Source organism: Pedobacter paludis (assembly GCF_003173575.1).
GTDB lineage: Bacteria > Bacteroidota > Bacteroidia > Sphingobacteriales > Sphingobacteriaceae > Pedobacter > Pedobacter paludis.
On the sequence record NZ_QGNY01000001.1, the window covers coordinates 57672 to 115342 of the forward strand.

Sequence of the window (57671 nt, forward strand, 5' to 3'; positions counted from 1 at the left end):
CCTGATGAAATGCAACAATTACTTCGCTTTAGGGCAATTTTAGAGCAATATTTTAGATCAGAAAGAACTACTGGATTTTATACCGAAGGCATGGGCATGTCTACCAAGAAATTAAACAATTTTTTGGAGAGTATCCTTGGCAAAAATTTACTCACCATTATTAAAGAAAGATTGGTTAGAGAAGCCGAAGAATTATTAATAAATAGTGATTATTCTATTGCAGAAATATCTGAATCATTAGGCTGTGGGAGAGTTTCTGCCTTTAATGCCACATACAAAAAATATAAGGGAATTTCAGTTGCTGAATTTCTGCAGGGAGCAAAAATTGAAAATTGATGCGACTACAAAAAAATGTTGTATCCTATCGATAAATCACTTCTTTATTAGCAGGTATTCCAGGCCCAACGCAATTGTTGCTAATGCTTCAATCACATGAGGATTTGCTTACTGTCTCTCTTAAATTCAGTCGCATCAATTTTGCACCACTAAATTAATAAATCTGTTTTAAAATTAAAAATGCCTATTCTTTGATGTTGTAAACATTTTTTAAATTTAATTCATTAACCCGCTTCAAATGTGTTTTTGTGGATATTCTATGTGGATAAGTAATCATTATAATGCGCTTTTAGTATCTTTCATCCTCATTTCAATAAAATTGTTGAATCCTAATTAATCCAATCATGAAATACATCGTAATTATCCTTTTAACATTCTTTATTCCGATAAAAAAAACTTTAGCTCAGGAAAAAATGACTAAACCTAAATCTATTCTCAATCATATTGCACTTTATGTGTTCGATTTAAATAAGGCAAGTGCTTTTTACGAACAGGTTTTCGAATTGGAAAAAATTCCAGAACCTTTTCGCGATGGAAAACATACTTGGTTTAGCTTAGGTCAGGCAGGACAACTGCATCTTATTCAGGGCGCTGTAGCTCGTCGAATGTTTGATAAAAATGAACATCTGTGCTTCAGTGTTGAATCTGTTGATGCCTTTGTTAAAAAGTTAAAATTAGCCGACATAAAATTTGAAAATTGGGCTGGAGATGCAGGTGGAATAACTTTAAGGGTAGATGGAGTTAAGCAAATCTATTTTAAAGATCTTGATGGACATTGGTTAGAGGTAAATGATGCGAAGTAAACTTTGTAACAACGTTAAAGCGAAATTTTGAATTTTATTTTCAATCCATATATTTAAGCTTTATCCTTAATGTTATGAATCGATTTATATTTTCAAAATTTATAGTTTGCGTTTGCATTCTTATTTCCTGCTCAATTACCGGTTTTGCACAAATTGATAAAGCAGAAACAGAAATTAAGGAAATTATGCAAAAATACAGTGGAATCGGTGTTTCGGTGGCTGTAGTAAAACAAAATAAAATCATCTACACGCATTCATTTGGATTAAAAAACGTTGAAAACAATATTCCTTTAACTGATCAGGATATTTTTAGGATTGCATCTATTTCAAAATCGTTTTCAGCTACATCGATTATGCAATTGGTTGAGGCTGGAAAACTTTCGCTCGATGATGATTTTAGTAATCTAGTGGGTTTCAAAGTTCGCAACCCTAAATTTCCAGAAACAGTTATTACCTTAAAAATGATGCTTTCGCATCGGTCTAGCTTAAATGATAGCCAGGGATATTTAAAATTAGATGTAATCAACCCTGATAAAAATCCCGATTGGGCTAAATGTTACAACAGTTATGAACCTGGAAAGGGTTATGAATACTGCAATTTAAACTTCAATTTAATTGGTACGGTAATCGAAAAAATTTCTGGCGAACGTTTCGATAATTATGTTAAGAATCACTTGTTAAAACCAATGGGATTATACGCAGGTTATTGTGTTGACTCTTTAGACTCAGCCAAATTTGTAACGCTGTATGAGTATCATAACGATACCAAAACTTTTACCCCGGCACCAACAGCCTATGCGCCCAGAAGAGAAGAGATAAAAAATTATGTAATGGGTTATTCTACGCCTATTTTTTCGCCAACAGGTGGCATGAAAATTTCTGCAACAGACCTAGCCAAATACATGACGATGCACATGAACTATGGTAATTACAACGGTGTTAAAATTATGTCTAAAAAACATGCAAAACTCATGCAGACCAAGATTTCAGAAGAAGAGGGCTACGCAATGGCAATGAGGAGTGTAAATGATTTAATACCCGGATTAACCCTAAAAGGTCACACCGGATCTGCATATGGATTATATAGCGCTATGTTTTTTGATCCCAAAGAAAAATATGGAATTGTTGTAATCACCAATGGCTGTAATCCAATTTATTCGAAAGGATATTGCGATTTAATTCAAGCATCTATAAATAGCTTATATACCAATCTGATAAAGTAAATACATTCTACAACAAATTATATAATCCATTTTTTGGATGAAAAACACTTAAAATTCTAATTTCTTTTTTGATCGAAAGATTTCCTTCGTTCTTATTAACGAAGAATTGATGGTCTGTAGCTGGTAAATCAATTAAATGGCTACAATCCGATATCGCTTTAGTAGGAACTTCGGCATTAGGTGTTTTTTCTTTGATTTTAGTATTCATATTAAAATATTAAGGTTTAAATTAATGGACTAGTTTATGGACAGCCTTCGTTGTACTTAAATATTCCTTAATTTTAATAAGTTCCAGATTTCGAATAGCCCTTACGGCAGATTTTAGTCTTTCACTGCTAACGCCGAGTCTGGCAGCCCAGTAATTGCGGTCCTTTTCATCGGCAATATCGATAAGCTCGTTTTTTTGGCCCATCAAAGTTTCTTGATATCTCATCGGTTTATATATTGGTTATTAGGATAACACAAAATTTTACCTGTTGGTTTGTAGAGAAAAACCAAAATATTGTAAACTTTTACTGTGTTTTAATGCTTACTATAAAGCAAGATGTTTTGCCCTCAAATTAAAATGAATCATGGAAAATCAGAATATAGATCCAAGAGACAAGGAAAATGAAAACAGTTTAGAGCGTGCTTTCGAAGGAAATGTAGATGCTACAAATTTTGGCGGTTCACAGAACGAAGATCAAGATCAATCAGAAGATAACGATTCTGTAGGTACACTCGAGGGTAAAGATTACAGTAAAGAAGGTACAAATTTAGATGGTCAGGATTTTGATACCGATGAAAGTACGGGTGGTTCTGCCTTAGAAAACGATGCGACCGCCAATGATATTTAAAAACTTTTTTTGATTGATTACTGTTTTAAATGCATCTAATCAATATGTTATGGATGATAAATCAAAAAAAGGTGGTGCTGATCGAGCTAGAATCAACATCAACGAAAGTTATGAGGTAGATTATTGGTCAAATAAGTTTGGCGTAAGCAAAGATAAGCTCAGGGCGGCAGTTCAAACGGTTGGCACTTCTGTTGTAGATGTAGAAAAGTATCTAACAAAGTAAATTTTTAATTATGAGTCTGGAAAAATATGTAGCAAAGAGAGACTTCTCTAAAACGGCAGAACCAAAATCAGGTAAAAGTAAGGACAGTGAAAAATTGATGTTTGTAGTCCAGAAACACGATGCATCTCGCTTACACTATGATTTTAGACTCGAAATGCGTGGCGTTTTAAAAAGTTGGGCGGTTCCCAAAGGACCATCCCTCGATCCCAAAAACAAGCGTTTAGCCATGATGGTAGAAGATCATCCATTTGATTATAGAAATTTTGAAGGCATTATTCCACAGGGTGAGTATGGTGGTGGTACTGTGATTGTTTGGGATGAGGGCACCTACGAACCTATCGAAGAAATTAAAGGAAAAAAAGCGCAAGAAAAGCACTTAATTCATCAGCTTAAAGAGGGTTCGTTAAAAATTAAACTCCATGGCGAAAAACTGAATGGCGAATTTGCTTTAGTTAAAACACATGGAATGGGCGAAAATGGCTGGCTCTTAATTAAGCATAAGGATGATTTTGCCTCAACCAAAGACATTACCAAAGAAGATAAATCTGTTCTATCGGGAAAGACGATTGAAAAGATGGAAAAAACTTCAGAAACGGTTTGGAAGGAAGGACATGAAGAAAAGTTAAAACCTGAAAAAAAAAAGCCAATAAACAAAACTAAAATCGAGGCCAAAACCGTTGGAGAAGAAGCAGAAACTGATCCTAAAATTCTTTTAAAAAATGCACCCAAATCGGCAATGCCAGAGGGCATCAAACCTATGCTGGCAACATTGGTTGATGAACCTTTTGATGATCCAAATTGGCAATACGAAGTAAAATGGGATGGTTATCGGGCTTTGGCCTTTATCAATAAAGGAAAAGTAGATCTGTTTTCCCGCAACAATAAATCTTTTAACGAAAAATTTTATCCCATATACGATTTACTTCAAAAGTGGAAATTAAAGGCCGTTTTAGATGGTGAAATTTTAGTGCTTAATGAGAAGGGTGTATCTAATTTTGGCGCATTACAAAACTGGAGGAGTGAAGCAGATGGAGAATTGGTTTTTTACGTATTTGATATCCTTTGGTATGAAGGGAAAAACTTAACGGAAATGCCATTATCAGATCGCCAAGCAATTTTAAACGATGTTTTGCCAAACGATGATGACAGGGTTAGGCTCGGTAAGGTTTTTAAGGCAAGTGGGATAGATTTTTTTGCAGCAGCACAAAAAATGGGGTTGGAAGGAATCATTGCAAAAAAAACCAATAGTACCTATGTTCCAGATCGCAGATCCAAAGACTGGCTTAAAATTAAGGTCCATAAAAGACAAGAAGTTGTAATTGCAGGCTTTACGAAAAATGAAGATACATCTAAATCGTTTAGTTCGCTGTTACTTGGCGTTTACGAAAAAGGAAAATTACAATACGTTGGTAAAGTTGGAACAGGTTTTTCTGATAAAACTCAACGAGAAATGATGAAACAGTTTACACCCCTAATCGTAAACAAAAGCCCCTTTGATGAGATTCCTGATGTAAATAAACCTTCCAGATTCAGGCCAAATCCTCCTAAAGCAAAGGCTACTTGGCTTAAGCCCGAATTGGTTTGCGAAGTTGCCTTTACCGAAGTTACGGATGATGGCGTGTTTCGGCATCCTTCATTTCAAGGTATGAGGGAAGATAAAAAAGCTAAAGACGTTGTTCGAGAAGAGGAAAAATCGACCGATGAAATTGTAGAGGATAAAGATAAAAAGGAAAACAAGCACGATAGCGCCATAAGCCCACCAAAAGGTAAAGAACCAAAAACACTACTAAATCCGAAAGACGAAACACAGGTTAGGAAAATTAAAGGCCACGAACTTAAATTTACCAATTTGAGCAAAATTTACTGGCCTGAAGATAAAGTAACGAAAAGGGATATGTTTAATTACTATTATCAAGTTGCCGAATATATTTTACCTTATTTAAAAGATCGTCCACAATCCTTAAATCGTTTTCCAAATGGCATTCATGGCCCAAGCTTTTATCAAAAAGATGTTAAGGGAAAATCGCCAGACTGGGTTAAAACTTTTCCATATGAGACCGGCGATGGAGAAAAAAAGGAGTATTTAGTGGGAACCGATGAAGCCACCTTAATGTGGATGGCAAGTTTGGGCTGTATAGAAGTAAACCCTTGGTTTAGCCGGATTCAAAACCCCGATAATCCCGATTATTGTGTAATTGATTTGGATCCTGATAAAAATACTTTCGATCAGGTAGTGGAGGCAGCACTTGAAGTAAAAAAAGTTTTAGATGCTATAGATGTTCCTTGTTTTTGCAAAACATCGGGTTCTACAGGAATGCATATTTACATTCCATTAAATGCAAAATACACCTATGATCAGAGTCAAATGTTTGCCAAAATAGTGGTAAATTTAGTGCATGACCAAATTCCTGAATATACTTCTTTGGAAAGGATGATTTCTTCTAGAAAAGGAAAAATGTATTTGGATTTTTTGCAAAACAGGCCAGGAGCAACCATTGCAGGTCCATATTCCCTAAGACCAAAAGTTGGCGCAACGGTATCTATGCCCTTGCATTGGGATGAGGTAAAAAAAGGTTTGCAAATGAAAGATTTTAATATTTTCAACGCAATAAATCGTTTAAAGGTGGAAGGTGACTTATTTAAAGGGGTATTGGGAAAAGGTATTGATTTGAAAAAGGCAATTGGTAAGGCAAAAAGTGTTTTCGGTTAAGAATTATCAAAGTTGTGATCAATTATTATATTTGAAAAAAATATAAAGATGATATCCCACCACGTTTTATTTTGGCTTAAAGCCGATACCACTGAAGATCAAAAAATTGCTTTTTGTAAGAGTTTAGAAACACTTGAAAATATAGAAGTTGTTAAAACATTCCACGTTGGAACACCAGCACCAATTGAGCGAGCAGTTGTAGATACAAGCTATACCTTTAGCTTAATTTTGTTTTTCGAAGATTTGGCTGCACACGATGTTTATCAGGTTCATCCACTACACAAGGCATTTTTAGATGAATTTAAAGTGTATTTTGATAAAGTTATTATCTACGATGCCAACTAAAAACCCTTAAATAAAGAAAGCCGAATCATAACTGATTCGGCTTTCTTTTGCTATCAAAATTCTGATTTAGAATTTGTAAGAAACAGTTGTTACAAATTGACGAGGCGCAATTGGATTTACGCTATAGTTCTCGTGTACAAAATAGTTCAATTCATTTGTTAGGTTCGATACCTTAGCTAAAAGAGATAATTTTTTCCAGGTATAACCAGCAGTGAAATCAACTGTTGTAAATGGGGTTAATGGAATTAAACGACTCGCCGTTTGAACTTTTGTATCAATATAACCGCCATTACGAGTACCTGTATACAATATAGTTGTGCCTAACTTCAAGCCCTTTACAGCCCCATCCTGGAAAGTATAAAATATGGTTGCATTTGCTTTGTTTTTGGTTGTGCCGATTAAACGCTGGCCTTCAACCGCACCTGTAGGCAATGTAGAAGTGTATCTGTAAAAATTGTAGCTATAACCTGCTAGGAAATTCAAGCCAGGTAAAATTGTTCCGGTTAAATCTAATTCCAGACCATCACTTTTAGTTTCACCTGTAAATTCTTTAATCGTTGCGTCGGCGTTTGCAGTTCCATCTGCCTTAAATAATGCCGTTTGGGCAAAGTTGCTGTTCTGAATTCTATATACAGTTACATTTGCTGATAGTTTTCCATCGAGAAAATCGTTTTTTACACCAGCTTCGTACTGATCAATAATTGATGGTCTCATTGGATTCAAGTAAATATCCGTTCCTGTATTCGAAGTAAAATTACTCGCGTAACTTACGTAAATTGAAGTCGTTTTAATCGGTTCGTAGATCAATCCAAATTTAGGAGAATAGGCCTTGTCAATTTTATCCGCAGTTGTACTAGGCGTTTTAACTCCAGTGGCTGTAGAAGTTGTAAATATCGAAGGTGTTTTTTGGAATGTCCACCTAACTCCAGCTAAAACTTTAAATTTCTCAGTAATGCTAACTAAATCCTGTACAAATGCACCCATTCTAAAAATTGGAGAAAATGTTGAAGAGGTTGAAGTTGCGATAGGTTCAATTCCTGAACCATAATATGTAGATGGATCTAACAAATTAACACTTCCATAATTGAAGGTGGCAGCACCATTATAAGTCCAGTTTCCCAAAGTTGTAGTTCTAGATTGATCAGCATCAATACCTACCAATACCGTGTGGCCAATGCTTCCGGTTTTAAACTTTCCATTTAAGTTTATTTGTTCATTATAGGTAAACTCTTTGGTTTTTGAACGAGTTACGTTACGAAGTGCTATTGCGTTTGCTGCAGCAAAAGGACGTTCGGCACTAAAGTAATTTCTGTTATAGGCTTGACCAGAAGCAATAACATTCAACTTCCAGTTTTCATTAAACTTATGGTTAAAGCTTAGTTGTGTAGTCGATGTATTGGTTTTGTTATAAGCCCAAGGAGCATTTACGTACGAATTTATTCCTATATCAGGTATCGAATTTGCAATTGTACCAATACCGAAATCAGGAGTGAAATCACTTTTTAAATAATCTCCTTGTAATAGGAAATCGGTATTTTCATTAATTTTATATAGCAACGATGGGTTGATGTAAAGTCTTTCAGATTTAACTTGATCTCTAAAACTTCCTGCATTTTCGTATGTTCCAATAACCCTGAAAGCAAGTTTTTTTGAAATAGGACCATATAAATCTAAGGTTGGTTTATATAAATCATAACTGCCAACTCTCATAGATACTTCGCCACCATATTCAAACTTAGGTTTTTTGGTCACCATGTTAATAACTGCACCGCCGGTAACACCACCATATAATAACGCTGCACTACCTTTTAAAACTTCAACAGATTCTAGTGTGCTCACCTCTGGCATTCCTCCTGTACTTGTGCGGGCACCATTTTTGAAAACGTTATTGCCTCCAAGACTATAACCTCTGGCAACAAATGTTTCGCCACTTACCGATCCACGGTTTTCTGAATATGCAACACCGTTAACGTTTGCCAACACATCACTCAAACGCAAAGCTTGCTGGTCGGTAATAATTTGATTGTTTATCACCTGTACAGATTGAGGCAAATCTTTTGGTGCTATTGCAATTTTGCCCAAATTTACCGGTTTTTTGTTGGGTGTTCTATAACCATTAACTGCAACCTCATCTAACTGAGAGGAAGATTCGGCAGTTGTAAAGGCAACTTCTGAAACTTGATTTGCCGTAACTGTGATTTGTTTTTCTTGAACAGATACACCAACGGCGGAAATTTTAATGGTATAAGACCCAGGATTTACATTTTTAATTAAAAAGTTTCCTTTTTCGTCTGTCTGGGTTGTCTTTGATGTGTTTTTTAAACCAACACTAACGAATGAGGCGGGATTACCATCACTTGTTTTGATTGTTCCGGAAACTGAACCGTTTTTACTTTGCCCCTGTACATTTCCAACAAAAAGGAAAATAAGCACCACGAAATTAAAGAATAGGGTAATTTTTTTATACATCTTATTTAGATTAATTCTTAGTTGGCGCAAAGGAAGTAATTCTGCTTCAGTAAAGCAAATTATTTTTAATTATTCTAAATAATAATAAATATCAGATTTGTTTCCTCTTGAATACACATTCTATTGGTTTACGTATATTAGATTAAACAACAGAATTTAACCTATGTCGTCAAACAGTGATTCGCATTTTTATTCTAATCTCCCCACAAATAAAATGTCGCTTAGCAAACTTTTGTTAGAGAATAAGTTGTTTGAAAATATCCCAGATGATTGGTTTGTTGTCATTACTGATATTAAAAGTTCGACCAATGCAGTATTGGCAGGATTGCATGAAAACGTTAATCTCATCGCTACAGGAAGCATTGTAACGTTATTAAATATTGCCTTTAAAGCCAATATTTCTGTGCCTTTTTTCTTTGGTGGAGATGGTGCTACTTTTATAATTCCACCTTCTATTGTCGATTCAGCGATGAGCGCCTTATCATTATATCGGGTAAATACACTTACCAATTTTAATTTAGAATTGCGCACCGGAATTATCTCAGTGAAAGAAATTTATGAAGATGGCCACCAATTAAAAATTTGCAAGTTTAGCAGTACCGAAAATTTTTCTATCCCCATTGTTTTGGGAAACGGCTTAAATTATGCTGAAAAAATTATAAAGGGAGATGATTATTTAGCTACAGATCCCGATACCGAAAATCAGGAACTGGATTTAAGTGGAATGCAATGTAGGTGGGATAAAATAGCACCACCAGAATACAGTGAAGAAGTGGTTAGCTTAATTGTAATTGCGCAAGATTGTAATAAACAAGCGCAAGTTTTTAGCAAGGTAATTAATCACATGGATAAGATTTATGGCTTACCCGAAAAACGACAACCGATTTCGATTCCAAAACTTATTTTTAAAACAAGCTTTAATAATTTAGGAAAGGAGATGAAGAGCAGGATTGGAAAAATTAATTTTTTAGAACTGGTAAAGAGTTGGTTTATAAATCTTTACGGATACATTTATTTTCGGACAGATAGCGGCAAAAATTACCTTAAAAAATTAGTCGAAATGTCTGATACCCTAGTTATAGACGGTCGTATAAACACCATCATTACGGGTACAGAAAAGCAAAGAAACTTATTGCAGGAAGCATTAGACCATATGGAAAGCAATAAGGATATTTTATATGCGCTATTTGTGAGTAAAGAATCTGTAATGTCTTGTTATGTGCGTGATTTGGAGGATGATCACATTCATTTTGTAGATGGATCAGAAGGTGGATATACAAAAGCAGCCGGAATATTAAAGCAAAAACTCAAAAAAATAGGCTCAATTTAATTGCGCTAAAACTTTCGTTTTCAAAATCAAAACATTTCGAGGCTTTGGGTGTAGTTTACAGTACCGAATAGTACGCAACGGTAAATAAGCTAAAATCATTTAATGAACACCGAAAGCCGAAAACTTAGTAACGACCAACTTTTGCAAGTTCTTGCACTTTCGAAAGATGCAACGGCAATTTATACTTCGGAAAACATTGTTATAGAGATGGCTAATGATGCCATGATCAGTTTTTGGGGGAAGGATAGAACAATCATCGGTCGTCCGTTGGAAGAAGCTGTTCCCGAACTTAAAGGTCAGCCTTTTATCGGGATGTTAAAGAAAGTTCTTCAAACCGGAATTACAGACTCGGGAGAGGCCGTTCCTGCCGAAACCATGATAAATGGTGAACTTAAAATTTCTTATTACAGTTACGAATACCGAGCAATAAAAGATGAAACTGGTACGCCCTATTGCATATTGCATACCGCATCAGACGTTACAGAAAAAGTACTTGGTCAGCAAGCGATAGAACTAGCTTTGTTTCAAAAAGAAGCTCTAGAACGAGAGCAAAGTTTAAATGAAGAACTGCAAGAAGCTAACTTTACGCTCGAGCATCTAAATCAAAAACTCAGCTTATCTCAAGAAAATCTAAGTCAATTAAATACAGAACTCGAATCCAGAGTTCAAAAAAGAACTTTAGAGCTCGTAAACAGTGAGGCCAGAATTAGATATATGCTGGCAGATGCTCCAATCGCTATTGCTGTTTTTTCGGGAAAGGAATTGTTAATCGAATCTGCAAATAAAAAAGTTTTAGAAGCTTGGGGCAAAACCGATTCAATTATTGGAAAAACATTGGTAGAAGCGGTTCCAGAACTTGTAGGGCAGGAATTTATTGATATTTTAAATCAGGTTTATTTAACCGGAGAAGCTTATTACGGAAATGAAATAAAGGCGCTGATCGAAAAAAACGGTAAAGTTGAGGAGGTCTATTCCAACTTTATTTATCAGCCTTTAAGAAATCAAGCCGGTTTTGTGAACAGCATTATGTTATCTGCTATTGTAATCACAGAGCAGGTAAATTCAAGAAAAACCGTTGAGCGTGCCGAAGAAATGCTTCAACTAGCTTTGGAAGCTGGGAATATCGGAACTTGGAAATTAAACACTACGACCAATAAATTAAAAATGTCACCCATATTAAAACAGATATATGGGCTTAATTTGGATGATGAATACGATTTTGAAACAAACTTAAATTTGGTAACAGAAAATTATCGGGAAAAAGTATCAAAACAAATTAATGAAACCATTCAAAGTTTGGGGCACTGTGATATGTCTTACACCGTAAAGCGACTAAGCGATGGTCAGATTATCTGGGTTCGATCTTTTGGTAAAATGGTGAAAGACGAGAACGGCATCATAAATACACTTTCTGGCGTTGTAATGGATATTACCGAGCAAAAACAGGATGAGCAGCGCAAAAATGATTTTATAAGCATGGTTAGTCACGAACTTAAAACGCCTATAACTTCTATGAGCGCTTACACTCAACTTTTGCAAACCAAAAGTAGAAATGGTACAGATGAATTTACATCGATTACGTTAGATAAAATTCAGAAGCAGATTCGTAAAATGAGTACGATGATTAATAGCTTTTTAAATGTTTCAAGATTAGAATCAGGTAAAATTCATCTGATAAAAACCAATTTTGATTTAGAAGAATTGCTAAAGGATGTTGTAGATGAAAGTAGACTTACCGATTCTGTTTATATAATAAATTTTGAATGCTGTGATGCTAAAATTATTCATGCTGATAGAGACAAAATTGGAGCGGTCATCTCTAACCTAATGAGTAATGCCATAAAATATTCTGAAAAAGGTAAAACAATAAACGTTCAATCTGAAGTTATTGGCAATTTGGCCCATGTAAGTATTGAGGATGAGGGAATTGGTATAGAAGAGCAACACCTCGATAAGCTTTTCGATCGCTATTATAGAATTAATAATAATCAAACTAAAACCATTTCTGGATTTGGAATTGGTTTGTACCTCAGCGCCGAAATTGTTAGAAGGCACCAAGGAGAAATTTGGGCTGAGAGTATTTATGGAAAGGGCTCCAAATTTCATTTTACAATTCCGTTAGTTTAGCCTCTTTTGCTCTTTCAATGAAATGTCTTCGCATTTCATTTATATTCTTTAACACAATTTTTTGTTGCCATTTGTTGTTTTGCTAAAACAATTAATCTTTTATGAGGAAGGTAAAGAATACGTTTTTCCTCATTTTGATTAATTGATTATGCACGATATAAATTTAAAAAATATGAAAGCAATACGAATTCATGATTTTGGAGGTCCGGAAGTTTTATCTATTGATGATATAGAAATTCCTAAACCGGCATCAGACGAGGTACTTATAAAAGTTTTTGCAACCAGTGTAAACCCGGTAGATTGGAAAATAAGAGAAGGACAGCGGAAAGAAAAATTTCCATCTAAACTTCCACTAACATTAGGTTGGGACGTATCTGGAACCATTGAAACACTTGGGGATTCTGTTAAAAATTTTAAAGTTGGAGATGAAGTTTACGGTCGGCCAGATCCTACCAGAAATGGTGCTTATGCAGAATATATTGTTGTAAAGGCCAATCAAATAAACTTAAAGCCTAATAGTATCGGACATAGCGAAGCCGCAGCTGTGCCATTAGCTGGCTTAACTGCTTGGCAAGGTTTATTTGACCACGGTTTGCTTAAAGATGGACAAAAAGTATTAATCCATGCAGCGGCTGGCGGTGTTGGAAGTTTTGCCGTACAGTTTGCGAAGGCCAAAGGTGCTTATGTAATTGGAACTGCTTCAAGCTACAATTTAGATTTTATTAAAAAATTAGGCGCAGACGAAGCAATTGATTATGCAATGGAAGATTTTGAAACGCTATTAAAAGATATTGACTTAGTTTTTGATACCATAGGTGGAGAAACTCAACAAAAATCTATATCTATATTAAAAAAAGGCGGAAGAATAATTACTACGCTGATGCCAGAGTTCCAAGAAGAAGCAAAAGCTAAAGGAGTTCATATAGAAGGTTTTACTGCAAAATCCATCCCAGCACAGTTAGCAGAAATTGCAAAGTTAATCGATAATGGAAAAGTTAAACCCATAATTGAAAAGGTGCTTCCTTTCACTCAGGCAAGAAGCGCACATATAGAAAGTGAAAAGGGGCATACGAGGGGTAAAATTGTTCTCCAAATAATATAAATAACAGTTTGATAAATAAGGTGCGGGTTTAGCATCTTATTTATCATTTATGCGTTTAATAGATTGTGGTTGAATGATTACAAATTTAATTACATCATATTCTCGCTTCACTTTTTCTCGTAAACGATCAATTGCCATCGTTAAATCTTCGGTATCCAGTTCCGGTTTAAAAGTTAGCACCAATATCAATAGAACTTCACGAGGGGACTGATACATAGAAAGAATGTTTTTCAGTTCTATTACATCCTCATCGTTTTCGATGATAACCTTTATTTTCTTTTGGGTTTCTGGAGTTAAACCTTCACCCATTAGCAAACTTCTACTTTCCCTAGCTAAAATAAAGGAAACAAAAATTAAAAGTACCCCAACCAAAACCGATGCCAAGCCATCTAAAAATGGCATGTTGTAGTTGTGACTTAATACCATTAAAATGAAAACAATTAGCAAGCCTAAAACTGCGGCACCATCTTCAAAAAGAACTAAAAAACCTGATGGATCTTTACTCTTAATTATGGCTTTCCACCACGCAATTCCTTTTCTGGTTTTATTAAATTCTTTAATGGCGATGATTAATGATGCGCCTTCAAAAATAAAAGAGAGTGCCAAAACAATATAATTCCAGCCTGGGTTTTTTAAAATTTCAGGATGTCGTATGTGTTCAATTCCTTGCGCAATTGAAAGTACGCCTCCAAGCCCGAAAATCATGATGGAAACTATGAACGACCAAAAATAAAGTTCTTTTCCATAACCAAACGGACGGTGTTTATCTGCAGGCTTTAAACTCCTTTTTAATCCATACAATAATAACAATTGGTTACTTGTATCAACGGTAGAATGAATACCTTCAGCAATCATAGATGAACTGTTGGTAAAAGCGCCAGCTATAAATTTAGTTACTGCAATAAGAAGATTGGCGGCCAATGCGCTGTAGATAGAATTATTGGCTCTTGCCATAGGTGTTTAAGAATTTAAAAGGATTTAAAACTTAAACGATTAAACGGCTTTTTAGTTTCGATACAAATGTTTTTATTGGTAAGCGCCACAAGAAGCCCAAAGCAATTCAAAAAAAGGTGATGAATTACTTTGGGCAGATTAAAAAATATATTAAACCGATTTTAGTATTTCATCGATTACTCTAAGCTCACTTTCGCTAAATTCGATATTATCTAATGCTTTGATAGAATCTGTTATTTGCTCTGGCTTACTCGCACCGATAAGTACAGAAGTTACTCGCTCATCTTTTAAGATCCAAGATAACGCCATATGTGCCAATTTTTGATTGCGAGATTTTGCAACATCATTAAGTTTAGAAATTACCTCAATCTTAGCAGGCGTAATATTACGCTCGTTTAAAAATACGCCACTAGTTGCAACTCTCGAATCGGCAGGAATTCCATGCAAATATTTATCGGTTAACAATCCTTGGGCTAAAGGCGAAAATGGTATACAGCCAACACCATTATTGCTTAAAACATCCATTAACCCATTTTCTACCCATCGCTCAAACATAGAATATTTGGGCTGGTGAATGAGACATGGCGTGCCGTTATCTTTTAAGATTTTAATTGCTTTATCGGCTTCTGCAGCCTGATAATTTGAAATTCCAACGTAAAGTGCTTTTCCTTGCTGTACGATCAAACTTAATGCATTCATGGTTTCTTCCAATGGCGTTTCGGGATCAGGACGATGATGATAAAAGATATCTACATAATCCAGCTTCATCCTTTTTAAACTTTGATCCAAGCTGGAAACCAAATATTTTTTAGAGCCCCAATCGCCATAGGGGCCATCCCACATGGTATAACCAGCCTTGCTTGAAATAATCATTTCATCACGATGGTTTTTAAAATCCTCTTTTAATATTTTTCCAAATACCTCTTCGGCAGATCCTGGGGGCGGACCATAGTTATTCGCTAAGTCAAAATGCGTTATTCCATTGTTAAAAGCAGTGTAGATTAAATCTTTACTGTTTTCATAAACATTTACGTGCCCAAAGTTATGCCATAAGCCTAATGATATTGCCGGAAGTTTTATGCCGCTATTTCCACATCGACGATAAACCATGCTTTCGTAGCGGGTATCTGAAATTTGTCTATTCATTTTTTTTAGTGCTGATCGGCACAATATTAATCACAATTCGTTAATTTTTAGCTATCAATTTATAGGTATAAGGCAACGATATTGATGTTGTTGACTTCAAATATGAGCGAATTAGCATTAAAGGAATAAAGCGTTAAGTTTTAAAGATTGATGAATCTTATAATAATTTGAGATATATTCTGCACTATGCCTATCCCTAAATCGATTTATTTGCTTTATAAATCTTTATAATTATATTTAAAAACTTAATTCAAAAATCTAACCCAAATATCAGTTCTATGAATTTGAAATCATTAACAAGCCTGGCAGCAGTTGCTGCAATTGGATTTGCATCTTGCCAGTCCGAAACAAAAAAAACATCATCGGGCGATAGCCTTAAAAATGATTCTGTAGCCGTTGTAAAATTAGTTGCAGATTCGTTTAAAAAAGAAATTGACGGAAAGCAAACAGCGCTTTATACATTAAAAAATAAAAATAATGCAGAAGCCATTTTTACAAATTACGGAGGTCGCTTGGTGAGCTTACTTATCCCAAATAAGGAAGGCAAACTGGTTGATGTGGTGGTTGGCTTTAAAAGTGTAAATGATTACGAAAAATCAACCGAGCCATATTTTGGAGCAACTATTGGAAGATATGGAAATCGCATTGCGAAGGGTAAGTTTACTTTAGATGGTAAAACGTATGCTCTTTTTACAAACAACGGTCAGAATACGCTTCATGGTGGTAAAAAAGGTTATCAGTATGTAGTTTGGGATGCCAAACAAGTTAACGATCATACTTTGGAACTTCATTATTTATCAAAAGACGGTGATGAAAATTTCCCAGGCAATTTGGATGTTAAAGTAACCTATACATTAACGGATGATAATGAACTGAAAATGGATTATGAGGCTAAAACCGATAAAGCAACACCGGTTAACTTAACAAATCACGCTTTCTTTAACTTAAATGGCGATGGTAGTGGAGAAATCTTAAATCATGAAGTACAGATTTATGCTGATGAATATACACCTGTTGATTCTTCTTTAATTCCATCGGGAAAAATTGAAAAAGTTGCAGGAACTCCTTTTGATTTTACTAAAGCAACCACCATTGGTGCTCGCGTTAATGATAAAAATGAACAATTAACTTTTGGTAAAGGTTATGATCATAACTATGTTTTAAATAAAACAAAAGCAATGAATATGTTTCATGCAGCAACCGTAAAAGGCGATAAATCTGGTATTGTAATGGATATTTATACTCAGGAACCTGGATTACAGTTTTATAGTGGAAACTTTATGCAAAGCAAAAATACGTTTAAAACAGGAGCGAAGGATGATTTTAGAACTGCATTTGCAATGGAAACCCAACACTTTCCTGATTCTCCAAATCAGCCAAGTTTTCCAAGCACGATTTTAAAACCTGGACAGGTTTATAAAACAAGTTCAATTTATAAATTTAGTAACTAGTTGCAAAGGGGATTTTACGCCTTAACTGATTATAAAAAACGGCCTGTGTAACACATGCCGTTTTTTTATAAAAATAAGTCGTTTAAAATAGGATCTGTGTAATCTTCTACAAAGGCGAAAACATTATCGTAAGCACTAAACTCGTCTGCGGTATGCATTGTGGTGAGTACTACGCATTTCATTCCTGCATTTTTGGCAGCTTCAACACCTTTTGGCGCATCTTCAAAAACAATACACTGGTTATAAGGAATGCCTAATGTGTCGGCACCTTTAGTAAAAGTTTCAGGGTCTGGTTTGCTGTTCACAACATCCTCAGCACTCACAATGGCCTTAAAGTAATTTCTTATATTTAGGTTATCCAACACAAAGTTGATGTTAAAGGGAATAGCCGCAGAACCAATCGCCATTGAAATTCCAGATTGTTTGGCTTTTTCAAGGAAATCGCCGAGACCTGCAATAAGTGCTAAATGCTTTTTATAAGCAGCTTGATATCGATGCTCTTTTTCAATAGAAATCTGATCGATTTGTTCTTGAGAGAAATGACCAACACCAAATACACGTTCTAACAAATCTTGATTTTTACCGTACATTTCTTTTTTAACGGCTTCAAAACTAATATTTGCACCTAAATCTTTGGTTAAAATTAAGTGCCACGCATGGTTATGAAAAACCATATCGTTTACCATAGTTCCATTTAAATCGAAAAGAAATGCTTTGGGTTTTGCTTCTAACATAGGCGCAAAATTATCAGAAATTATTTAGGATTGAGCTAATTTCAGATTATTTTAAAACAACTTGATTTGCAAATGCGATTATGTAATAATACCTTGCGTAAAAGTGATCATTTAAGAGGTTTATGAGCGAAATTAAAAGCGGTAGTGAAGCACTTTTAAAGTTCCTGAATGGCTTACAGCCATTGAGTAAGGAGATTATTGATTTTGCGATTGAAGAAACTTTTAGTATTTCGGTAAAGAAAAATACATTAATAGATTCTGTTCAGAAAAACTCTAAAGAATGCGTGTTCTTTGTAATTAGCGGGTTAGTAAGAGGATTTATAATTGATGAGGAAAAGGAAATCACTACGTGGTTAGCTCATGAAAATAGCCTTATTGGTACAATCAGAAATCCTGGGAATATTGCTCCAACCTACTTTGAACATTTGCAAGCAATAGAAAATTCGAATTTACTTGTACTGCCTTATAATTTTATTGATAGGCTTTATATCCAATTTCCTGAAACCAATATACTGGGCAGAAAATTATTGGCCATTCATTTCAATATGTCTCAAGAGCGTTCAATACTCTCTAGAATTCCATCGGCGGAAGCCAGATATAAACAGTTTAAAGAAAATCATCCTAAAATAAAATTTAGAATCCCCCTTAAATATCTGGCAACATATTTAGGTATGCGAATAGAAACACTGAGCAGAATTCGGAATAAGACGAAACTTAAACCCTAATTTTTTTCTTTGGGGGTTTCTTTCTTGAATTTGAAATAATAATATGTTAATGGAAACAGGCATATTAGTCCCAATAAAAATCCCCCCACAGTATCCGTAAACCAATGGGCGCCAAGATAAATTCTTGAAAAGGAAATCGTTATCATTAAAAAGGCTGAAATATAAGTTACTATATTTTTTGTTGTTTTGGACACCGTTTTTAAGGTATTCATAAGAATAATTAAAAAGCCAAAAAACAAAATATATGAAAGTACGTGCCCACTCGGATAACTTTGAAATCTATTTACTTCCACCAATCTTACATAAAAGGAAGTAGGACGAGGTCGATTTATGATGTTTTTTACCCCTAATATAATTAGACCGGAAATTAACGTAGCCGAAATAAAATAGGCTTCTCTTTTATATTTGTAATAATAAAATATCAAGGCAACAATTACTACTGATAGCAAAGAATACGGCAATTCTCCAAAAAAGCTAATGGCCAGCATAATTTTATCCATAAAATTTGAATGATATTGTTGCATAAAAACTGATGCTTTAATATCAAGTGGCAATAACGGATGGAAATTTATGAATATGCTCAGTGCAATAAACATTGCAATTAATAATGTAAGTAAAAGAAGAAGGGTATTTCGTTTTAAAAGCATAGGTAATAAATAATTTTTCATTCGTAGTAGATTTCCAAATTTATCGATTTTTTACGTTTAGACATTACCTGTTATAAATTACACTCTAAATATTATTAAAAATAACAGCTTCTTGGAAATTTAGTCACGGATAAAGCGGTTTTAATCAAGGTTTTTTTGTCTTATGTCCTAAATTTTTTTATCCTCAAAGTATTGGGGTAAATTAATAGAACATACACCTAATTAAATTGAATAATATGCCAAGAGGAATTGTAAAATGGTATAATCCAAATAGAGGTTTTGGGTTTATCAGTCCTGAAGATGGAACAGAGGTTGTTTTTGCCGATTGTGAAGATATAGTAGGCAAATTTAAAGAGCTTAAAGAAGGGCTTGAAGTAGATTATAAAGTTTTAAATTTTAAAAAAGGGAAACAGGCTGTCGAGATTAAAATGTTAAATAGAAACTAGTTTATTCATCAGTTTCGTTAATGCTCAAAATAAATTTTATCACGGTAAAACAGATTTCTGTAACGGATTTCATGCCATCTGTATAAGTCGCTATGAGATGTAAAAACCTTTTGCAATCTTCGAATTAGATAATAAGGATATCTATGCTTAGGAGGTTGGCGGGATTTATTTTCTGCCAACCGAAAAGGCAACTGCTGAGAAAACGTAATTACATACATACAAAATATTAAAGAAAACATACCCTTAATGTTAACGCTCCAACCAAAACTGCCCTCTTTTAATTTAAAGAGGTGCAGATAGGTTGATTCTCGATCAAGTCTCTTTTTTCTAGCCGAAAACAAATCTTAAATCTTCGAGTTTATAAGTATATGGAGCCAAAACCATATCCTAAAGAGAATGAAATTATTAAAGTTCCTCGCTTTGAAGAAAGTGCCGGTTTTTACACTACCGAGCAACGAAGTAAGAACATGGCCAATATTCGTTCAAAAAATAGCGTTCCTGAGCTAAAACTTCGAAGGGCACTTTGGGCACAACACATTCGATTTCGATTACATCCAAAAACAGTTCCGGGTAAACCAGATTTAGTTATTAATAAATATAAACTAGCCATTTTTGTTGATGGCGATTTTTGGCATGGCTATAATTGGGAAAAGCGCAGACAGGATTTAAAGAAGAATACTGGTTTTTGGATTCCAAAAATTGAAAGGAACATGCAGAGAGATCGACATGTTAATGAGCGATTAAACTTAATGGGTTATACCGTAATGCGTTTTTGGGAACATGAGATTAAACATAACATTGGCGCTTGTGTAAATCAAGTGTTATTATATTTAGAAGCCGCTAAAACGGGTAAAGTGCCCATTTCTAGTCTTTAGATTTTACTTCTCCGGGTCAGATTGAAATAACATAATTATTTAACAACGATCTGTTTGGGTTCCGTTACAACAATTTGCGTTTTTCCTTTAAACTCAGTAATTACACCAGTTACACAAATATTATTTCCCAAATACATGCTTGCAGGTTCGGCAGAAAACTTACCGATGTCTTCCTTATTAACTACAAGGGTAATCAATTCTTTCGGAAATGCGCCTCCAAGATTAATCAGGCTTATTTTATCTAACGCTTTTGTACTGTAAACAGAATCGCAAATGGTTACAGTTTTACCAATGTAATCCTTGGCATCTTTGGCTAATATTAAAGTTTGTGCTTTAGTAAAATAACCTATTGAAAGCATAAATAATAGGAGAGATAACTTTTTCATAGAGATGGATGATTGGTTTGCAAAGTTAGAACGTTTAAAATCGAAAAAACTTATGAAACAAATGTAAAGACGATTTTTTTTAAAAGCAATTATCAATTGAAATGAACACAAATATTACCGAAAGGAGATTTTATCTTAACCTGAATATTTATTAAATTGTACAATTAATTTTTTCTGTAATCAATAACAGGGAAATTAATCTAGCCAAGTATTGCCTTACCATCCTGATATATGAAAGTAGATTATATAGCTTTATCTGTTCCTGTTTTTTTTATCCTAATTGGGATAGAGCTCGTTTATAATTTTTATAAAAAACTAAATTATTATCGATTAAATGATAGCATAGCTAATTTAAGTCAGGGAATAGGGCAGCAGCTTACAGGGATTTTCATGAAGACGGCTTTGTTTTTTGGTTATAAATATATTTTTGAACACTGGCGCTTTTTCGAATTGCCCAAAACCATCTGGGTTTGGATTTTGCTCTTTATCTGCGTAGATTTTTTCTATTATTGGTTTCATCGTATGAGCCATCAAATTAATGCACTGTGGGCTGCGCATATTGTTCATCATCAATCAGAAGAATATAATTTAACGGTTGCTCTGAGGCAAAGCTGGTTTCAAGGTTGGTTTAGCTGGGTTTTTTATTTACCGTTGGCATTTTTGGGTTTTGATCCGATTATGTTTTTAACCCTGAGCTCATTCAATACACTTTATCAATTTTGGATTCATACGCGGGCTATAAAAACCATGGGTCCCTTAGAGTATATTTTAAATACCCCTTCACATCATCGGGTACATCATGGTTCAAATCCAAAGTATATTGATAAGAATCATGCAGGTACTTTAATTATATGGGATCGGTTGTTTGGTACTCTTCAAAAAGAAGAAGAGGAGGTATACTTTGGCATAACAAAACCACTGGCCAGCTGGAATCCAGTTTGGGCAAATATTCATTATTGGAACGATTTGGTTAAAACGGCTCGGCAATCGCCTAAAATAACCGATAAAATAAAAGTGTTTATAAAACCTCCGGGATGGTTTCCTGCACATTTAGGTGGATTTCAAACTGCACCTGAAATAAATCCGATTACTTACAAAAAATATAATCCCATTTATCAATCTAAATTAACAGGTTACATATTGGTTCAATTTGTAGTGGCTTTAGTGGCCGGATCGGCAATTTTATTTTCTTATACCAAAATGCAAACCATCCCATTAGTAGGCGCTACGCTTTTTACAATGTTTACTTTAATCAGTTGCGGCGCATTATTGGAGCAGAGAAAATGGCAAATCAGATTTGAATATGTTAGGTTGTCTCTCGGCATTGCAATGATAATTCTACTAAAATTCCCAATTAGCTATCAAGTTATTTTTGTAGGGATTCAGCTAATATCCGTAATTTGGTTCTTCAATCTTCAAAAAGCAAATCCAAATCCCGATGAAAACTAAAATATTTTCATTTCTATTTTTAATAATATTCTTCACTCAACTTTATGCTGAATACGCTGGTAATTCCACTTTGCGAACTTTTTCAAAACCATTAATTGTAATTACGCTTTTAGTGTGGTTGTTTGTAAGCACAAATTTAAAGGGCCGTTTCCATAAAAGAATCTTTGTTGGATTAATTTTTGGTTTAGCTGGAGACGTACTCTTGCTCTTTCAGACAGAGCAACCAAGTTTTTTCATTTACGGTTTAATTGCATTTTTACTTTGTCACATATTTTATATCCGAGCGTTTACCCTAGATCATAAATCAAATCCAAATCAGAAAAATCCGTATTTCTTATGGGCTGTTGGCGCTTTTGGAATCTTTTGTTCTGGTCTGTTTTTTTATCTGCAGCCAAGTCTTGGCGCAATGCAGTTCCCGGTTTTAATGTATGCCATTATTATCACAATTATGGCCATAATGGCTGTAAATCGTTATGGAAAAGTTAACGTTTTAAGCTTCAAAATGATATTATATGGTGCATTGTTTTTCTTGCTTTCAGATAGCGCTTTGGCAGTGAATAAATTTGCTTATCCAATTCCACAAAGTGGAGCGCTTATTATGGCCAGTTATATGATTGCCCAATACCTAATCGTTTATGGAACGATTGAGAGAAAGTTGGTGGTTACTCGTACGGAAATTTAACTTTTTTTTGTACCGATCTGGCTGAAGCCATAGTTTATTTTTTTTACCTGTTAATTGAATTTAAAGGCAATAAATATTATTTAGATTTTTCATCTATTTCTTTTTTTCCTTATCCAAAACTGTAAATACCTGAACTAACCTTTCTCCATTTTCATCAACAAGAGTAAGTGTATGTTTGCCAGGCGGCGGACTTATAGCCAATTGATGGTAATTGGTCGTCGTTGCTACAAACTCATTATCTACGTGCCAGTAAATTTTAGACGATGAATTTCTATGTGCCGCATTTAGAACAATTTTACCTCTGGTTCCATCTAGTTCTAAAGGAATGTAAACCGTAGCGCCATTTTTAGGATAAATTAGTTCCATTACATTATTTCCTCCAGAATTATCGCAACCGGCCATAAATGGTGGTAAAACCTTATAATCGCTGTTTTTTATTTTATAATAATATTCCATTGCTGGAGGTAGGATAAACCAGCTTTTATGTTGCATGCTCGCAACACTTTCGCACTGATCCGTTACCCTAAAACTTCCTGTTCGGTCTAGATGAATCAATTTATGGTATGGACAAACTGCAGTTTTTTCCCCAGCAACTGGAACCAGTTCATCAATTAAATCTGTGCAATTATCACCAGCTTTATAGCCACTTTGTCTGCAAACTTTAATTTTTTTAAGCTTAGTAGTTGGTGTTTCGAACCATTTTCCGTTAGGTAATTGTCTAAAAATATCAAAAAGAACAGGTGCTGCAGCTTCGATACCAACCAAACCCGGCCTACCTTCGCCATCGGCATTACCCACCCAAACACAAACCACATAGTTTGGTGTTAGTCCTACTGCCCAGGCATCACGAAAGCCAAAGCTTGTTCCTGTCTTCCAAGCAACACGCTGAGAAGATGAAAATTGTTCCCACAAACCTTCGTCGCCAGGACGCATAACTTCTTCCATGGCATTAAATGTGGCCCAGATTGAACTATGGTCGAGTAAAGAATTTCTTTGATAATCCCTATCCTCCGTTTTTTCAGTTTTAAAATAGATGGCAGGTTTATAATCTTCGGGATTATATAAGCCTTTGTAAGTGTTAAAGTGATTTAAGGTTCTAACCATTCCCATATAGGTATTGGCTAAATCCCACATGGTAACTTCGCTACCACCTAAAATTAACGATAATCCATAATGATCTGCGGGTTGATTTAATGTGCCAATTCCAAGTTTTTTAAGTTTATCGTAAAAGCGCTCGTATTTATATTGCTGGAGCATTTTTACTGCGGGAATATTTAACGATCGGCTTAAAGCTTTATCGGCCGCTATGGCTCCATCATAACCAAGATCATAATTTTGGGGGGAGTAGCCCGCAATTTGTGTTGGGATATCAGGCACTAAGGTATGAGGCAGAATAAAACCATCGTTCATCATACTGGCATATAGTAAAGGTTTCAATGTGCTTCCTGGACTTCTGGGCGCCTTTATCATATCTACATGACTTTCTAAAAAAGCCTGATCTGGCTGATAGATATTTCCAACATAAGAAATAACGCTTCCGGTTTTAACATCAAGAATCAATGTTGCAATATTATTGATGTCGTTGGCTCGGTATCGATTATTGTATCTCTTTAAAATGGAATTAACCTTAAGCTGAAGATTCTCATTTATTGTGGATGTAATCCGAGTTGTTTTTATCTCCAATGTTGCTCTTTCCGCTTTAAACCGATTAAGTAAATGTGGTGCGTTTTGAGGAAGAGGTAAGGGTTTTCCGGGAACAGGTTCAAGCTTGGATAGGTTGGCGGTAGTTTGATCTATATATTTAAGTTTAACCAATTTATCTAACAAATCATTCCGTTTTCTTATTAAACGATCTGAATTTTTTCCAGGATGAACTAATGATGGACTGTTTGGAAGTACTGCTAAAGTTGCCATTTCACCCCAAGAAAGAGTTTTAGCATCTCGTCCATAATATCGCCAACTCGCAGCTTCCAATCCTACTACGTTGCTGCCAAAAGGTGCATTAGAAGCGTATAGATTTATAATTTCCTCTTTTGAATATTTAAGTTCTAACCTAAATGCGAGAATAATTTCAAACAATTTTTGCCAAACAGTTCTATCCTTTTTTCGAGATAAGCGGATCACTTGCATGGAAAGTGTACTGCCACCGCTTACCACGCCTTTCGCTTTAAGGTTTTGCTTTATGGCTCGGCTAATGGCCAAAAAATCCATTCCAATGTGATTGTAAAAACGCTTATCCTCAAATGCGATAATACAGTCTTTAAATTTAATGGGGATACTATCAGCTTCTGGAAATCGCCATTGGCCATCGCTAGCAATAGATGCGCTAAGTAAATTCCCATTACTGGCTTCGATAACAAAGGAGGTAGGGGACTTAAAAAGTTTTGAAGGTAAGGAAAAAAGAAAACCTAAAAGCAACACAAGAAAAATCAAATCTGTAACAAGAAATATTCTAAGCGCTTTTATCATTTATTCTGTTGCTGGGTAACATTTTCATTTCAGATTAATATTTACTAAAATACATCTGTTATGAAAAAATTACTACTTTATAAAATTGGGTTTCGGTCTAATTTTTGGCCATTGCTGTATGGCTTTGCCATGGTTTTACTGTTGGCTAGGACATACATTTATATTTTGTTTCGGTTCGTGAGGACACGAACCGAGGCATTTGATTTATTTTTTAATCTCGCCATGGTTTGTGTCATTACGAACCATTTCCCTTACCTAATTATCTATTTTTGTGATTGTTCCTCACGCCATGGTTCGTATCTCCACGGACCATCCCTAATTTTCCCATTTCTGCAACCATTTTTCACTTGTCATGGTTTGCGTCTCCATGAGCCATTTTCCATCACCTAATTTACCCAATGCTGTAACTATTCCTACTCGCCATGGTTTGTGTCTCCACGAACCATTTCGGTAATATTTTGTAATAATTAACGCAGTTAAAATTCAAATCTTAAATCTTTTAAAAATGAAAAAGTATTTGCTCCTTTTTCATAGAAACTAGCTGATGAATAATAATATTCGGCTGGCTCTTTAACCAATTGCCATCGCTCAGCAGTAGGGTTATTGTGTAAATAATCTAATTTCTGATAAGCAACATTTGGTGAATAAAGATGTATGGCCAATGAATCTCGCCGCCAAAACTCATAACTTTTATTAATTGCGTTCACACGATAACCCAATAAATCATTTTCGCTTAACCGTTTCTTAAATTCATGAGCTGTATATTTTAAAAATGAGCCTTGTGGAGTTTCTTTTCCATTTAATTCATTTATTCTCCAAATTGTATGAATGTGATTGGGCATAATTATAAAAGCAAAAACATCAATTTTATTTGACATACTTAAAAATTCAAAAGAGCTGATTAAAATATGTTTGAATTCATCTTTCTGCAATAGTTTTTGCCATTTGTTTATTGTTGCGGTCCAAAAATAAATTTTACCGATTTCCATGAAGCTCTTCCTATTTTTTTCAAATAGTTTATTCATTGTTTTTCATGATCAAAATTTATGTTTCGGTTCGTGAGGACACGAACCGAGGCATTTGATTTACTTTTTAATCTCGCTATGGTTCGTGTCTCCACGAACCATTTCCCTTCCCTAATTACCCATTTATGTATCCATTCTCACTCGCCATGGTTCGTGTCTTCACGAACCATTTTCCATTACTTCACCACTTGTACCCACATTCCATTTTCGGTTGCGGAAATATTGTTGTTATACATCGCCTCACACTGTACTGCAGATAGATAATATTTCCCTAAATAAGATGCATTTAGCAATACTTTATAAACAACACTTTCATTTTCTTTAATGTTGAAATAAGTGAAAACTCTATCATCTCTAATATCCTGATAAGTAAAAGGAGATGAAGCCAAAGCGCTCTGATTATCATTTACTCGGGTATTTATTATTTCCCATCCTGAAGGAAAAATTTGTGTCAGTGCCATTTGTTCATAAAAGCCCATTTTTCCTGGGTTCTTAATGGTTACCTCTGCATAAAAATCAGTTCCCTGTTTTAACAACGCTGGGTTTAAAGGTGTTCCGTTCAATTTTTTATAAACTACACTCATGCCTAATACATCAGGTTTGTTTGGTAAGAAATTGTTCTGCCCCGCAACAGGTTGACCTTGCAGAACCAATCGAACAAAAAGCACATTTTTTCCATTATTTGTTACGGAAGTAGAATTGCCTTTAAAGTTCACAACAGTACTGTTAATGTATTGATTTGAATTAACTGGGGCAGATTTTCCATCCAATGTATATTGGTACTGCAATTTGTTTGAAGATTGGTTAGTTCCACAGAATTTAGCTATTGCCAATAAACTATAGGCAGTCGTTTGTGTGCTGTACCAAGTATCTTCACCCAGTTTGGCCGCTAAGGGTTTTAGTAAGGATGCTGCTCTTGCTTTTTGACCAAGTAATGTTAAGGTTTCTAAAATCATAGCCTCATCTCTAACATCCGATCCATAAGTACCACCAAGTTGGTTATAGGGCTGAACCATTGCGTCCAAACCTTTTATCATATTTTGTGCAAGATCATTTTGACCAGCAAGTTTATACGCTGCTGCCAAACGCCATTTTGCTGCAACAGATAGGTATTGAAATGCCCTTAATCTATTCATAGCTGCCATTTCTGGTTTCTTAGCAAGGGCCAGCACGTATAGACGGTAAGCCTGTGACAAATCTCCGCCATAAAAATTATTGCTATTTGGAGTCCAGTTTGTCGCTTTTGATTTTTCGAAACGCAATAATTCATCCATTAAACCAACAGGTAAGGTATAACCGGCATTTTGTGCTTCAACCAAAAAGTGACCGCCATAGTTAGTTCCCCATTCATCAGAACTGCCTTCGCCGGGCCAGTAAGATAAACCCCCATCTGGGGTTTGGAAACCTTTTAATCGGTTAATTCCTGCTTTTATGTTTCGTTCAGTAGTTGCCTTTTGTTGTTCACTTAAAGCGCTTAATCTATCCAAATACAATTGAGGAAAAATTCCCGAAGTAGTTTGTTCAATACATCCATGCGGATATTGAATTAAGTAACTTAATCTTTTGCTCAAATTAATTGCAGGAATTGAAGATACCTCAAGTGTACCAGAATTTGTTCCAGCCATTCCAATTGGCAAATAATTAATTGTCCATTTTTGGTGCGGTTGTACGGTGGCTGAAACCACATTTGTGATGTACGGATTTGGATTTCTAATGTCCATTTCTACATCGTACTCTGTTTTTTCTGCACCACTTTGAGCCATAACCTTAACCTTGGCAATGCCCACGGTATTTGGGGCTTTTACTTCAAAATAAGCCATTTGCTCACCAGTTTGCTTATAATAAAGCTGTTGTTTATTTATACCTTGAACAATTAAATTGCTTGTTTGCAACTGAACTGAAACATTTTTTAGATTGTTTTCTGTAGCGAAAACCGTAATCGGTAATGTGAAACTTTCTCCCGGACCAATTACCCTCGGTAGCGTTGCGAGTACCATTAATGGTTTTTTAACCTGAACAGATTTTTCTGCAAAACCATAAGCCGCATCTTGTCCGGCAATAACCATTGCCCTAACAGATCCAATGTATTGTGGGAGTTTAAATTTATGAGTTTTACTTTCTCCTTTTCCAATAGCAAATGGCCCCATAAATTTAACAACTGCCTTAAAGCGATTTGCTTTTGCTGGATTTAAATTTTTATTGATGCTTCCATCACCACCAATACTTAAAATCCTTTCTAGGTTTCCGCCCCAGGCACCAATAACGTAATCAAATAAATCCCAGGTTTTAACACCTAAACTTTCTCGAGCATAGAATGCACTATGCGGATCAGGCGTTTTAAAGCGGGTTAAATCCAACAAACCTTCATCTACCAAAGCAATTGTATACGTCATGGCCTTACCATTTTGTTCCCCAACAGTAATGGTGTTTTCGGTTTCTGGCTTAATTTTATCAGCCATTTTAATGGTTGGTTTTAATATGGTTTGGGGATCTTCCACCGAAATTGGAATGGCGCCATACATCCTAATTGGCAAATCGTTTACAGTTTGAGCATGTGGCTGGAGTAAAGTAATGTTCGCGAAAACATTTGGTGCCATGTTTTTCTCAGCCTTGAACGTGTATTGGGTTTGTCCGGATTTGGTATCAATCCAAAACGTTTTTAAAACCCGGCTACCGTTTTCTATTGAAATTAAGGCTCTTCCGTTTTTACCTGTTGGGATGGTTAAGGTAATGTCTTCACCGACTGTAAACTTCTCCTTATTGGCTGTAAATGATAACATAGAAGCTTCAGTAGGGTTGTTTCCCTGCTCACGCTGTGCCCAACCTGGCCAATCTACATATACCGATTTTCCGGTTACGTGACCACCATTTATATCTCTAACCAAGATTAAATATCGTCCCCATTCAGGTTCATCAATTCTTAAATTCCAGCTTCCCTTTCCGTTTGTTAGGGTAACTTGGTTAGTCGAAATAAGCTTATTGAATTGATTCTGAGTAAAGTTGGCGTAGGTGTACTGACTATCTTGTTCCCACCACCAGCGCCATTGCGTTTTATAAAGTTCTACCTGAACCGTTTTACTGCCACCGAGCAGTTTTCCATCGGTATTTACATTTACAATTTCTATTTTATGGTCTTTACCAGTAACCAACATGCCACTCAATTTATCGCCTTTTTCTGGTTTAACACCTAGATAACTGCTGTAAACATGATAAGGAATACTAAAATTATCAATACTGAAATTACCCCCTGGCTCGAAAACCTTCGTCGTAAAGTTTGCCCTTAAAACACCAGGTGCTGTATTATTCTCATTTATATTTGTATTGATTTGAGCCGTTCCATTTTGATTTAAGGTTCCTTCGAAAATGGTTTTAATTTGCGATTGGAAATTAACTGTTGGGTTATCGAAACTAAAGCCTTCAAAACCTTTGAATTTGGTTTCAGTGGTATTTAAGTTTACATCAACCTTTGCTTTTAAGTTTTGTGCAACAGCACCGAAAAGCCACTTGGCAGATAGGGTAGAGGCCGATGTACCTGATGTTAAATAAGCTTTGCCTCCAACATTAAAATCAATTTTTAAACGGTTTGGCATTACCGTTTCTATCTTAATGGTTTTTGTAAATGTTGCACCGCCAGCTTTTACTTTAGCCATCCAATCGCCAGTTGGAGCCGTGTTTTCTGTAGCCGTTTTAAAAGTGTAAAATCCGTTTAGCGGTTTGCCATTAATTAACCTTTTGTAAAGCTGTCCTTTAGGATTATAAAACTCCATCGTAACCGGATAATTTGCTGGGAGTTTCTTTAATTTATCTTCCAATACGAAGGATACAAAAACACTATCGCCCGGACGCCAAACGCCTCGCTCTCCATATATAAACCCTTTTAACCCGCTTTGTACTACATCACCACCAACATCAAATCGGCTTAAAGGCAACGAACTTGCATCGTCTAATTTTAAATATCCTCTTTCCGAACCATTTTTGGCTATCAATAAAAACGGCTGTCTTTTTAAATCGAAGGAAGCTAAACCATCTCCATCCGTTTTTGCCGAATAAATAATCTGCTTCTGATAATCCATCAGATCTAAACTTACTCCGCTTAGCGGTTTCGCTGTTAACAAATCTGTCGCAATAATTAGCATGCTATTATCATTACCGCGTTTTGCAACTAAACCAATATTCGAGGCAATTAAATTTCTACTTGCCCATCGTTCTGTTGTGTAGAATGATGGTGTACAAGGATTATCTTTATCATTCCAGCGATAATTATCAGGATAAGCGTTATTATAGTGTTGCCAAAACTCATCATCCTCATCAATTTTTTCGCCATAACTTTCATCGCCACTATAGTATCCACCTTCTTCGTCTTCATCGCTTGCACTTTCTTCTTTGGCCTTACAGTTAAAAACATTGTATTCTTGTCTAAAGGCAATTGTAACCCGATACATAGCGCCTGGTTCTGTGCGAATCATTTTATCCAGATCCAATGTAAAACGATTCTTTTTATGCAGATTGAGTGCTTTGTCTTCATCCAATCGAACTGTTTTTTGAAGAATTGGTTTTGCAACTCGTCTTAATTCGTTTCCATCTTTATAACTATTGGCTTGGAAAAACTGTGGAATATTATTCTCGTAAATCTTAATTACCGTAACATCAACAGCCTTTAGATTAATGGCTTCGAACGGAAGGACTAATTTTCCTGAGTTTGGTAAAATAGAACCGCCACCAGCAATGGTTACTGAAGGGATTTTATCTTCGAAAGTAAGATTTGCGGTTTTTCCCGCCTGTAATGTTTTTTGATTAATGTTTTCTACGCCAGCGTTAACGGTTAGCGTATAATCGCCCTTTAATTCTTCTGGTGCATAAATTTTCACCTGACTTGCATCAATCGTATATCTTAAATCGCTCAGATTGCCTAGCGTAACCATACCTGTTAAATCCTGGCCTACCCCAACCGGTTCAGAAAGCTGTACCAAAGCATAATCTTCTTCTCCCTGAATGGCTTTCATATCCAAAATTTCGAATTTGTTTATTGCAGGAATGCGGATTTCTTCTTCTCCTTTTTGGTCTGCATCAATTGCATCGCCGTCCCAGGTCAATTTTAAAGTTTCATCGCTACTTTTCTTTTTAATGCTATCTATTGTGAATTTTGATGTATTCTTGGCTGGATCATGTTGCCATTTTACGTGAAGTTTTTGATCGAAATCTATTTCAATGGTTTTTTCAATAGCCTGTGTTTCTTCTACATCAGAAGTTGAAACCTCTCCGGTTAACTTCATGTAATCCAATGATGTATTGTTTTGAGAAACCAATCCATTTTGAGTAAGCATAATGCCCGGAGTAATTACCTTGAACTCGAATTCAAAATCTTCCAATCCTTTTTCTGTTGCCGAAACTTGAGCAAGGTTAAAGGTTGCCTCATATTCTTTTCCGGGTTTTAAATTTTCATCAGGACGAAACTCTACCGTTTGTGGATCGATCCAATAGGTTTTTCCCGAGATAGAAGGAGAGAAGTCAAACAAATCTCTAGAATCTGCCTTGCCCAAATCTTGCATTCCTTGAGCTGGATTGGCTAAATGAACTCGAATAAAACTTTTTTTGGAAATTGTTCCCGAGGTGTAAGCCTCAATATATTTCGCGTAGGCTTGATTTATCTCGTTCGTTTTTTTCTTGCGATTAAAGTAAACAAACACAATCGACGCTATTGAAACAACAAGAACGGCAATAAAAATAAATTTCTTTTTGTTGGATGATTGGTAGGTAGAAGGCTTTTCCATATCTGATTAAATGTTATGAAAAATAACTAAAATTACCGTTAAAAGAAATTTTTTTAAAACTTTGAAGAATTGATTTGTTCCTTAGCTATCATTTAGATAAGTTTACATTCATCAACCCGATAACAACCAAATATGATAAAGAAATTATTGATTTGTACCATCTTAACCTTCTGCTCGATAAGTTTTTGTTTAGCGCAAAAGACGGAAGTAGAGGAAGCTGTTTCTAAACTAACGAAATTAATGATTGCGCCAGATAGCCTGGCCTTGAATAAAATGATTTTGAACAATTTAAGCTATGGGCACTCTAGCGGAAAAATCCAAACCAAACAAGAGTTTATGCATTCTTTGCTTTCGGGCGAATCTGATTTTGTAGATATTAATTTAACCGATCAAACTGTTATTGTTCAGAACAAAACAGCTTTGGTTCGCCATACTTTAAATGCCAAAACAAATGATAAAAATGTTCCAGGAAATGTGAAACTGTATATTTTATTGATTTGGAGCAAGGAGAAAACAGGATGGAAGTTAATTGGTAGACAGGCAATTAAGGTACCTTAAATCCCTAACGTCGCTATAAATTTATTTTAGAATCTTCAAATAAGATGCTGAAATAAATTCAGCATGCAAAATTTTCTTCGAGAAATTACTTTATCATAACCCCAGGTCTATTAACCAACGGAATTTTGATTAAATTAGAATCGATTATGCTTTCTGGTAGGAAGATGAATTTTTTATCGTAAATGGTAGAACCGATGTAATAGCTTAACCAATATTCGTTTGTTAAACCAAAAACTTGTGGATCAATTGCTTCAACACCTTTAAAATCATTAGCCTCCATATCGCCTAATGAATGCCTTAAAATAGAAGTTTTTACTTGCTTACCATCTTTTTCGCCATAACCTTTGGAGCTGATTAATACATTTGTGATGGGCTCGTTTTTTAAATTAACAAGATAAACTGTCCAATTTTTAACTTCTGGAGTTTCGCTCATTAATACCACGGCTATCGCAATATCTTCAACTGTATTTTCTGGTAAATCTGCTTTCATGTTGGAATAAGGATAAAGGAGCAAGGAACAAAGAGGAAGGAGTATGAAACAGTAAAACCAGTTAGTTTTTATATCTTTTGTCTTTGTTCCTTATTCTTTGTTCGTCGTTATTCTTTGTTCCTCGTTATTTTTTCTTCGCCACTGCTTTTTTGGCTGGAGCTTTTTTCTTCGCTGGAGCTTTTTTCTTTGTTTCAAATGCTTTAGGCACTTGCTCAACTATCATTTTTTTAATTACCTCCAAATCCACATCTACCAATTCTTCTGGTGTGTACTTTTGTTTTGTAGCTTCGTTATATCTAAGCTTAAGCATTAATTTTCCGAAACGGATAAATGGTCCCCATCTTCCATTTTCGATAGAGATTTTTTCTTCATCCCAGGTTTTTATAAAGCGATTGGCTTCTTTTTCTACTTTCTTCCCGATAAGGGTTTCAATATCTTCTTGCGATAAGTTGTCAAAATCATATCCTTTTGCTGGGATATTGATAAACAAATCGTTCCATTTTATAAACGGCCCGAAACGACCTTTTCCTTTTGTAACGCCTAATCCTTGATAGTGTGCAATAGGCGCATCATCATCCATTTTCTGCTTGATGATTTCAACGGCTCTTTCATAAGTAACGGCTAATGGTTCTTCGTTTTTTGGTAGCGAGATAAAAGCTTCTCCCCATTTAACATAAGGACCGAAACGGCCAACCCCAATCATTACCTCTTTGCCTTCAAAATCAGGGAGTTGGAAAGGTAGTTTGAACAATTCCAATGCATCATCCAATGTAATTGTTGCTACAGATTGATTGCGCATTAAACTCGCATATCGCGGTTTTTCCTCTTCGTCTAGTTCTCCGATTTGAACCAATGGGCCAAACTTTCCAACTTTGGTATACACGTTTTTGCCACTGGCGGGGTCTAAACCAAGTAATCGCTCGCCTGTTGCGCGTTCTGCGGTTTCCAAAGTTGTTTCTACTTCGGTATGAAAAGGATTATAAAACGAATGCAACATTTTTGTCCACTCTTGTAAGCCTTGCGCAATCTCATCAAATTCTTTCTCCACTTTGGCAGTAAAGTTAAAATCTACAATTCCCTTAAAATGTTCTACCAGAAAATCGTTTACTACTTCACCAATATCTGTTGGGAAAAGTTTCTGTTTCTCTGCACCCGTAATTTCAGATTTAGTTTCCTTGTTTACTTTGCCGTTAGCTAAAACAATCGCCGTAAATTTCCGTTGCTTTCCGTCCCTGTCTTCCTTAACTACATAACCTCGATTTTGAACCGTAGAAATTGTTGGGGCATAAGTTGATGGTCGGCCAATGCCTAATTCTTCTAATTTCTTAACTAAACTGGCTTCGGTATATCTTGCCGGCGGACGGGAATAACGTTCCGTTGCCTGCATTTCTTTTAAAAATAGTTCTTGTCCTTTTGCTAATGGAGGTAAAATTGAACCACCTTCTTTTTCCTCACTTTCATCCTCATCAGTAGATTCTAAATATACTTTTAAGAAACCATCAAATTTTAAAACTTCGCCTTCAGCAATTAAATGCTCCTTTCTGGTCGATGCTGTAATTTGAGCAGTAGTCTTTTCAAACAATGCCTCGCTCATTTGAGATGCAATAGAACGTTTCCAGATCAAATCGTACAAACGTTTCTCAGAAATATCGCCATCTACAGTATGTCTATCAAAGTAAGTAGGACGGATGGCTTCGTGAGCTTCTTGCGCACCTGCCGCTTTTGTTCTATAAACCCTTTGCTGATGATATTGATTGCCATAAGCAGATTTTATTTCTGCGGCAGCTGCATTTAGGGCCGTTTCGGATAAGTTTACCGAATCCGTTCTCATGTAGGTAATCTTACCAGCTTCGTAAAGTCTTTGTGCAACCTGCATGGTTCTGGCTACGGGAAAGCCTAGTTTTCGAGATGCTTCTTGTTGTAAGGTGGATGTGGTAAAGGGTGCGGCAGGATTGCGTTTTGCAGGTTTGGTTTCTAAACTTGTAATATCAAAGTTTGCGTTTGCACAATCTTGAAGGAACTTTTCAGCATCTGCATCGCTTTCGAAACGTTGTGGCAATTCTGCCTTTACCATTTCTTTTCCCTTACCTTTGGTAAATTGAGCGGTTATTTTGTAAGCTGCAGCAGCATTGAAATTTTGAACTTCTCTTTCTCTATCTACTATTAAGCGTACAGCAACAGATTGAACGCGGCCTGCAGAAAGCGATGGTTTAACTTTTTTCCATAAAACCGGTGAAAGTTCAAAACCTACCAATCGATCTAACACACGGCGAGCCTGTTGTGCATTTACTAAATTATAATCTATTCCTCGCGGACTTTCAATGGCTTTTAATATGGCTGGCTTGGTGATTTCATGGAAAACGATTCTTTTTGTTTTCTCTACTTTTAGGCCCAAAGTTTCGAATAAATGCCATGAAATTGCTTCTCCCTCACGGTCTTCATCGGATGCTAGCCACACCATTTCGGCTTCCTTAGCTAATTTTTTGAGTTCGGCTACCATGCTTTTCTTATCGGCAGGCACCTCGTATGTTTGGGCGAAGTTATTTTTTATATCAATCGCCATATCGCCTTTAACTAAATCCCGAATATGGCCATAGCTAGATTTCACAAGAAAGTCTTTACCTAGATAGCCTTCTATAGTTTTTGCTTTAGCTGGTGATTCGACGATTAATAAATTTTTGGCCATGAAATACGTTTTTGTGCAAATAAAGCTATAATTAAAGTATAAATCCAAACTTGAACACTATTTAATACAAATTTTTTATTAAATTTTATAAAAATCAGAGTTCAAAAAAATGAAAAGCCTTAAAATTATTACTTAATTTATCACCGCATTTATTTTCTGCCAAAGGCTTTCATCAAAGCCTGAAACTGCAAAAGAAGGGTTCGCTGGATCGGATGCATTTCCCATTCTTACAATCACCATATTCTTGCTAGGGATTACATAGATCCGTTGATCTGATGCGCCCATAGCAGCATACATATCACTTGGAGCGCTGGGAATTAAATTCCCCTGAAACACATTTTGACTACCTGGTATCATATAACTGCTTTTACCATTAAGCCACCATAAATAACCATAAGATGGATTTATGTTTTGTGAGGTTTTTATACTTTCAGAAAAAAAAGATTCGCTTATGATTTGCTCTTTATTCCATTTTCCATTGTTTAGAGCAAATAAACCGAATCTTGCCATGCTCCTGGTATTGCTGTTGTAAATTTTGAAAATAATTCCATCATCCCAAAAACCATCCATTCCTATTTTGTTTTTCAATTTGTTATCAAAATAACTTTCGAAAGTTTGTTTGCTCGCTGATGAAACCACATCCATTAATTTTTGGAAAACGTTAGCATAAGCCCAGCGTGTTCCTGCATCAGCTACATAAGTTAATTTAGATTTTATTACAAGATCGCTGCTTTCATCCAATCCCGATGTCATGGTTAGTAAATGTCTCACCGAAATTAAATTTTCTTTTGTCAAGGGTTCGCTTGTCCAGCCAGTTCCTAAATATTGATTTGCGGCCGTATTTATATTTAACAGACCTTCCTGTTGGGCTAAGCCTGTTGTTGTTGCAACTAAGGTTTTGCCTGCACTATTCCATTGCCAGCTGGTGCTTTGCGAATGGCCGTTAAAATACTCTTCTAAAACAATTCTCCCGTTTACAAGAATCATAAACGATTTTGAATTTTTCTCTACGAGAAATTTCTTTAAGTCATCTATCGCAGTTTGCTTCCATCCTAAACTGGCAACTGATTTGGTTTCCCAATCTATAGCATTATTTGGTGGATAATACATCTGTTCAGAACTCGCTGGAGTTGGTTCATCGATCTTTTTTTTACAGGCTAAAAACGATAACGTTACAAGTAACAGTAAAAGTTTAATTTTCATAACAATAGTGGTTTGGTTAGGTATACGACAGTAGATTGTCTCCAAGGTTTAATTTACCTGTGTACGAAATAAAATGAGCATTTAATGTTGCTTCTCATTTTATTTACAACTTCATTACCGATCTAAAAACTATTTCTCCATATATTCGTATATAAAATAAAACAGCAATGATAAACACCATCCTCATCCTATTGAACTTTTTGGTAAGTACACCTCCAAAAAACGTTTACGATTTCAGCTTCAAAACCATTGATGGCAAAGAAGTAAAACTATCAAAATTTAAAGGCAAAAAAATCCTGATTGTTAACACGGCTTCAAAATGTGGTTTTACGCCACAGTACGAAGATTTGGAGAAGCTACATAAGCAATATGGTAAAAAAGTAGTTTTAATTGGTTTCCCGGAAGGTAATTTTGGCGGACAAGAATTCTCTACCAATACCGAAATAAAAGAATTTTGTACCGGAAAATATAACGTTACTTTTTTATTGGCTGAGAAAAGCAGTGTGAAAGGTGATGATATAAGTCCTTTATTTAAGTATTTAACCACGCAAACCAATACAGAAGAGCAAGGTGATATTAAATGGAACTTCGAAAAATTCTTAATTAATGAAAAAGGAGAATTGGTTCACCGCTTCCGTTCTAAAACAAAACCTTTGGATGAGGCGATTGTAAAAAATTTATAATGAATTAAAAATGTGAGATAAAATAAGATATTTCATCTCGCTTTATATTTGAAAGGTAAAATGGATAGTGGACTGTAAATCCACTATCCATTTTACCTTTTTGTTTTAAAATCAGTTTCTTTCCAGTACAAATCTCCAAACTATTGCACTTAATATGGCGCCGATAACTGGCGCAACAATAAACAACCACAATTGGCTAAGTGCTTCTCCACCTACAATTAAAGCGGGACCAATACTACGCGCTGGATTAACCGAAACGCCCGTTACAGGAATTCCAACAATATGAATTAGCACTAAACTTAATCCAATGGCCAGGCCAGCAAAACCGCCATTAATATTTTTGGTAGAAGTAGCACCAAAAATTACCAATAGAAAGATAAACGTTAGTACAATTTCTGCTAAAAAGCCAGCATGTAAACTATAATGCTGAAGAGATAAAGCATCAAAACCATTTTGCCCCAAACCGTTTACCGCTAAAGAATATTCGGGCTTTCCTGATGCAATATGAAGTAAAATACATGCGCCTGCAATTGCACCTAAAATTTGAGCTACTATATAATATAATGCTTCGGTAATCTTCATTCTTCCTGCTACAACCATACCGATAGAAATAGCTGGATTAATATGGCAACCAGAAATATGGCCGATTGCATAAGCCATTGCAATAACAGATAAGCCAAAAGCAAAAGATATTCCCAATAAGCCCACGCCAGTAGTTCCATTTGCACCAGCTATTACGGCGCTTCCACAACCCATTAAGACTAATACTAAGGTGCCGAGAAATTCGGCTGTAAATTTTGAAAATTTAGAGGTTTCCATATAATTGATTTTTTAAAGTTTTAAAATAAAAATTACAGGGATGATGTAAACCAAAAGTAAATAAAATTTAAAGATTATAGAGGTATTGGGAATATTTATAGGTTTTTTGAAAATGTTGTTAGCTTTTGTGTTACACGAGGACACGTACCACGGCTTGATTGGTTTTTTGAAAATGTCAAATGCCAAGGCTCGTGTCCACACGAACCATTCAATATTTTGAATTCTCTAATCGCGTTTGAAAACGCTTAACTTATTAAATTACAGTGGAACGTGAGGACGCGTACCACGGCTTGAGAATATTATACTCCCAACGCCATGGTTCGTTTCTCTACGAACCAATCGATCTCTCAAAATTTACCAAATAAAAAAATCCCAACCAGATTAGCTGATTGGGATTTCAATTATATTTTTCTAATGATTAAACTAAGAAACCACCACCAAGCAAATCGTTTCCTTCATAGAAAACGGCAGATTGACCAGGCGCAATTGCTGAAACATTGTGATCGAAAACCACACGCATTCTATCTTTTTCTTGAACAATTGTACTTAACATACCAGCATCTTTATAACGAATTTTAGTGATCACATCATTCATTGGTTCTTCTATGCTTGCATATTTTACAAGATTGATGTTTCTAACCATTGCTTCTCTGCGTTCCAATTCATCGGCTTTGCCTAAAACAACGGTATTGCTTTCAGGTAAAATCTGCGTAACAAACATGGGTTCTCCAAAAGCGATACCTAAGCCTTTACGTTGACCAATAGTATAAAATGGATAGCCCTTATGTTGCCCAACAACCATTCCATTACTTAAAATGAAATTTCCACCAGCCACTCTGTCTTCCAAATCTTCCACTTTGTGTTTTAAGAAGGCTCTGTAATCATTATCGGGAACAAAACAGATTTCGTAACTCTCAGATTTCTTTGCAAGTTCTTCTTGTCCCATATCTAAAGCCATTTGTCTGATTTCAGATTTGGCAAAACTTCCCAAAGGAAATTTGGTACGCGAAAGATTTTCCTGTGAAACGCCCCAAAGTACATACGATTGATCTTTGTTTTCGTCTTTACCTTTAGAAATTACATAACGGCCACTGTCTTGCTGGCGAATATTGGCGTAGTGCCCAGTTGCGATAAATTCGCAATCTAGTTTATTTGCACGTTTTAACAAGGCTTCCCATTTAATGTGGGTATTGCATAAAACACAAGGATTAGGTGTTCTTCCGGCTAAATATTCGTCAACAAAGTTGTCGATCACATAATCGCCAAACTCATCACGGATATCTAATATATAATGTGGGAAACCATAATTTACCGCAAGGGTACGGGCATCGTTAATGCTATCTAACGAGCAGCAGCCGGTTTCTTTGCTGCTTCCACCAGAAGTTGCATAATCCCAGGTCTTCATGGTTAATCCAATAACCTCATAACCTTGCTCATGCAACATTACCGCTGCTACAGAACTATCAACCCCGCCACTCATGGCTACCAGAATTCTACCGTGTTTACTCATTTTAAAACTATTGGTTGCAAAAATAAGGTTTATTTAATTGAAATTATTTAAAGGAAGTCAGTAACTTGTAAAAAGCTGATTGTATTTTTTATGTTGATTAAACGTTTTAGTTTGACATTTTTCGCAGATTTACGCAAAAATTAATACCTTAGAATTTTCAAAAAATAAGCTAAATTTTAAATTGATATGATTAAAAAAATTATCCTGCCTTGTCTTTTGCTTTCGGCTCTTGCAGCATCAGCACAGCAGAATTTGGTGCAGTATGTTAAACCCATTATCGGAACCGAAAAAATGGGACATACTTATCCCGGTGCAACTGTTCCCTTTGGTGCAGTGCAGTTGAGCCCCGAAACCGATACTTTATCTTATGAAGTTGGTGGCAAATATAACGGCGACGTTTACAAGTATTGCGCTGGTTACAAATACGAGGATAAAACCATAACTGGTTTTAGTCATACTCACTTCAGTGGTACAGGGCATTCAGATTTAGGCGATTTTTTGATTATGCCAACGCAAGGCAAACTTCAGTTAAATCCAGGAACGGCATCAAATCCTAAAGGCGGTTATCGTTCTGCATTTTCTCATGCCAATGAAGTTGCAGAAGCTGGCTATTATAAAGTGAAGTTAGATGACGATAACATAACGGCCGAGCTAACCTCAACAACTAGGGTAGGGATGCACCAATATACTTTTCAGAAATCAGATCAATCACATATCATTTTAGATTTGATGGCCGGAATTTATAACTATGATGAAAAAACAGTTTGGACATATGTTCGTGTGGTAAATGATACCTTATTAACAGGTTATCGCCAAACCAATGGATGGGGCAGAACCAGAACTGTTTATTTTGCCATGAGTTTTTCTAAGCCATTTAAAAGTTACGGAAGAAAAAGCTACGATGCCAAACAAGCTTACAGAGGGTTTTGGGGCAAATTTAATCAAGACCAAAACTTCCCTGAAATTGCTGGTAAAAAGTTAAAGATGTATTTTGATTTTGATACTCAGGAAGGCGAAAAAATCAAGATCAAGTTTGCGCTATCTCCGGTAAGTCAGGATAATGCCTTGCAAAATATGCGTACGGAGATTTCTGGATGGGATTTTGAAAAAGTAAAAGCTCAGGCTCAGGCCACATGGAACAAAGAGTTAAATAAAATTCAGATTACATCCTCAAATAATAATAAAATCAATTTTTACACTGCACTTTATCATGCATTTATCAACCCGACTACTTATACTGATGTTAATGGCGAGTATAAAGGTTTAGATCAAGGTGTGCATAAGGCAGATGGTTTTACAAATTACACCACTTTCTCGCTTTGGGATACTTATAGGGCTTTGCATCCATTTTTCAACATTATGCAACCAAGCAGAAGTAATGATATGGTAAAATCTATGATGGCCCACTACGACCAGAGCAGTTTGCACATGTTGCCAATTTGGTCTCATTATGCAAATGATAATTGGTGTATGAGCGGTTATCACAGTGTCTCTGTAATTTCTGATGCAATTATTAAAGGCACTTATAATGGCGATCCAAATAAAGCCTTAGATGCCTGTGTAGCAACAGCAAAACATCGCGATTATGAAGGAATCGGTTATTATATGGACTTGGGTTATATTCCTGCTGAAAAAAGTGGTGTTTCTGTTTCGAATACGTTAGAATATTCTTACGATGACTGGGCGATTGCACAATTGGCTAAAAAGTTAAATAGAATGGATGTTTATGACGAATTTATCAAACGTTCTGGAAACTGGAAAAACAACTACGATAAATCAATCGGTTTTATGCGCCCAAAATTAGCCGATGGAACCTTTAAAAAAGCATTCGATTCAAAAGATACGGAAGGACAGGGTTTTATTGAGGGAAATAGCTGGAACTATAGCTTCTTTGTTCCGCATGATCCCACTGCGTTAATTGAAATGATGGGCGGAAAAGCAAAATTTGCAAAACGCTTAGATACCTTGTTTACCATGCATTTGCCTGATGAATTTTTCGCACATACAGAAGACATTACCCGCGAAGGAATTATTGGTGGTTATGTGCATGGAAATGAACCTGCACATCATATTGCTTACTTATATAACTGGACCGATCAACCTTGGAAAACGCAGGCTCAAATCCGTCATATTTTAAATATGCAATATAAGCCTACGGCTGATGGATTGGGCGGAAATGATGACTGTGGACAAATGAGTGCCTGGTACATGTTCTCTTCGCTAGGTTTTTATCCAGTTTCTCCAGGGTCTGATGTTTATGCACTGGGCAGTCCATCTGTAAATAATGCGGTTTTAAATTTAGAAAATGGAAAAACCTTTACAGTTGAAGCGATTAAGCAAAGCGATAAAAATGTTTATGTAAGCAAAGTTTTGTTGAACGGCAAAGCGTTAAGCACACCTTTTATAAAACACTCGGATTTGACAAATGGCGGTAAACTTACCTTCTACATGTCTTCTAGCCCGAACAAATAATTACACATCCCAAGTACAACGCCGCTGGTAAATTCGCCAGCGGTTTTTTTTTTGATAAAATTTATTGTGTTTGAATGTAGCGGATTAGTTATTTAAATTTAACCAACTGATAACATTGGTTCTATAATATTGAATTTAAATAAGCTTTAAAAATTTTACATGTCAAACAGACGATTTTTTATAAAAAGTAGTGTTGCTGGAGTTGTGCTGGCAAGCTTAAGCCCTGCGGTTTCATCTTTTGCATCAACAGATCTTCATGAACCTAAAATCTCAAGCGCAAAAACCAGGCTCCGTTTCGCAATAGCTTCTGATGGGCATTATGGCCAACCGGGAACTGATTTTAAAACAGATCATGAAAATATTGTCCGTTGGTTAAATGAATCGCACAACAAAAACCCGCTAGATTTTGTAATTATAAACGGTGATTTGGTTCATGATCGACCTGAACTATTATCGGAGGTAAAGAAAGAATATTACGATCGGTTAAAAGTTCCATTTTATGCAATTCCGGGAAACCACGATCATGCAGATGCGAAAATCTGGAAGTCGGTATTTGGGTATGAGGATAATTTTTCTTTCCAAAAAAACGGAATTGGCTTTGTGCTGGCCAATACTTCTGATACCACTGGAAAATACATCTGCCCAGATAATGTATTCTTAAAAAATGAGCTGGATAGATTTAAATCTCTAGAAACCATTTTTGTTATTTTACATATCCCACCACATTTTTGGGTGCCCGAAAGTCCCTTTGTAGAATGTCCTGATACCATTAAATTGCTCCACAGTTATCCTAATGTTAAAGCCGTTTTTCATGGCCACGATCATAGTTTGGATGCTGTTTTTTACACCAATAAATTACCGCATTTTTTTGATGCACATATTGGTGGGAACTGGGGTACGGCTTATAAAGGTTACAGGATTGTAGAAGTTGGGGAGGATAATAAAATTTCAACCTTTCAGGTAAATGCGAGCCAAAATCCTACGCTTAACGAAACTAAACTTTAATCAAAGATTAATTCCCAATTAACATTATAGCTCTAGTTTTAAGCTGTAAATATTTGGTTATCATATTATATTGTTTACTTATTGTACAAGTAAGCCTCGATGGATGTCGAGGCTTATCTTTTTAATATATTCTTAGTTTAAGTAGAGTTGAATGCGTATAAAAGCTACTTATCCCATTCGAAATTCATAATACTAACATTGCTCTTTCTAGATGAACTTACCGCAATCCCTTTTTCTTGAGCATCTGTAAGGGTAAATCCCTCCAGCTCGTCGGCTTTATCAGTGTCTACGATTTTTAGAGTAGACTCATGTCCCGTCTCCAAAGATTTTTCTAAATCAAGAAATGTCAACCTCCATTTTTTGCCTTCAATTTGGTTTTGAATTAATACGAGAATGCCTTGGTTTGCAATCCAATGTAAGTTTTGTACCCATGGAGAACAGGTGAATTTTTTAAAAAGTACATTTTTATCGCTGGTTTTATTCACTCTCGCCAAAACATTTGGGTCGTATAATCTTACCTCGTTATTTTTGTTTCCGTAATCTGCAGTGGCCACAAACCATTTGCCTTTATATTGTATGTATTCTGGCCTCGTACCCTGAATACAGGCATCATCTTCAATCGTATTAATTAAATTACCATCTAGGGTTCTCGTTTTTAAAAAGCCTTTCCAATTTATGTTATAAATAATCGCCTTCCACAAAGATCCCTCTGCATTTTGCCTTACTGAATTTCCTATAAAAGTCGGCATTCCTTTGTGGTAAGCTAAACCGGTTGGATGTTTAATTACATTTTTGTTTTTAATTGTAAAACGATACTCTTTGTGTTGATAAATTAGTGAATCCTCATTTAAAATGTATTCTCGCATTACGCCAACTTCTCTATCGCCATACAAATAGAATTTATCATTTTGATGAGAAATTCCTTGACATGCACCCAAAGAATCTAGAGTGAAATTCTTGCTTATTCTTCCAGAAATAGAGTGTGAACTTGTTATAATCAATAGAAAGCCGAAAACAAAAAATGGGGTAGATAATTTCATAATTAAGAATTTTAATGCCGATTAATCAATCCGATTAATGGGTATAAATAACATTATCGCAAACTAAGTGCAGTTCAGTTAAGCCAATATTAAGTTCACATTATTTTTCCTCGTTATTATCCAAATCTAGAACAAGGGTTTGTTCATATAATTAATGTTGACTTAAAAATAGGGCTTTGATATTCTTTCAGACTTAACACTGTAGATACATAGTGTTAAAAGTACACACCTACATTTGGCGAAAGTAGAAACACTCAATACACCTTGTCGATAATTATAATTTAAGCCTATGTGATTCCGAAATCTACATGCCTTTCAAAAACACAAAATCAAATCATATTTCTCAAACGATTACTAAGAACAAAAATATGACATCATTTTTAACCGCAGGTATGAGAAGTACCTGCAGGAAATTGCTTTTACCATTAGGATTAATAGCAATTTGTAATACCTCTTTAATGGCAATGAAAAATTCTTCTTCCTACTACGCCATTGATAATAATAAAGCAATAGTTACTATAAACGGAACGGTGCTAGATCAAAGTGGGCAGCCATTGCCCGGTGTAAATGTTTATGAAAAGAAAACCAAAAAAGCTACCGTAACAGATGGAAACGGTAAATTTTCAATCTCGGTTGAAGATGGGGCTGTTTTGGTTTTTTCATTTATAGGATACGATAGTCAGGAAGTTTCGGTTAACGGACGCCAGACATTGAAAATCACCTTGAAAGAAAACAGCAATACTTTAAACGAAGTGGTTGCAATTGGTTACCAGAAAATTAGAAAATCGGATGTAACTGGCGCCATTAGCAGCGTTAAAGCAAGCGAACTAAATTTAACATCAGCAACGGTTGGCCAGGCATTGGTTGGTAAAGTGGCGGGTGTACAGGTTTCGCAAACAAGTGGAGCACCTTATTCTGGGACTAAAATTAGAGTAAGAGGAGTAGGCTCAATCAACGCAAGTTCTGATCCATTATATGTTATAGATGGTTATCCGGCAGGAAATAATGTATCTATTAACCCTGAAGATATTGAAACCATAGACATTTTAAAAGATGCGGCATCAGCAGCTATTTATGGATCAAGAGCATCGGGTGGTGTGGTCTTAATTACCACAAAACGCGGTAAAGATGGTCAAGGTCGTTTTGAATATGATGTTCAGGGTGGAATTTCCCAACTGGCAAAAAAGGTTAAACTTTTAGATGCAAATCAATTTATTCAATTATTAATTGATGGGCGTAATAATGCTTACAAAGATTTATGGGTAAATGCAGGTAAAACCTGGAACGATTCTATGTTTGGCGATAACAACGCTACGCGGATTACTAATGTTGGAAATGGAGCCAGTGTAAGCATACCGGCCGATCTTTATAATTTCAGTACACAGCAAGCAATTCCAGCAACCTATAATACAGATTGGCAAGATGAACTGTATCGGAACGCGGCCTTTCAGCGTCATAATCTTTCCTTTTCTGGCGGAAATAAGGATATAAAATACTTTCTAAGCGGTGGCTATCAGGATAACGATGGAATTGTAGACAATACAAACCAGAAAGTAATCAACTTTAGAGCCAATATAGATGGTAATGTGAGCGAACGCTTACACGTTGGCGCAAACGTTGCTTATACTCAAAATACAAATGCCGAAGTACAGGAAGGACGTTACAATTTAAGTCCGATGATGTCTGCATTGATTTATCTGCCTTACCTTCCCGCTAGAGACGCAAACGGAAATCCAATCCAATTTGGAATGGGCGCAATTTCGTCTGCTTTCGGAGTACAAAATCCAGAGAACCCTTTAGCAACAGTAGAACAATTAAAAATTACCAGAAAAGGAAGCAGAAGCTCGTATAACGCAAACGCGACTTATAAAATTATTGATGGTTTATCTTTCAAGGCAAATTTAGGTACGCAAACCTATAACGAAAAGTACGATTACTATTTACCAACCAGTTTAAGCAATGGTAATAATCCACCATATTCTACAGCTTCTTTAACGGCAGCGAATGCAATTGCACAAACATTAAGTCAGGTAGATCAATTGGCCGAATTCACTTTAAATTATAACAAAACTTTTGGTAAGCATAGTTTAGATGTTTTGGCTGGTTATTCTGCTCAGAAAACAACGAGCGATCAGATTCGGGTTTCGGCTACAGGTTTCCAAAACGATTACATTGGAGAAATTACAGACAAAGGCGCTGATGCTGGATTTTTTACTCTGGATAATACAAGAACAGGCAAATCTGTAAATACCTTACTTTCTTACTTCGGTCGTTTTAGTTACAACTATGCCGGAAAATATTTCTTAACAGGTTCATTCCGTCGCGATGGTTCATCAAGATTTGGTCCGCTAAATAAATATGGAAATTTCCCTTCGGTAGTGGCGGGCTGGAATTTATCTGATGAAGATTTTTATAACAACTTTTTAGGAGAACAATCTAAAATTAAAATAAGAGCAAGCTGGGGCTTAAGTGGAAACAACAACATTCCGAATTACAGAACTGCTCAGGAACTTAGTGCACCTGGAGGTGTTGTTATTGGAAATGCAATTGCCACAGCGATTTGGCCAAACGCAATTCAAGATCAGGGCTTGGGTTGGGAATCTACATCTCAATACAATTTCGGAACAGATATCAGTTTGTTTAAAAACCGGGTATCCATTATGGCCAACTACTATTTGAGTTATTCTTATAACTTATTATTTAATCAGCCAATCTCGGCAGTATCAGGTGCATCATCAATTTTAACCAACCTTGCCGATAGTAAGGTTCGCAATAAGGGTTTTGATCTTCAGATAGATGGAAGAATTATCCAAAACGAAAACTTCACGTTTGGTGTAAGTGGAAACATTGCTGTAAACCATAATAAAGTATTAAATATGGGAGGAGCAAGTACCATATTTACAGCAGGTGCAGAGCGCTCTTACATCACCCACATTACACAAGAAGGACAGCCTATCGGGATGTTTTACGGATTTAAAGTATTGGGTAGAGTTACTGCAGATAATTTAGGAAAAGTTGCTCCTTCAGCCGCCTCTACAAATCCACTAAAAGTAGGCGATTTATATTTCCAGGATACCGATGGAAACGGTGTGGTTAACGACGCGGATAAAACCGTGATCGGTACACCTTACGCTAAGTTTACTTATGGTTTTGCGTTAAACACATCTTATAAAACGTTCGATTTGAGAGCTTCCTTTAATGGTTCTTATGGCAACCAAGTGTTAGACGGGCAGGATTATTATTTGTACAATATGGAAGGATCGGGTAATCAGTATGCAGATGTTGCCGATCGTTACCGTAATGAGGCAAATCCAGGTTCAGGTTTGGTTTATCGTGCATCGAGAGCAGGAACGCAGAGTAATAGTACACGTTTATCAAGTTTCTATATTCAAGATGGATCTTATTTCAGATGTACGAATATCACCTTGGGTTATAGCTTCCCTAAATCTTTAGCCAATACTTTAAAAGTGAATAATATTCGCATTTATGCAAGTGTAGATAACGCATTTACCATTACCGACTATAAAGGTTACAACCCAGAAGTAGATTACAGTGTAGGTAATAACCTTGCTCCGGGTGTGGATTATGGAAATTATCCACTGGCTAGGGCTTATAATGTTGGTATTAAACTTACTTTTTAGAATTAAGGAAATGAAAAAGAATATTTATAAAATAGTAGCCCTAAGTGTTGTTTTAAGCTTGGGTGCTTGTAAAAAGGATTTCTTGAATCAAAGCAATCCGAACGCGATCGCGGTAGAGAATTACTTCAAAACAGAAAATGATGTTTTATTAGCGGTTAACGGTGCTTATCAATCTCTTAGAAGTTCGAATACGATAGGAGAGAACAGCGGTTTATTTACCGATGAAAGATCTGATGATGCAGGTAGAAACGATAACCAAAGTAATGCAGGCGAACCCTTTCAGTTTAACGATTTCTCATTACTTCCAAGCAATTCGTATCTTAAAAGTCATTGGTTAGCACTCTATCAATTAATTACCAGAAGCAATGTCATTTTAGCAAATATTGATAAAGTTGCCTTTACCAACGCGGCAAACAAGGCAAACTACAGCGCTGAGGCAAAATTTATCAGGGCAATTATGTACTTTGAATTGGTTAGAAAATGGGGACCTGTTCCATTGGTAACTAAGCCATTAAATACACCTGCAGAGGTTACTGAAAATACCTTTAGGGTACCTGAAGCCGATGTTTATAATTTAATTGTTTCCGATTTAAAGGATGGATTAAACAGTTCACTGCCAAACTTTCAGCCAGTTTCGGGAATTGGACGTACCTCCAAAGCAGCCATTAATGCCTACCTTGGAAAAGTTTATTTAACCATGGCGGCCACTTTGCCTAACAATAAAGCCGAAAACCTAACCAATGCCAGCACCTACTTATTGGCTGCATATAACATGCGTACTTTCGGTAATTTATCTGAAATTCCATATGCTGATGTTTTCGATGTTACCAAAAAAACAACCTGTAAAGAATTGCTTTTTGTGATCTCGAACAAACAAGGCGATATCAGTTATAGCTCTAGTATTGCAGCTAATAATCAGGCAAAAGGTGAAACCATAAACTCTTTGAAAGTTTCTACAGGTATTGGCGGAAACGTAAAGTTAGACTTGATTAACGAATATGAGTCGACCGATTTAAGAAAAGATTTTTCGGTTAAATTTGCAAATGATCCAATCGTTAAAGATTGGTTTATCACCAAGTTTCGCGATGCAAGTTCTTTGGCAACAAACAACGGCTATGGTGGAAACGATTGGATTTTAATGCGTTATTCAGATGTGATCTTAATGCTTGCAGAAGTAAATATGTTGCAGGGCAATGATGCAGTAGCCATTCAATATTTGGATATGGTAAGATCAAGAGCAGCCATGCCTGTATATGCCACAGCTAAACTAAATGCAGCTTATGCTGCCAATTTCCCAACCTTAAAACTTGCAATCCTGCATGAAAGAAGAGTGGAGTTTGCCTTTGAACATCAAAGATGGTTCGATCTGATTAGAAATTTCACCGCTGCAGAACTGGTAACTTATTTAAAAGCAAAGCCACAGGCCTCATACGGTATTGCAAAATTATCTAACGTAACTTTAAAAGATCGTTTTTATCCAATTCCTTTTGATGAGGTAAAATTAGATCCAGCTAAAATGTATCAGAATCCTGGATACTAATCGTTTAGATTGATATAAAAAAGGTGACTGATGTTAATTGGTCACCTTTTTTATTGAGAAAAATTTCGAGATAATTATTAAATAATATCATCTTTAACAAATTGATTATATTTGAGTTATGAAAAAATCATTTTTATTTTTCTGCTTTAGTATATTGATGGTAGGTTTTGCAAATGCCCAAATTATAAAAGGTAACTATGCAATTAAAAATGTTCAAACAGGGATGCTTTTAAGGGTTAAGGATGCGAGTAATAAAAACGGAACACCTTTGGTGGCCTATGATCCTCAGAATTGGAAATGCATGACATGGGATTTCAAAAATGTTGATGGAAATACCTATCAACTCAGAAATCTTTTTACAGGCAAAACCTTCCAGCCGAAAAAAAGTATCGAAACATTGTTTAATTTAGAAGAACAACCATTAGTAACTGGTGATGTAAACCAACAATATGAGTTTATAGCAGTTGGCAGTGCTTATATGATTAAGCTAAAAGGAACAGAACTTTTTTTAACACCCGAAGACAAAAAAGGAAGTACAAATTCCAATATCATTTTAGCCAAAAAAACCAACACTAAGAATCAGTATTGGACAATTTACGAGCAATCACCCACGATGTAAATAAATTTAAAGCAACTCTGGAGCATTTTCTCCTGCGCCGAAGGCTTTAAGCACCTCTCTTTGGTAGAGTTTTCCGATAGGCAGTTCTTGATTTTCGATCTGTACATGCGTTGTTGTATATGACTTTAGTTTTGAGACATTGATTATAAAAGAACGATGAATCCGTAGAAAAAATGGAAACGGCAACATTGCTTCTAACGCGGCCATTGAATATTTTGTAATTACCTGTTCTTGATCTGTAATGATTTTTACGTAGTCTTTCAGACTTTCAATATATTTTACCTCCTTCAAAATTACTTTAACCATTTTGCGTTCAGCCCTAAAATAAAGGAATGCATCTGATGCTGTTTTCTCCTTAATTTCCATAGTTGATTTATCGGGCTGTTGGCTTAAGGGCATTGGTAACGCTTTATTTACAGCCTTTATAAATCTTTCAAGTTTAATGGGCTTTAATAAATAATCAACCGCATTAAGCTCGTAACTTTCCAGAGCATATTCGGAAAAAGCAGTAGTGAAAATGATTTTAGGTGGATGGCTTAGACTATTTATAAGCTCCAAACCGCTAAGTTGTGGCATTTGAATATCCAGGAACATAATGTCTACCTGTTCTGTACGTAAAAAATCATACACTTGAAGTGCATTACTGCATTCGCCTATTAACTTTAGCATTGGCATGGTTTGAATGTAGCGGGTCAAAACTTCCCTTGCTGGCGGTTCATCATCAACAATTAGGCAATTAAATACTTGCGACTTCATGGATTTCATTGGTTGTTGCTGCTTTTGTATTTAGGTCAATCTGCAAATTAACGATATATATTTCATCCTCTTCTATAATAGATAATTGATGCCGTTTTGGGTATAAAAGAACTAAGCGTTTTCTAACATTTTCAATTCCAATGCCGCCAATCTGTGTCTTTATATTTCTAGCTTTGCCGTTAATGCACTTAAGTTTTAAAGTCCCCTCGCTCATCCTTAAATCTATGCTTATCCAGGGTTTATCAAGCATTCCGCTTGTACCATGTTTAAAACAGTTTTCTACAAACGGAAGGATAAGTAAAGGTGCAATCATCAAGTTTTCATAGTGGTCCGGAACCTGAATAGAGATTTCCAGCTGATTGTCATAACGTTTCTTTTCCAGCTCAATATATTCCAGCATCATATTGGTTTCCTGCTGTAATGGCACTAGCGGAGCGTTACACGAATAAAGAATGTATCTAAGCAAGGTAGAAAGCCCAATTACCATATTTGCCGCCTCAGGTGCTTTTTCTTGCGTATGCGAATAAATGTTGTTTAAGGTATTAAAAAGGAAATGAGGATGAAGCTGTGCTTTCAAAGATTGAAGTTCGGCCTTTGTTTTTTCCTGTTCCAACATTAATGTTTGCTGCTGTTTATGGTAAAAATATTTCATCAATTTAATTGAAGCCGCAAGTCCGCCGATTGTTATACTTCCCCTTAAGCCAGAAATAAAAGCCAGGTATATCTTGATGTTCAATGGGGTATTACTAATCCCCGGAAACATCCCCGAATGATTTGCCAGATACCTCAATCGGAAATATTCGATGATGGTGATGGAGACAAAAGAAGAAACCAAACCTGTTGCAATGATTAAAAATAACACAGCAAAAACGGTTTGCAGATACTTGGCAGGGATAACAAGTCTTGGAATTACCCAATATACCAAGAGGTAACTGAGGAAAAAGTTCGGTATCAGGTACCAAAAACTTTCTCCTGCATTAATCTGAATTCGAGCCCAGAAACCCAGTTTGTTAAAAATGGGAGAGGGTGTAAAGGAATATAAATAGACCTGAAAAATATACCAACTAAACCAAAAGCTAAAATGCCGCCATAATCGCCATTTTGGATGGTTAGAAAGCAGAAATTGCATCTGTGACATCTGAATTCTTTTTTTAAAGATACAAATCTGAAAAAGCGAATGAGTAGCAAAACACAATTATTAGACAATCTTCCAATTTTTGAGGATATAATCATTTTATCGTCGATGAAATTCGATCGTGCTTAAAAACCATCTTTATAACAAGCTATTTGGGAAGCTCGGCTAAATGTGAAAAAAGTCATATATCCATCTGCTAGTTTTGAGGAAGTAAATAAAAAACAATAATTATGAAAAAGTTCTTTAAAATAACCCTTGTCTTAGCATTAATTTGTGGTTTCTGCAAAGCACAGGACAAAACATCAGACGAAGCTGGAGTTAGAAAAGCCTTAGAAGGTTTTGGAAAAAGCTGGATGAATGCCGACTTCAGTGATATGGGAAATTATGTAACGGAAGATTGTAATTGGATTAATGTAGTTGGGATGCATTGGAAAGGCTTAAAGGAAGTTCAGTATGCGCACCAGGTTTTTAGCACGATGTTTAAAGGTGTTAAAGCCGAAAACCTTTTTACAACCATTAGATTCATAACTAAAGATGTAGCCATTGTTTATAAAAGTGCTCATGTTGGGGCTTTCTATCCGCCAGACGGTGTTAATCGGGGTTTTAATAAACAGGGCGACTCAGACGATTTACTGACCATAGTTTTGGTAAAGCAAAAAAATGTCTGGAAAATTACCTCTGCAGAAAACGTTACCATAGTTAAGCAGGCGCAAGCAAACAATCCTGTTCTAAAAATGAAATAGATTTAGCTAATGGTGGTTGATTTAAACATATCTCAGCCACCACTTAGAATGTGTTTCTTTATATTTCTTGAACCATTTACAAGGATAGTAAAGCGCAAGAACCATCACAATCCAGATTAAATAAACACCCCACAAATCAAAACCAAATTGGGTTGGTCGGAAAAGAAAAGGGACACTATAAATATCTTTAGAAGTATATCCTGAAAGAAAAAATACAATGACCAAAATGGTGTGTAACAGATAAAAGTGAATTACATAATAGAAAAAGGGCACACTTCCGTACACAGAAAGTACCTTGGTAAATTTGTTTTTAAACTTTTCTGAAATTGCCAGTAAAACCAGTGCAACGCCAATTGTTAAGCAAGTATATTGTAATGAAGGTGGATATTTGCTTACATTAAAAAACGACAGTAGGTTTTTAAAAACGTCCTGATATTCTTTTCTTGGTGCCGGATCGCCATAAATGCCAGCTATTCTAAGCCCTACAAATAGAATTAGAGCAATCGCTCCAAAATTTAATAAATTCGTTTTTCGTTTCTTCGGATCGTAATCCTTACCAAACCATTTTCCGGCGCCATAGCCTAGAAACATAATCCCAGTCCAAGGTAAGATGGCGTAAAACACACCAACAAAATGATTTGCACCCAATGGAACAACAGTTCCGGAAGCGGTAAAAAATACTTTAAGAATTAATCCACCAGTTGGGTCATTAGGTGCTGGAAATAAATCGAATATATTATGTCCCAACACTAAAATTATCCCTATAACCAAAACTGTTCTATAAGATATTCTACTGAATAAAGCCAAAAAGACCATGCTGAAACCAATTGCCCAAATTACTTGAAGGATAACGAAATTGTAAAGCGGATTAAATGTAAGCCCAAAAGAAATGATTACAATTTCTACCACAACAAGCCAAAGACCACGCTTAAGCAAGAATGTACTCGCCTCTGCAGGTGTTTTATTTTGAGCAGACAGATAAGCCGACAAGCCCGATAAAAAAACAAAAGTAGGGGCACAAAAATGCGTAATGAAACGTGTAAAAAACAACATTGCCGTTGTGGTATCAGGGTTGAGGGGGTCGCCAGTCATGGCCTCAATGTGAAAAAAATCACGCGTATGGTCAAGTGCCATAATAATCATTACTAATCCTCTAAGAATATCTATAGATAATATCCTTTTAGAAATTTGTGCATTACCAGAAGTCATTGCAATAGGGATTTGGTTATTCTATTTTGTTTGTTTGGTCAGTGTTTTCGGGGCCCTGTATTTCCAAGCTTCGGTTAGTAAGTCCTTAAGCTCTTGAGGGTCAACGAGCTTTAAAGATACGAGCATATATTTATAATTTTCGTAATGTGGGGTGATAAAATATATAATCGGATTTCTTTTCATCCAAAAAGTTCGGTTTTCCGTATAAAGCACTAAGTTCTCGCCATCTTCTTTCAATCTGGCAAACAGCTTTTTGTTTACATAAAAAGCGGGCGTACCATGGCGTATTTTTTCGTTAACGGCTGGTAATTCCAAAAACGGTTTTTCTAATAAAAGTTAAAGCCTGATAAGTTGCCTCTGTGAAATCTTTCATTATTTGTGCTTTCGTTTTTATTCTTATAAATTTAATATAAATATCTGTTTCACTGGATTTTAAATTATCCCATAAATTAAACTAAATTATGCCAGACTATAGAACTCCGGGAGTATATATAAACGAAATCCCTCATTTCCCACCTTCAATTTCCCAAGTTGAAACGGCTATCCCAGCATTTATTGGATATACTGAAAAATCCGGAGATGGACTCTTTATCGCAAAACGGATCACTTCGTTAATTGAATTTGAACAAATTTATGGCATAGCCTATCCTGAACGAATGGAGGCAAAGCTAAGTGATGCAGCTTTAGGGAGTTTGCCCAAAATTGAGGTATCAATTCCCAGTGCTTCACCCTATCTACTATATTATCAAATCTCGATGTTTTATAACAACGGTGGTGGACCATGTTACATAATCGCTGTGGGGAATTATGATTCGACATTTAATGTAGATAAAACAGCATTACTTAAAGGATTAGAGGCTTGTAAGGTTGTTGATGAAGTTGCGTTGCTGGCCATTCCTGAGATTGTAAATTTAATTGAAGATGAGGATATAAAAGAACTGAATGATGCAATGCTTGCTCAGTGTAATCTGCTTAAGGATCGGTTTGCAATATTGGATGTTCCAGAAAAAAATGAAGGGAAAATTAGTTTAGTTGCAGAAAAATTTAGAAAGGATTTTGTTGGCGCTGATAATTTAAAGTTTGGCGCTGCATATACACCAAAACTCGAAACCATTTTAAACTATAATCGGGCAGGGGATGACCTGATTTCAATTAATGATCAACGAATAAAGAAAATTAAAGTAAATGGATTAGATGATAATATTAAACTCGCTGATATTAAAATTCTTAACTACGTTGACTTATATAATCTAATTACAACTGAACTCCATAAAATTTCCGTTTCACTTTATCCAAGTGGTGCGATAGTGGGTGTTTATTCACTCGTAGATTCGACCAGGGGCGTTTGGAAAGCACCTGCAAATGTTAGCCTAAACGACGTTGTAAAGCCACTAATAAAAATTGATAATGCTGATCAAGATGACTTAAATATTACGCCTACTGGCAAAAGTATAAATGCCATTAGGACTTTTACAGGAAAGGGTACATTGGTTTGGGGAGCCAGAACACTAAATGGAAATGACAATGAATATCGTTATATTTCGGTAAGAAGATTTGTCAACATGGTTGAAGAATCTATAGCCAAAGCAATACAGCAATTTATTTTCGAACCTAATGATGCCAATACCTGGAGCAAAATTAAATCCATGTGCGAAAATTTTTTATTAATACTTTGGAAGCAGGGCGCATTGCAAGGTGCCAAACCAGAAGATGCCTTTGCGATACGATTAGGTTTAAATTCAACAATGAGCAGTTTGGATATTTTGGAAGGAAGATTAATCATGCAGGTTATGATGGCAGTCGTTCGACCTGCAGAATTTATAATTGTCTCGATAACGCTAAGGATGCAAGAATCATAGTATAATTTTAATTTTACCTATTAATTTAAACTAATTTATTACTTTAAATTAAATTATTTTTCCATTGATTAATAATAAGTTATTAATTTTCAATGATATTAAACTTTGTTGTGAAGCTCATAAGAATTGATGTCTTATGAACAAAATCCATTGCATTAATTAGCATTTTGATCTTGGTTATTTGAATCATTCAAGGATTGAATTCTGTAAAAATGCTATTGATGCTCTAAATTAAATCAGAAATGTTTTTGCTTTAGTTAAACGTTTTACTACTTTCGAGTTGTGATGTGCTTTGAGTTAAAGTAATTGCAGATAAGTTTTGCTAACCAGATTTAATTATGATGAAAATGTTCTAACTGATACTTCTTCAGCTTCAAGTATCCCTCTTAGTTTAAAGCCTAAACACAAAAACACACATAAACACATGAAATTAAATTTACTTTATACTTTACTGCTGTTAACCGCCGTTCAATTATCCGTTAAGGCACAAAAATATCAGCTGGTATCGCCTGATAAAAAAATCACCGTTGACTTAAGTATTGGTAAAGAAATTACCTATCAGATTCAGCAAAGCGGAAAAGTATTAATCGAAGAATCTGCAATTGGATTAACTACCGATAAAAGTACAACCGGATGGAAGATTGCCAAAAAAACAGTTAACTCAGTTCAAAACACCTTAAAACCGGTAGTTTGGGTAAAATCAGAAACCATAGATAATCAATATAACGCAATTGTTTTAAAGTTTTCCAATGGATTATCTCTAGAATGGAAAGCGTTTAATAACGGTGTGGCTTGGCACTGGCTTTCCGATTTAAAGGGTAACTATAAAGTTCTATCAGAAACGGCTACTTTTCAGTTTGCTTCAGGCGCAAAATCCTTATTTCCAAAAGAAGATCAATTTTTCTCACATAACGAACGAGAATATAAACCTTTCAACGTAAATGATTTAGATTCGACCAAACTGGCCAGCTTACCTACGTTATTTGATGTTGCTGGAACTAAAATAATCTTAACAGAATCTGATTTATGGAATTATGCCGGCATGTGGATTAGAGGAGGCGGAAATGGCAAGATTAACGGAGTTTTCCCACATCATCCGAAAGAGAAAAAAGTAACAAGCGATCGTGATGAGCACGTAACAAAATATGATGATTACATTGCTGATGTAAATGGATCAAAATCGTTTCCATGGCGGGTCTTAATGATCAGTACGGCCGATAAGGATATTTTAAGTAATCAATTGGTGTATCAACTGGCAAAACCTGCAACAGGGGATTTTTCTTGGGTTAAACCGGGTAAGGTGCAGTGGGACTGGTGGCATTACAATAATTTATACGGTGTAGATTTTAAGGCTGGGATAAACAACGATACTTATAAATATTACATCGATTTTGCCTCCAAATATCATATTGAATATGTTTTATTGGATGAAGGTTGGT

Annotated in this window: 47 protein-coding genes (2 of these 47 cut by a window edge); 26 read left to right on the forward strand and 21 right to left on the reverse strand. The window is 35.7% G+C overall.

The window, feature by feature from the left end; all coding sequences use genetic code 11:
• From DF947_RS00260 to DF947_RS00270, 3 genes are all read left to right on the forward strand, one after another.
• Nucleotides 1-336, forward strand: the end of a protein-coding gene (locus DF947_RS00260) for a helix-turn-helix domain-containing protein (RefSeq protein ID WP_109927700.1). Its footprint begins 453 nt before the window's first position; the window shows 336 of its 789 coding nt (coding positions 454-789); the start codon falls outside the window, past its left edge; the stop codon is at nucleotides 334-336.
• A 344-nt stretch (nucleotides 337-680) separates the two neighbouring features.
• Nucleotides 681-1139 (forward strand): VOC family protein, encoded by a 459-nt coding sequence (locus DF947_RS00265; protein ID WP_240615284.1) that lies wholly within the window; start codon nucleotides 681-683, stop codon nucleotides 1137-1139.
• A gap of 74 nt (nucleotides 1140-1213) precedes the next feature.
• Nucleotides 1214-2362 (forward strand): serine hydrolase domain-containing protein, encoded by a 1149-nt coding sequence (locus DF947_RS00270; protein ID WP_109927701.1) that lies wholly within the window; start codon nucleotides 1214-1216, stop codon nucleotides 2360-2362.
• A gap of 7 nt (nucleotides 2363-2369) precedes the next feature.
• Here DF947_RS00270 and DF947_RS00275 read toward each other — a convergent pair whose 3' ends face one another.
• Nucleotides 2370-2570: a hypothetical protein gene (locus DF947_RS00275; RefSeq protein ID WP_109927702.1), complete on the reverse strand. Its 201-nt coding sequence runs from the start codon at nucleotides 2568-2570 to the stop codon at nucleotides 2370-2372.
• Nucleotides 2571-2591: 21 nt separating this feature from the next.
• A complete protein-coding gene (locus tag DF947_RS00280) occupies nucleotides 2592-2795 on the reverse strand; it encodes a DUF3606 domain-containing protein (protein WP_109927703.1) in 204 nt (67 codons plus the stop codon).
• A 139-nt stretch (nucleotides 2796-2934) separates the two neighbouring features.
• On the opposite strand from DF947_RS00280, the gene DF947_RS00285 reads away from it, so the two are divergent.
• From DF947_RS00285 to DF947_RS00300, 4 genes are read left to right on the forward strand one after another with little or no spacing between them, the layout of a single operon-like run.
• A complete protein-coding gene (locus tag DF947_RS00285) occupies nucleotides 2935-3198 on the forward strand; it encodes a hypothetical protein (protein ID WP_109927704.1) in 264 nt (87 codons plus the stop codon).
• Between the two features lie 49 nt (nucleotides 3199-3247).
• Nucleotides 3248-3421: a DUF3606 domain-containing protein gene (locus tag DF947_RS00290; RefSeq protein ID WP_109928458.1), complete on the forward strand. Its 174-nt coding sequence runs from the start codon at nucleotides 3248-3250 to the stop codon at nucleotides 3419-3421.
• Between the two features lie 10 nt (nucleotides 3422-3431).
• Nucleotides 3432-6131 carry a DNA ligase D gene (gene ligD, locus DF947_RS00295; protein WP_109927705.1) on the forward strand — a complete coding sequence of 900 codons (2700 nt, stop codon included), beginning with the start codon at nucleotides 3432-3434 and terminating at the stop codon, nucleotides 6129-6131.
• 48 nt (nucleotides 6132-6179) lie between these two features.
• On the forward strand, nucleotides 6180-6476 hold the full coding sequence (locus DF947_RS00300) for a Dabb family protein (protein WP_109927706.1): 297 nt from the start codon (nucleotides 6180-6182) through the stop codon (nucleotides 6474-6476).
• A 66-nt stretch (nucleotides 6477-6542) separates the two neighbouring features.
• Here the strand turns inward: DF947_RS00300 and DF947_RS00305 are convergent, their stop codons facing one another.
• Nucleotides 6543-8945: a TonB-dependent receptor gene (locus DF947_RS00305; RefSeq protein WP_109927707.1), complete on the reverse strand. Its 2403-nt coding sequence runs from the start codon at nucleotides 8943-8945 to the stop codon at nucleotides 6543-6545.
• 163 nt (nucleotides 8946-9108) lie between these two features.
• Between DF947_RS00305 and DF947_RS00310 the strand changes: the two genes are divergently transcribed.
• From DF947_RS00310 to DF947_RS00320, 3 genes are all read left to right on the forward strand, one after another.
• On the forward strand, nucleotides 9109-10275 hold the full coding sequence (locus DF947_RS00310; RefSeq protein ID WP_109927708.1) for a DUF3095 domain-containing protein: 1167 nt from the start codon (nucleotides 9109-9111) through the stop codon (nucleotides 10273-10275).
• Nucleotides 10276-10377: 102 nt separating this feature from the next.
• Nucleotides 10378-12402: an ATP-binding protein gene (locus DF947_RS00315; RefSeq protein ID WP_109927709.1), complete on the forward strand. Its 2025-nt coding sequence runs from the start codon at nucleotides 10378-10380 to the stop codon at nucleotides 12400-12402.
• A 172-nt stretch (nucleotides 12403-12574) separates the two neighbouring features.
• Nucleotides 12575-13504, forward strand: a complete 930-nt coding sequence (locus DF947_RS00320; RefSeq protein WP_109928459.1) for an NADP-dependent oxidoreductase — start codon at nucleotides 12575-12577, stop codon at nucleotides 13502-13504.
• Between the two features lie 36 nt (nucleotides 13505-13540).
• Here DF947_RS00320 and DF947_RS00325 read toward each other — a convergent pair whose 3' ends face one another.
• Both DF947_RS00325 and mgrA read right to left on the reverse strand, forming a co-directional pair.
• The gene (locus tag DF947_RS00325; RefSeq protein WP_109927710.1) at nucleotides 13541-14458 is read right to left on the reverse strand and encodes a cation diffusion facilitator family transporter; all 918 of its coding nucleotides are present in this window, start codon (nucleotides 14456-14458) and stop codon (nucleotides 13541-13543) included.
• Between the two features lie 150 nt (nucleotides 14459-14608).
• Complete coding sequence (gene mgrA / locus DF947_RS00330) at nucleotides 14609-15604, reverse strand: L-glyceraldehyde 3-phosphate reductase (RefSeq protein WP_109927711.1); 996 nt, start codon at nucleotides 15602-15604, stop codon at nucleotides 14609-14611.
• 278 nt (nucleotides 15605-15882) lie between these two features.
• On the opposite strand from mgrA, the gene DF947_RS00335 reads away from it, so the two are divergent.
• Nucleotides 15883-17055, forward strand: a complete 1173-nt coding sequence (locus DF947_RS00335) for an aldose epimerase family protein (protein WP_109927712.1) — start codon at nucleotides 15883-15885, stop codon at nucleotides 17053-17055.
• 65 nt (nucleotides 17056-17120) lie between these two features.
• Here the strand turns inward: DF947_RS00335 and DF947_RS00340 are convergent, their stop codons facing one another.
• Nucleotides 17121-17789, reverse strand: a complete 669-nt coding sequence (locus DF947_RS00340; RefSeq protein ID WP_109927713.1) for an HAD family hydrolase — start codon at nucleotides 17787-17789, stop codon at nucleotides 17121-17123.
• Nucleotides 17790-17911: 122 nt separating this feature from the next.
• On the opposite strand from DF947_RS00340, the gene DF947_RS00345 reads away from it, so the two are divergent.
• A complete protein-coding gene (locus DF947_RS00345) occupies nucleotides 17912-18514 on the forward strand; it encodes a Crp/Fnr family transcriptional regulator (protein WP_109927714.1) in 603 nt (200 codons plus the stop codon).
• On the opposite strand, the gene DF947_RS00350 is transcribed toward DF947_RS00345, so the two are convergent.
• Complete coding sequence (locus tag DF947_RS00350) at nucleotides 18511-19182, reverse strand: phosphatase PAP2 family protein (protein WP_109927715.1); 672 nt, start codon at nucleotides 19180-19182, stop codon at nucleotides 18511-18513. The genes DF947_RS00345 and DF947_RS00350 overlap by 4 nt on opposite strands.
• A 215-nt stretch (nucleotides 19183-19397) precedes the next feature.
• Between DF947_RS00350 and DF947_RS00355 the strand changes: the two genes are divergently transcribed.
• Nucleotides 19398-19607: a cold-shock protein gene (locus tag DF947_RS00355; protein WP_109927716.1), complete on the forward strand. Its 210-nt coding sequence runs from the start codon at nucleotides 19398-19400 to the stop codon at nucleotides 19605-19607.
• Between the two features lie 368 nt (nucleotides 19608-19975).
• Nucleotides 19976-20482 carry a very short patch repair endonuclease gene (locus DF947_RS00365; protein WP_109927718.1) on the forward strand — a complete coding sequence of 169 codons (507 nt, stop codon included), beginning with the start codon at nucleotides 19976-19978 and terminating at the stop codon, nucleotides 20480-20482.
• A 35-nt stretch (nucleotides 20483-20517) separates the two neighbouring features.
• On the opposite strand, the gene DF947_RS00370 is transcribed toward DF947_RS00365, so the two are convergent.
• Nucleotides 20518-20868: a single stranded DNA-binding domain-containing protein gene (locus DF947_RS00370; RefSeq protein WP_109927719.1), complete on the reverse strand. Its 351-nt coding sequence runs from the start codon at nucleotides 20866-20868 to the stop codon at nucleotides 20518-20520.
• Between the two features lie 231 nt (nucleotides 20869-21099).
• Between DF947_RS00370 and DF947_RS00375 the strand changes: the two genes are divergently transcribed.
• Nucleotides 21100-22317, forward strand: coding sequence for a sterol desaturase family protein (locus DF947_RS00375; RefSeq protein WP_109927720.1), 1218 nt, complete (start codon nucleotides 21100-21102; stop codon nucleotides 22315-22317).
• Nucleotides 22307-22999, forward strand: a complete 693-nt coding sequence (locus tag DF947_RS00380) for a lysoplasmalogenase (RefSeq protein WP_109927721.1) — start codon at nucleotides 22307-22309, stop codon at nucleotides 22997-22999. The genes DF947_RS00375 and DF947_RS00380 overlap by 11 nt, the downstream gene beginning before the upstream one ends.
• Nucleotides 23000-23092: 93 nt before the next feature.
• Here the strand turns inward: DF947_RS00380 and pbpC are convergent, their stop codons facing one another.
• The 3 genes from pbpC to DF947_RS00395 all read right to left on the reverse strand — a co-directional run bounded on the left by pbpC (nucleotide 23093) and on the right by DF947_RS00395 (nucleotide 32264).
• Nucleotides 23093-25468 (reverse strand): penicillin-binding protein 1C, encoded by a 2376-nt coding sequence (gene pbpC / locus DF947_RS00385; RefSeq protein ID WP_109927722.1) that lies wholly within the window; start codon nucleotides 25466-25468, stop codon nucleotides 23093-23095.
• A gap of 476 nt (nucleotides 25469-25944) precedes the next feature.
• A complete protein-coding gene (locus DF947_RS00390; RefSeq protein WP_205940717.1) occupies nucleotides 25945-26346 on the reverse strand; it encodes a transposase in 402 nt (133 codons plus the stop codon).
• A 323-nt stretch (nucleotides 26347-26669) separates the two neighbouring features.
• Nucleotides 26670-32264 carry an alpha-2-macroglobulin family protein gene (locus tag DF947_RS00395; RefSeq protein ID WP_109927723.1) on the reverse strand — a complete coding sequence of 1865 codons (5595 nt, stop codon included), beginning with the start codon at nucleotides 32262-32264 and terminating at the stop codon, nucleotides 26670-26672.
• Nucleotides 32265-32396: 132 nt separating this feature from the next.
• On the opposite strand from DF947_RS00395, the gene DF947_RS00400 reads away from it, so the two are divergent.
• The gene (locus DF947_RS00400) at nucleotides 32397-32822 is read left to right on the forward strand and encodes a nuclear transport factor 2 family protein (RefSeq protein ID WP_109927724.1); all 426 of its coding nucleotides are present in this window, start codon (nucleotides 32397-32399) and stop codon (nucleotides 32820-32822) included.
• An 85-nt stretch (nucleotides 32823-32907) separates the two neighbouring features.
• Here the strand turns inward: DF947_RS00400 and DF947_RS00405 are convergent, their stop codons facing one another.
• The 3 genes from DF947_RS00405 to DF947_RS00415 all read right to left on the reverse strand — a co-directional run bounded on the left by DF947_RS00405 (nucleotide 32908) and on the right by DF947_RS00415 (nucleotide 37201).
• On the reverse strand, nucleotides 32908-33312 hold the full coding sequence (locus DF947_RS00405; protein WP_109927725.1) for a hypothetical protein: 405 nt from the start codon (nucleotides 33310-33312) through the stop codon (nucleotides 32908-32910).
• Between the two features lie 124 nt (nucleotides 33313-33436).
• Nucleotides 33437-35998 carry a type I DNA topoisomerase gene (gene topA, locus DF947_RS00410; RefSeq protein ID WP_109927726.1) on the reverse strand — a complete coding sequence of 854 codons (2562 nt, stop codon included), beginning with the start codon at nucleotides 35996-35998 and terminating at the stop codon, nucleotides 33437-33439.
• Between the two features lie 132 nt (nucleotides 35999-36130).
• Entirely contained in the window at nucleotides 36131-37201 is a 1071-nt protein-coding gene (locus tag DF947_RS00415; protein WP_109927727.1) for a serine hydrolase domain-containing protein, read from the reverse strand.
• Nucleotides 37202-37368: 167 nt separating this feature from the next.
• Here DF947_RS00415 and DF947_RS00420 point away from each other — a divergent pair, with 167 nt between their 5' ends.
• Nucleotides 37369-37884 (forward strand): glutathione peroxidase, encoded by a 516-nt coding sequence (locus tag DF947_RS00420; RefSeq protein ID WP_109927728.1) that lies wholly within the window; start codon nucleotides 37369-37371, stop codon nucleotides 37882-37884.
• Between the two features lie 111 nt (nucleotides 37885-37995).
• Here DF947_RS00420 and aqpZ read toward each other — a convergent pair whose 3' ends face one another.
• Together aqpZ and mnmA are read right to left on the reverse strand one after the other, a co-directional pair.
• Nucleotides 37996-38703 (reverse strand): aquaporin Z, encoded by a 708-nt coding sequence (gene aqpZ, locus DF947_RS00425; RefSeq protein WP_109927729.1) that lies wholly within the window; start codon nucleotides 38701-38703, stop codon nucleotides 37996-37998.
• 418 nt (nucleotides 38704-39121) lie between these two features.
• Nucleotides 39122-40213 carry a tRNA 2-thiouridine(34) synthase MnmA gene (gene mnmA, locus DF947_RS00430; protein ID WP_109927730.1) on the reverse strand — a complete coding sequence of 364 codons (1092 nt, stop codon included), beginning with the start codon at nucleotides 40211-40213 and terminating at the stop codon, nucleotides 39122-39124.
• A 186-nt stretch (nucleotides 40214-40399) separates the two neighbouring features.
• Here mnmA and DF947_RS00435 point away from each other — a divergent pair, with 186 nt between their 5' ends.
• The gene (locus DF947_RS00435) at nucleotides 40400-42685 is read left to right on the forward strand and encodes a GH92 family glycosyl hydrolase (RefSeq protein WP_109927731.1); all 2286 of its coding nucleotides are present in this window, start codon (nucleotides 40400-40402) and stop codon (nucleotides 42683-42685) included.
• Nucleotides 42686-42844: 159 nt separating this feature from the next.
• Nucleotides 42845-43690, forward strand: a complete 846-nt coding sequence (locus DF947_RS00440) for a metallophosphoesterase family protein (protein WP_109927732.1) — start codon at nucleotides 42845-42847, stop codon at nucleotides 43688-43690.
• 164 nt (nucleotides 43691-43854) lie between these two features.
• Here the strand turns inward: DF947_RS00440 and DF947_RS00445 are convergent, their stop codons facing one another.
• Entirely contained in the window at nucleotides 43855-44730 is an 876-nt protein-coding gene (locus DF947_RS00445) for a hypothetical protein (protein ID WP_109927733.1), read from the reverse strand.
• A gap of 368 nt (nucleotides 44731-45098) precedes the next feature.
• Here DF947_RS00445 and DF947_RS00450 point away from each other — a divergent pair, with 368 nt between their 5' ends.
• The 3 genes from DF947_RS00450 (at nucleotide 45099) to DF947_RS00460 (ending at nucleotide 50530) form a co-directional block, all read left to right on the forward strand.
• Nucleotides 45099-48371 (forward strand): SusC/RagA family TonB-linked outer membrane protein, encoded by a 3273-nt coding sequence (locus tag DF947_RS00450; RefSeq protein WP_205940718.1) that lies wholly within the window; start codon nucleotides 45099-45101, stop codon nucleotides 48369-48371.
• A gap of 10 nt (nucleotides 48372-48381) precedes the next feature.
• On the forward strand, nucleotides 48382-49911 hold the full coding sequence (locus DF947_RS00455) for a RagB/SusD family nutrient uptake outer membrane protein (protein WP_109928462.1): 1530 nt from the start codon (nucleotides 48382-48384) through the stop codon (nucleotides 49909-49911).
• A 118-nt stretch (nucleotides 49912-50029) separates the two neighbouring features.
• On the forward strand, nucleotides 50030-50530 hold the full coding sequence (locus tag DF947_RS00460; protein ID WP_109927734.1) for an RICIN domain-containing protein: 501 nt from the start codon (nucleotides 50030-50032) through the stop codon (nucleotides 50528-50530).
• Nucleotides 50531-50536: 6 nt separating this feature from the next.
• On the opposite strand, the gene DF947_RS00465 is transcribed toward DF947_RS00460, so the two are convergent.
• Together DF947_RS00465 and DF947_RS00470 are read right to left on the reverse strand one after the other, a co-directional pair.
• Entirely contained in the window at nucleotides 50537-51286 is a 750-nt protein-coding gene (locus DF947_RS00465) for a LytR/AlgR family response regulator transcription factor (RefSeq protein ID WP_109928463.1), read from the reverse strand.
• Nucleotides 51267-52424, reverse strand: coding sequence for a sensor histidine kinase (locus DF947_RS00470; protein WP_240615285.1), 1158 nt, complete (start codon nucleotides 52422-52424; stop codon nucleotides 51267-51269). Before DF947_RS00470 ends, DF947_RS00465 begins: the two co-directional genes overlap by 20 nt.
• A 227-nt stretch (nucleotides 52425-52651) precedes the next feature.
• On the opposite strand from DF947_RS00470, the gene DF947_RS00475 reads away from it, so the two are divergent.
• On the forward strand, nucleotides 52652-53164 hold the full coding sequence (locus DF947_RS00475; RefSeq protein ID WP_109927735.1) for an SgcJ/EcaC family oxidoreductase: 513 nt from the start codon (nucleotides 52652-52654) through the stop codon (nucleotides 53162-53164).
• A 21-nt stretch (nucleotides 53165-53185) separates the two neighbouring features.
• Here DF947_RS00475 and DF947_RS00480 read toward each other — a convergent pair whose 3' ends face one another.
• Together DF947_RS00480 and DF947_RS00485 are read right to left on the reverse strand one after the other, a co-directional pair.
• On the reverse strand, nucleotides 53186-54373 hold the full coding sequence (locus DF947_RS00480; RefSeq protein ID WP_109927736.1) for a DUF1624 domain-containing protein: 1188 nt from the start codon (nucleotides 54371-54373) through the stop codon (nucleotides 53186-53188).
• Between the two features lie 21 nt (nucleotides 54374-54394).
• Nucleotides 54395-54688, reverse strand: a complete 294-nt coding sequence (locus DF947_RS00485; RefSeq protein WP_109927737.1) for an MmcQ/YjbR family DNA-binding protein — start codon at nucleotides 54686-54688, stop codon at nucleotides 54395-54397.
• Nucleotides 54689-54834: 146 nt separating this feature from the next.
• Here DF947_RS00485 and DF947_RS00490 point away from each other — a divergent pair, with 146 nt between their 5' ends.
• Together DF947_RS00490 and DF947_RS00495 are read left to right on the forward strand one after the other, a co-directional pair.
• A complete protein-coding gene (locus DF947_RS00490) occupies nucleotides 54835-56232 on the forward strand; it encodes a phage tail sheath family protein (protein ID WP_109927738.1) in 1398 nt (465 codons plus the stop codon).
• A 424-nt stretch (nucleotides 56233-56656) separates the two neighbouring features.
• Nucleotides 56657-57671 carry the 5' portion of a glycoside hydrolase family 97 protein gene (locus tag DF947_RS00495; protein ID WP_109927739.1) on the forward strand. 926 nt of this gene lie beyond the right edge of the window, so 1015 of the gene's 1941 nt are visible here — the first part of the coding sequence; its start codon is at nucleotides 56657-56659; its stop codon lies off the right edge, out of view.

Coding starts and splice junctions, on each gene's coding strand:
- DF947_RS00265 (WP_240615284.1), top strand. CDS start 681: ATGAAATACATCGTAATTATCCTTTTAACATTCTTTATTCCGATAAAA.
- DF947_RS00270 (WP_109927701.1), top strand. CDS start 1,214: ATGAATCGATTTATATTTTCAAAATTTATAGTTTGCGTTTGCATTCTT.
- DF947_RS00275 (WP_109927702.1), bottom strand. CDS start 2,570: ATGAATACTAAAATCAAAGAAAAAACACCTAATGCCGAAGTTCCTACT.
- DF947_RS00280 (WP_109927703.1), bottom strand. CDS start 2,795: ATGAGATATCAAGAAACTTTGATGGGCCAAAAAAACGAGCTTATCGAT.
- DF947_RS00285 (WP_109927704.1), top strand. CDS start 2,935: ATGGAAAATCAGAATATAGATCCAAGAGACAAGGAAAATGAAAACAGT.
- DF947_RS00290 (WP_109928458.1), top strand. CDS start 3,248: ATGGATGATAAATCAAAAAAAGGTGGTGCTGATCGAGCTAGAATCAAC.
- ligD (WP_109927705.1), top strand. CDS start 3,432: ATGAGTCTGGAAAAATATGTAGCAAAGAGAGACTTCTCTAAAACGGCA.
- DF947_RS00300 (WP_109927706.1), top strand. CDS start 6,180: ATGATATCCCACCACGTTTTATTTTGGCTTAAAGCCGATACCACTGAA.
- DF947_RS00305 (WP_109927707.1), bottom strand. CDS start 8,945: ATGTATAAAAAAATTACCCTATTCTTTAATTTCGTGGTGCTTATTTTC.
- DF947_RS00310 (WP_109927708.1), top strand. CDS start 9,109: ATGTCGTCAAACAGTGATTCGCATTTTTATTCTAATCTCCCCACAAAT.
- DF947_RS00315 (WP_109927709.1), top strand. CDS start 10,378: ATGAACACCGAAAGCCGAAAACTTAGTAACGACCAACTTTTGCAAGTT.
- DF947_RS00320 (WP_109928459.1), top strand. CDS start 12,575: ATGAAAGCAATACGAATTCATGATTTTGGAGGTCCGGAAGTTTTATCT.
- DF947_RS00325 (WP_109927710.1), bottom strand. CDS start 14,458: ATGGCAAGAGCCAATAATTCTATCTACAGCGCATTGGCCGCCAATCTT.
- mgrA (WP_109927711.1), bottom strand. CDS start 15,604: ATGAATAGACAAATTTCAGATACCCGCTACGAAAGCATGGTTTATCGT.
- DF947_RS00335 (WP_109927712.1), top strand. CDS start 15,883: ATGAATTTGAAATCATTAACAAGCCTGGCAGCAGTTGCTGCAATTGGA.
- DF947_RS00340 (WP_109927713.1), bottom strand. CDS start 17,789: ATGTTAGAAGCAAAACCCAAAGCATTTCTTTTCGATTTAAATGGAACT.
- DF947_RS00345 (WP_109927714.1), top strand. CDS start 17,912: ATGAGCGAAATTAAAAGCGGTAGTGAAGCACTTTTAAAGTTCCTGAAT.
- DF947_RS00350 (WP_109927715.1), bottom strand. CDS start 19,182: ATGAAAAATTATTTATTACCTATGCTTTTAAAACGAAATACCCTTCTT.
- DF947_RS00355 (WP_109927716.1), top strand. CDS start 19,398: ATGCCAAGAGGAATTGTAAAATGGTATAATCCAAATAGAGGTTTTGGG.
- DF947_RS00365 (WP_109927718.1), top strand. CDS start 19,976: ATGGAGCCAAAACCATATCCTAAAGAGAATGAAATTATTAAAGTTCCT.
- DF947_RS00370 (WP_109927719.1), bottom strand. CDS start 20,868: ATGAAAAAGTTATCTCTCCTATTATTTATGCTTTCAATAGGTTATTTT.
- DF947_RS00375 (WP_109927720.1), top strand. CDS start 21,100: ATGAAAGTAGATTATATAGCTTTATCTGTTCCTGTTTTTTTTATCCTA.
- DF947_RS00380 (WP_109927721.1), top strand. CDS start 22,307: ATGAAAACTAAAATATTTTCATTTCTATTTTTAATAATATTCTTCACT.
- pbpC (WP_109927722.1), bottom strand. CDS start 25,468: ATGATAAAAGCGCTTAGAATATTTCTTGTTACAGATTTGATTTTTCTT.
- DF947_RS00390 (WP_205940717.1), bottom strand. CDS start 26,346: ATGTCAAATAAAATTGATGTTTTTGCTTTTATAATTATGCCCAATCAC.
- DF947_RS00395 (WP_109927723.1), bottom strand. CDS start 32,264: ATGGAAAAGCCTTCTACCTACCAATCATCCAACAAAAAGAAATTTATT.
- DF947_RS00400 (WP_109927724.1), top strand. CDS start 32,397: ATGATAAAGAAATTATTGATTTGTACCATCTTAACCTTCTGCTCGATA.
- DF947_RS00405 (WP_109927725.1), bottom strand. CDS start 33,312: ATGAAAGCAGATTTACCAGAAAATACAGTTGAAGATATTGCGATAGCC.
- topA (WP_109927726.1), bottom strand. CDS start 35,998: ATGGCCAAAAATTTATTAATCGTCGAATCACCAGCTAAAGCAAAAACT.
- DF947_RS00415 (WP_109927727.1), bottom strand. CDS start 37,201: ATGAAAATTAAACTTTTACTGTTACTTGTAACGTTATCGTTTTTAGCC.
- DF947_RS00420 (WP_109927728.1), top strand. CDS start 37,369: ATGATAAACACCATCCTCATCCTATTGAACTTTTTGGTAAGTACACCT.
- aqpZ (WP_109927729.1), bottom strand. CDS start 38,703: ATGGAAACCTCTAAATTTTCAAAATTTACAGCCGAATTTCTCGGCACC.
- mnmA (WP_109927730.1), bottom strand. CDS start 40,213: ATGAGTAAACACGGTAGAATTCTGGTAGCCATGAGTGGCGGGGTTGAT.
- DF947_RS00435 (WP_109927731.1), top strand. CDS start 40,400: ATGATTAAAAAAATTATCCTGCCTTGTCTTTTGCTTTCGGCTCTTGCA.
- DF947_RS00440 (WP_109927732.1), top strand. CDS start 42,845: ATGTCAAACAGACGATTTTTTATAAAAAGTAGTGTTGCTGGAGTTGTG.
- DF947_RS00445 (WP_109927733.1), bottom strand. CDS start 44,730: ATGAAATTATCTACCCCATTTTTTGTTTTCGGCTTTCTATTGATTATA.
- DF947_RS00450 (WP_205940718.1), top strand. CDS start 45,099: ATGACATCATTTTTAACCGCAGGTATGAGAAGTACCTGCAGGAAATTG.
- DF947_RS00455 (WP_109928462.1), top strand. CDS start 48,382: ATGAAAAAGAATATTTATAAAATAGTAGCCCTAAGTGTTGTTTTAAGC.
- DF947_RS00460 (WP_109927734.1), top strand. CDS start 50,030: ATGAAAAAATCATTTTTATTTTTCTGCTTTAGTATATTGATGGTAGGT.
- DF947_RS00465 (WP_109928463.1), bottom strand. CDS start 51,286: ATGAAGTCGCAAGTATTTAATTGCCTAATTGTTGATGATGAACCGCCA.
- DF947_RS00470 (WP_240615285.1), bottom strand. CDS start 52,424: ATGTCACAGATGCAATTTCTGCTTTCTAACCATCCAAAATGGCGATTA.
- DF947_RS00475 (WP_109927735.1), top strand. CDS start 52,652: ATGAAAAAGTTCTTTAAAATAACCCTTGTCTTAGCATTAATTTGTGGT.
- DF947_RS00480 (WP_109927736.1), bottom strand. CDS start 54,373: ATGACTTCTGGTAATGCACAAATTTCTAAAAGGATATTATCTATAGAT.
- DF947_RS00490 (WP_109927738.1), top strand. CDS start 54,835: ATGCCAGACTATAGAACTCCGGGAGTATATATAAACGAAATCCCTCAT.